This window comes from Pseudoalteromonas sp. MQS005, assembly GCF_001661605.1.
Lineage (GTDB): Bacteria > Pseudomonadota > Gammaproteobacteria > Enterobacterales > Alteromonadaceae > Pseudoalteromonas > Pseudoalteromonas tetraodonis.
In genome coordinates, this window is the sequence record NZ_LYRQ01000005.1 from 57,672 (window position 1) to 112,384 (window position 54,713).

A 54,713-nucleotide genomic window follows, 5' to 3' on the forward strand; every position below is an offset into this window, starting at 1 on the left:
GAAACAATGAGCAGTTGGCAGCAATTAGTTAATCTTATTACTCAATCGGCTAACAAATCCTTACAATTTAGTGTAAAAAGACAAGATAGTATAAAAACAATAACAGTTACTCCAAAGAGCCGGGTCGTCAGTAATGGCATAGAGCAAGGCTTTTTGGGTGTTGCTCCCGTTGTAGAGCAGTGGCCTGATGATTTTGTAGAGACTAGACATTATGGGCCACTAGATAGTATTGTGCTGGGCACAAAAGAAACATGGCGTTTAATTACGCTGAGTTTTGACATGATAGGTAACTTAATAACAGGCCAGGTGTCGGTTAAAAACCTAAGTGGACCCGTCGGCATAGCCGTAGGCGCCGGCACCAGTGTTAGTTATGGATTAGTCGCATTTTTAAGCTTTTTAGCTTTGATAAGCGTTAACTTGGGAGTATTTAATTTACTTCCTCTGCCAGTGCTTGATGGTGGGCACTTAATGTATTACATAATTGAACTTTTTCGTAAAAAGCCAGTCTCTGAAAAGACACAAGAGTTTGGTTTTAAAGTGGGGGCCTTGCTACTCATTTTTCTAACATGTTTCGCTTTGTTCAATGATGTATCGCGCTTGTAGTTATGTAAGCGTGGTAACGACAAATTAGAACACGATTGTAAAGCTCGTAAATATTTAATTTTCGATGCTAAGCGGTAATACAGTTGTAAAGGATAAAGATAATAAAATGGCTATAAAAAAACATTTGGTAGTTTCAAGTTTATTGGGTGCAAGCTTTGCAGCCCTAGGCCAAAACTCCTTTATTGTTGAAGATTTAAAAGTTGAGGGATTGCAACGTGTCGCACTTGGTGCTGCATTAACGCATATTCCTATTAACGTGGGCGACAATGTTGATGAATATACAATTTCAAAAACAATTAAGTCACTTTATCGCTCTGGTCACTTTGACAATATAAAAGCGTTACGTGATGGTAATAACGTTATTTTTAAAGTAACTGAACGTCCAACCATTAGCTTTATTGAATTTGAAGGCAATAAAGACATAAAAGATGAGCAGTTAAATCAGTCACTCGATCAACAAGATATTCGCCAAGGCGAGCCGCTTGATAAAACGGTAATCGATAATATCGAAAAAGGCCTGATTGAATTTTTTCACAGTATTGGTAAATACAATGCAAAAGTGGATATCAGTGTCACTAAATTACCACGTAATCGCGTTAAATTAAGACTTGAGTTTGACGAGGGCGATGCAGCCTCCATTCGTCAAATTAACTTAGTGGGTAATGAGCTTTTCTCAAACGAAGAGTTATTGCAACTAGTTGAGTCGCAGCAAGACTTACCATGGTGGCAGTTTATGGGTAGCGACCGCTATCAAAAACAAACCATTGAAGGCGATTTAGAAAAAATTCGCAGCTTTTATTTAGACCGTGGCTATTTACGCTTTAATATTGACTCAACTCAAGTATCAGTTAGCCCTGAACGTGAGTCTGTTTATGTAACGGCAAATATTACCGAAGGCGTTAAATACAAAGTGAAAGGCTTTGATTTCATCGGTGATTTACTCGGTCGTGAAGAATTAATAAAAAGTGTTATTCCACTGCGTACAGGCGAGCTTTATAACGGATCAGTGGTTACCTCATCAGAAGAATTTATTAAAAGCTACTTGGCGCGTTTTGGTTACGCCAATGCTGAAGTACGTACGATTCCAGAAATTGATGACGAGAACCAAGAAGTACAATTGACTCTGTCGGTTGACCCAGGCAAGCGTGTGTATGTTCGTCGAATTATTGTAGGTGGTAACCAAAACACGGCTGATGAAGTACTGCGCCGTGAAATGACACAGCTTGAAGGTGCATGGTTATCTAATCAAAACCTAGAGCGTTCTAAACTACAAATTCAACGTTTACCTTATATGGAAACCGTTGATTTTAATGTGGTGCCAGTTCCAGGTGTTGATGACCAAGTAGACGTTGACTTTACTGTTAAAGAGCAATCTGCGGGCAGCTTCAATGCCGGTCTTGCCTATGGCTCATACTTAGGTCTGCAGTTTAATATTGGTGTAACCGAGTCTAACTTTTTAGGCACAGGTAACCAAATTGGCTTTAATATTAATACTTCACGCGGTTCTGAGCGTGTCAGTGTATCGTATACCGACCCTTACTTTACGCCGGATGGCGTATCGCAGGGCAGCAGTATCTTTTACAGTAACTACGATGCCAGTCAGTTTAGCTTGATTGACTATAAGTCAAAAAGTTATGGGTTAGGGACAAACATTGGTTTCCCAATTGATGCCATTAACCGTATTAACTTTGGCGCACGTTGGATAGAAGAACAATTGTCTGATATTGCTGAATATGAGCAAACACGTGTACTACGTGAAACCTTCTTAGATCCAGAAAATCCAGATGCGGGCTTTGAATTTACAAAGTACGAGCTAAGTGTTGGTTGGTCACGTCTTACAGTTAACCGTGGTTTATTCCCAACGGCAGGTTCACGACAAACATTAAACTTAACAGCCACAACGCCAAACTCTGATTTACAGTACTTTAAATTAAATTATGACTCGCGTTTTTACTGGCCGATTTCTAACGATCATCGTTGGGTTTTCTCAACGCGTGCTGCATTAGGTTATGGTAATGGTTATGGCTCTACCAATGGCTATGATCAAACTTTACCGTTCCAAGAATACTTCCGTATCACTGAAATGGAATTACGTGGCTTTGATAGAAATACCATTTTACCGCGTGCTGTTTCGCGTATACCGCAATCAATACCAGGTACGCCATCAGGTGATGGCACAACCACAGGCAACATTGGTGGGGCGTCAGAGTTTGACGTGCTAATACCACAAGGTCGTATTGGTGGTAATGCTAAAGCAGTGGCAGGTATGGAGCTTATTGTACCTACTCCATTCTTAGATGAAGAAAATACTAGTTCAGTGCGAACGAGTTTCTTTGTTGACGCTGCCAACGTATGGGATACCGAATTCAGTGTTGATCGCTATCAAAACTTAGGGATTGATGAGCGTGCAAAATTAGATGACTACTCAGACCCAATGCGCTTTAGGGTTGCAACCGGTTTATCATTACAGTGGATCTCACCTATGGGTCCGATGCTGATCAGCTTTGCGTATCCGTTGCAAAAAGAAGAAGATGACGATACCAAGACCATCAGTTTTAATATTAGTAACACTTTCTAAAGGAGTTTATTGTGAAAAAATTATTCAAATCAACAGCAGTTGCCGTTTTAGCTACACTTATGATGGGTACATCAGTTAACGCTTTTGCTCATAAAGTGGGTATTGTAGATATGCAAGAAATCTACAAGCAGCTTCCACAAATGGCTAAAATTGAACAGTCTCTGCAAACTGAGTTTGCAGAGCGTCGTCAAGAGCTTGAAAAGTTACAAGGTGACATTCGCTTTGAAGCTGAAAAGTTTAAGCGTGAAAGCACTACAATGAGTCAAGACCAAAAAGACGCATTACGTGATAAAATTCAAGGTATGCAAAAAAATCTTGCTGAAAAAGGTCGTCCTCTAGAGCAAGAAATTAAATCACGCCAAAATCAAGAGTTGGCTAAAGTTCAGACTCTAATCATTGAAACAATCCAAGAGATTGCTAAAAAAGGCGACTTCGACGAAGTTAAAGTAAAAGACACAACAATTTACTTTAACCCTAAAGAAGTAACTGATCTTTCTGAAAAAGTTGTAGACGCTGTAAGTAAGAAATAATTAATCTATGCAAAATTATACGCTTTCGCAAATTGCGGAACTTCTAAGCGCCGAGCTACAAGGTGATGGCGCTTTAGAAATTAAAAAAATAGCAACACTTGCAAATGCCCAGACTGGGCATATTGCATTTTTAGCGAACAAGAAATATCGCTCTCAGCTTGAAACAACACAAGCCAGTGCTATGATACTGAGTCCTGAGGATGCGCCTTATTTTTCAGGCAACAAAATCATCGTCGCCAATCCGTATGTGAATTACGCCAAACTCGCTCAGTTAATGGATACCACGCCACGTAGTGCCATTAGTGGTATACACCCAAGTGCGGTTATACATGCCAGTGCGCAAGTCAGTAAAAGCGCAGCCATAGGCGCGAATGTTGTAATTGAAGCTGACGCTGTGATTGGCGATAACGTACAAATTGGTCCGAACAGTTTTATTGGTGAACGTGTTAAAATAGGCTCAGGCACCAAACTATGGTCAAGTGTGAGCGTTTATCATGATGTTGAGATTGGCGCAGACTGTTTATTTCAAGCGAATACTGTTATTGGCAGCGACGGTTTTGGTTATGCGAATGAACGTGGTCAGTGGCTTAAAATTCCACAACTAGGCTCAGTGATCATTGGCGATAAAGTCGAAATTGGTGCAAGCACCACCATAGATCGTGGTGCACTCGATGATACTATTATTCACAGTAACGTTATTATTGATAATCAGTGTCAAATAGCACACAACGTTGAAGTTCAGTCAGGCACTGCAATTGCCGGTTGTACTGTACTTGCAGGCAGTGTCAGCATAGGTAAAAATTGCCAGATTGGCGGCATGACCGCAATTAACGGTCACATGTCTGTATGTGATGGTGTTATAATTACTGGTATGAGTATGGTGACTAAATCAATCACCGAACCGGGTATTTACTCATCCGGTATGCCTCATACGACTAACAAAGAATGGCGAAAATCAATTGCTCATTTGCGTAACCTTTCAGACATGAAGTCACGTCTAAAAGCGCTTGAAGCATTGAATAAGTCATGAACGTTGAACACTAATAAGGATGCTATTTTGGCAAACGAATTAAATAGCCTTGATATTCAAGAAATTTTAAGTTTATTACCGCACCGTTACCCGATGCTACTGATTGATCGCGTTATAGATTTCACCCCTGGTGAATCGTTACATGCAATTAAAAACGTATCGATTAATGAACCCATTTTCACCGGCCATTTCCCAAACCAGCCGATTTTTCCTGGTGTGTTAATATTAGAGTCAATGGCACAAGCAACGGGTCTATTAGGGTTTAAAACGGTTGAAAATCGTAGTGAAAACGAACTTTACCTATTTGCAGCCGTAGACAATGCTCGTTTTAAGCAGCCGGTTGTGCCAGGTGATACCATGCATCTTCATGTTAAGTTTTTAAAAGAGCGTCGTAACATATGGAAATTTGCGGCTGAAGCTAAAGTTGACGGCAAAACAGTGTGTAGCGCCGAAATCATGTGTGCTAGAAGAGAGTTTTAATTGTGATCCATGCTACGGCAATAATCGAACCGGGTGCAAAACTTGGTAACAATGTGTCAGTTGGACCATACAGTTACATCGGTAATGATGTTGTTATTGGTGATGACTGTATTATTGAGTCTCACGTTGTTGTTAAAGGGCCTGCTACTATTGGCTCTGGTAACCATATTTTTCAGTTTGCTTCTGTGGGCGAAGCCTGCCAAGACAAAAAATATAACAACGAACCAACAAGCTTAATTATTGGCGACAATAATGTTATTCGTGAATGTGCGACTATTCATCGCGGTACAATCCAAGATGAAGGTGTTACCAAAATAGGTAGCAATAACTTATTTATGGCTTACACTCACGTTGCACACGATGCGGTGATTGGCGATAACGTTATTTTTGCAAATAATGCCAGTGTAGCGGGTCACGTTCATGTTGGTGATTGGGTTATTTTAGCGGGTAACTCAGGTGTGCATCAATTTTGTAAAATTGGTGCTCATGCATTTGTTGGTATGTATTCTGGTGTAAATAAAGACGTACCTCCTTTTGTTACCACCATTGGTATGCCAGCAGGTCCTGCTGCAATCAATACCGAAGGCATGAAACGCCGTGGTTTTGAAAGCGATGAGATAATGGCAGTACGCCGCGCATACAAGGCGTTTTATCGTAAGAGCCTAGGCGTTGATGAAGCGATAGAATCGCTTTCAGAAGACGCTGAAAAATACCCTGCTGTGCAGCTGATGATTGATTTTGTTAAAAGCTCAGAGCGCGGTATCGTGCGTTAATAAAGAGCATTTTAATTTATAAAAAAACCACCTTTGAGTAATCAAGGTGGTTTTTTATTAGCTGATATTTGATTAATAACTCAGCCATGAAGTGCATGTTGCTATGTTTATTAAATTCAGTCTCTACTCAGGCTTACCTTATTACACTCCCTACACATTTTCCTATAAAGTATTAATAATGAAACGGATAAAGTTAGTATTGCTTTCAATGCTATTGGTTATGTTAACTGCTTGTAGTACTGCGCCAAGGCAAATAATTAATCAACAAAGTGATATGTCAGAGCGAGGTAAAGCATCATTCTATGCAGACAAATATCATGGCAGAACCACGGCTAATGGCGAACGTTTTAGCCAACAGGCGGCAACGGCTGCGCACCTAAGACTCCCATTTGGTACAAAAGTGAAAGTTACCAATATTGCTAATAATAAGTCTGTAGTGGTCAGAATTAATGACAGGGGGCCTTATATTCGGGGGCGAATTATTGATTTATCTAAGGCGATGTTTAAAAAAATAGCCGACCCTAAAGTCGGCGTTATTGATGTAACGGTCACCGTTATTGATAAAAGTAATACTGCTAAGGACTAAAAGCGGGTCGTTAACGCCACATAGTCAGGGTGTTCATTGAGCAATTGTTGATGTGAACCTTGAGCGATGATTTGTCCACTGTCTAGCCAGATGACACTATCCATTTGCGATAACAACGCTGGATCATGAGTAATTGTTAATACACTAGCATGCTCTTTTAGCTGTAAAATACTGTTCATAACGGCTTGTTTAGAAATATTATCGAGCCCTTCAGTGGGTTCATCGAGCACTACAATGGCGGGTTGTTGCAGCAGCGCTTGTGCCAAGGCAATGCGTCTTGACTGGCCTTGAGAGACACTGCGTCCCCCTGTACCTAAACGAGTATTTAAGCCTTCTTTTAGCGCGCTAAACCAGTTACCCAGCTTGGCTTGTTTTAACGCCGCTGTCATTTGTTGCGGTGTTGCATCAGGTGCCGCATAGGCAAGATTATCGCTTAATGTACCATCAAAAATATGATGCTGTTGCGCTAAAATATTTAATGTTTTTGCACGGCTTTCATTATTTAAATTATGCAGGTTTATTGTTTCTTTTTCGCTTTGTAAGCTAATTGCACCTTGTTGCAGAGGCCATAAACCGCTGAGTAAATTCACTAAGGTTGTTTTACCACTGCCGCTTCTACCAACAATCGCCACTTTATGCTTTGCAGGTAGTTCAAAACTCACATTATTTAATGCCTGCTTTTGGCCATAATGGTAGCTAATTTTATCTAGCGAAAGTGTCCATTTTTTATTGTTTGAATCAATAACCTGTGAAGGTATCTCGTTTTTATTCAGTACTTTATCTTCAAGGGTAAATAGTCGCTCGGCTGCTTTTAATACATTAGGTAGTTCAATAAACGCGTTGGGTAGTAACAATACGCTTTCAAAACTGGCCAGTACAAACAAACTCAACATCGCCAATTCAACATTTACCATCTCGGCGCTAAACACCAGCGGCACAATAGTGACAATGCTGGCGAGCATAGCCAGTTGCACTATGAGTAAGCTCAAACCATCAGCATTGCCAAGAGCCTTATGACGAATAAATAATTGCTGGTTATACTGCTTACTTAACTGATCACACTTAGTGAGTTGTTGGTTTCGAGCTTGGTAAATATTTAGTTCTCTAAGACCCGTTAAGGTATCAGATAGCTCAGCTCTTAATTGGGCGCTGAGTAATGTTTCTTGGTGGCTGTTTTTATCTAATTGTCTGCTCAATATAGCGGGTATAACCACCCCAATAACAACGATACCCGTAAAGCAAATTAAGGCTACACTTGGGCTGTAAGCAGACATAAACAGCATAATAATAGGCACAGTGAGTAAGGCTACCAACATCGGCAGCAACACATTTAAATAAAATTTATCTAGTGCGTCTACATCATTTTGTAAGCGGTTAACTAAATCGGCACTGCGGCTCATAGCCAAATCAAGATTATTAAGTTTACTGAGTGTGGCGAACATATTTACTCGTATTTCACTTAACAATAAAAATGTGGCGTTGTGAGTAACTAAGCGTTCAGCGTAACGTGAAGCGGTGCGCACAATCGCCAAAAAACGAATGGTGCCAGCTGGGGTAAAGTAGTTCATATGGACGCCTGCAATTCCTGCGGCAGCCATAGAAGCTAAAAACCAGCCGGAAATAGCGAGTAAGCCTACATTAGCTAGCACCGTGAGTGACGCTAGAAACGTCCCTAGAAGCATCGCTTTATAATGAGGGCGGCACAATTTAAGTAAACGAATAAAGTTAGTCATTAGTCGCTCCATGTTGCGCTGTTTGCAGCAGCTTTGCAAATTCGCCAGCTTGCTGGCTGAGCGTTATAAAGTCGCCTTGCTGAGCGATGGCACCGTTTTCCATAACGATAAGTTGTTTGGCATTTCTTACTGTATTTAAGCGGTGCGCTATGATGATCACTAAGTGTTCTTTTGCATACTCAGCGATAGCGTTTTGAATGAGCTGTTCAGTTTGACTGTCTAAATGAGCGGTTGGCTCATCAAGCATTAAAATAGGGGCGTTTTTTAAAAATGCACGAGCTAAAGCAATACGCTGCTTTTGTCCTCCAGAGAGCCCTTCGCCTTGTTCACCTATTAATGTGTTAAACCCATCAGGTAAGTCGTTAATAAATTCCAGCGCACCAGCTTGCTGCGCCGCCTGCTCAAGTGCTGCATTTGAAACGCCTGGGTTACCTAGCTTTATATTAGCGCCAATGGTGTCGTAAAATAAGGTTGGCTTTTGTGGGATCCAGGCAATGTTTTGTTGTAATTGGCTTATATCGGCTGTCGTCAATGGTTGTTGGTCAATGGATATGTGTTGTATTACTTCTGGGTGAAAACCAAGCATGCAATCAAGTAGGGTGCTCTTACCTGAGCCGCTAGCTCCCACAATGGCTACTAGTCCTGTGCTTGGCAGGGTTAAATTAATATTATTAATTCCCTCATTGCTATTAGGGTAACTAAAATTGAGATCATGGACGCTGATAGTGCTGTTACCCTCCATGTTTATATGAGCTGTGTGGTTATTATTTTTTGATGGCAGTGGTGCATTTAAAATGATTAGCATATCTGCAGCAGCACTAATTCCTTGTAAGCGCGCATGATAATGGCTGCCTAATTGGCGAAGCGGTAAGTAAAATTCAGGCGCTAGCAGCAATACTACAAAGCCGGTTGCAAAATCGAGCGTGCCAAAAAATAATCTAAAACCAATAATAACCGCTACCAGTGCCACACTAATTGTGGCTAAAAACTCCAGTGCAAAAGAAGATAAAAAAGCAATTTTTAACACGCTTAGCGTTGCATGCCTAAAATCATCTGAAATTTGGGCTATTTGCTTTAGCTCTTTGCGCGTAGCATTAAACAATTTTAGTTGGGTAAGCCCTTGTATGCGGTCAAAAAAGTAGTTGCCTAATACCGCCAGTTGTTGCCAGCGCTTTTGGTTAAGCGCTTCTGCCTTATGACCAACTAGAATCATAAAAAACGGAATAAGTGGTGCGGTTAATAAAAATATCAGTCCCGCTTTATAATCGGTCGGAAATATAACCACTAATATTGCCAGAGGAATAAGCGCACTATAGGCAACCCCTGGTAAGTACTTTGCATAGTAGTCATGCAGAGCTTCTACACCATTGTGCAGCGTGTTGAGCGTAGCGCCTTGGCCGTGTTGCTCTATATAACTTGGCCCAAGTAGCGTGAGTTTATCGAGTAAAGTTTGGCGAATAGCCGATTTGATTTTAAGCGCTGCAAATGCGCTTAAGCGCTCACTTAACGCTAAAAAAATGGCACGCAGTAAAATAATACCCGCTAAAGGCCATAAAAAGTGGGTTACTTGGGCTAAATTACGCCCTTCAAACATCACATCATGAATGGTTTGTGCAAGTAAATAAGCGCCTGCAATCATTAAAATCGCATTAACTGTACCTAGGGCAATGCTTAGCTTTAACCACATTGCTGCCGGCTTACTTTGCTGCTTTAAAAAAGCGCGCAGAGACTGTTGCTGCGCGCGATTAGGTCGGGGGTTAGTCGTCATTATGAGTTGTATTATGCTCGTTTAATAAATCATGGGTGGCTTGTTCATCATCAGCAATGCTGTTTTTATTTTGATGAAACTCATACCACATTACATTTATTACGCCTAAGGTACAGGCAAGTAATACACCTAAAATCCACGCGAAATACCACATAATTTAGTCTCCTTAATAGCTGCCGTGAGGGTTGTTTTCAATTTCATCAACCGTCACTCTGCGCCACATTTTTACATAACACCACGTGGTGTAGGCTAAAATGAGTGGCACAAATATAACCACAGCAATAAACATAACATTGAGTGTTCTGTGGCTTGATACCGCATCCCAAATGGTTAAGCTAATATCAGGGTTGTTGCTTGAGGGCATGATAAATGGGAATAACGAAACGCCTGCGGTCATAATCACTCCAATTAACATCACACTGGTTGCCAGTAAGCCTAAAGCGGGTTTATTTACTTTAGAAAACAGCAGTGCACACAGTGCCATTGCAAATGCCAAAATAGGGAAGGTCATTGTCCATGGGCGTTCGCTGTAGTTATTAAGCCATGCGCCTTGGGCGGTTGTGACTACTTTTGCCAGTGGATCTGCATGGCCTTGAGTATCACCCATAGAAACAATTTGATAGCCCGTTAGGTTGGCAACCCACACACCAGCCGCCGCAAATAACACTATAAAGGCAAGTAATGAGTAGCGACCGTACTGTCCTGAGCGCTCAGCGACCTGATCTGCGGTGCGCAGTTGTAGCCACATTCCTGCGTGTGCAATTAACATGGTAATACTAACTAAGCCGGCAATAAGCGCAAACGGATTAAGTAAAGCAAAAAACGACCCTTGGTAACTGACTCTTAATAAATTATCGATATCAAACGGTACACCCAAAAACAAGTTACCAAACGCGACACCAAATACTAGCGCAGGTATGGCACTACCGGCAAACAAGCCCCAGTCCCAGTTATTACGCCAGCGTTTAGAGTCAACTTTAGAGCGATAATCAAAGCCAAGAGGCCTAAAAAATAATGCAAATAACACCAGCATCATGGCAAAGTAAAAACCAGAAAACGCTGCCGCATAAACCATAGGCCACGCTGCAAACAAGGCACCGCCTGCAGTAATAAACCATACTTGGTTACCATCCCAGTGGGCACCAATGGTATTAATAACGGTACGCCGTTCACTGTCTGTTTTGCCCACAAAGCGCAGTAACATAGCAACGCCCATGTCCATACCATCGGTAATGGCAAAACCAATTAACAGCACACCAATAATTAACCACCAGAGCATTTTTAATGTTTCATAATCAAAAATCATGATAGTTCTCCTTTAGCAGCCGTGCTGTGATCAGGTAATTCAAAATGGTACTTACCGGTATGCAAAGAGCTTGGGCCTTGCTTAATAAATTTAATCATTAACCATGCTTCAACAATCGCCAATCCAGTATAGAAAACAATAAAACCGGTCAAGCTAATTAAAATATCATTTACCGTCAGCGATGACGTTGCTAAAAAGGTCGGTAATACTTCAGAAATAGCCCATGGCTGGCGGCCATATTCAGCCACAATCCAACCAAATTCAATAGCAATCCAAGGCAGAGGAATGCTCAATACCGCCGCCCACAACAACCAACGTTTTTGTTCAATAATACGATGGGCGTTGTAATAAAAAGAGAGAATAAACACGCCAAGCATAATTACGCCACAGCCAACCATAATCCTAAATGACCAAAACATAGGGCCCACTTTAGGGAAGGAGTCTTTAACGGCTTGTTGTATTTGTGCCTCGCTGGCATCTACCACATTAGGAGTGTAACGTTTTAGTAATAAGCCATAGCCTAAATCATCTTTGACGCTATCAAACTTTTCGATATTTGCAGGGGTATCGTCACCTGCGCGAAGTTTTTCTAGGTATTCATAAGCAATCATGCCATTGCGAATACGCTTTTCGTGTTTTTTCTCAAGATCAGAAATACCAATCACTTGCTCATCAAGTGAGCGTGTTGCAATAATCCCTAATGCATAGGGAATTTTTACTGCAGCATGAGTGACTTGCTCTTCTGAGTCAGGGAAACCTATTGCAGTAAAGGCGGCAGGGGCTTCTTCGGTATGCCATTCAGCTTCTATGGTCGCGAGTTTTACTTTTTGTACTTCACCGACTTCGTAGCCAGATTCATCACCGAGTAAAATAACACATAAAATAGAGGCTAAACCAAAGCCTGATGCCACCGAAAACGAACGTTTAGCAAATGCCAAATCACGTCCTTTTAATATGTACCAGCTACTAATCCCAAGCACAAACATAGACGCAGCAACATAACCTGCAGACACAGTATGAATAAACTTAACTTGCGCTACCGGGTTAAATACCAGCTCTGCAAAACTGGTCATTTCCATGCGCATGGTTTGATAGTTAAACTCAGCCCCTACTGGATTTTGCATCCACGCATTAGCGACTAAAATCCACAGCGCAGACATATTTGTGCCCAGCGCCATTAAAAATGTGACCCCTAAATGCTGGCGTTTAGAGAGCCTATCCCAACCTAAAAAGAACATTCCCACAAAGGTTGATTCTAAAAAGAATGCCATTAAGCCTTCAATGGCCAGTGGCGCACCAAATACATCACCCACATAGTGCGAGTAATACGACCAGTTAGTACCAAACTCAAATTCCATGGTGAGGCCCGTCGCCACGCCAATAGCAAAGTTAATACCAAATAACTTGCCCCAAAACTTAGTCATATCACGATAAATTTCGCGACCGGTCATAACATAAACCGATTCCATGATAACTAAAATCCAGGTCATACCGATTGTTAACGGCACAAATAAAAAATGAAATAGAGCGGTGACAGCAAACTGTAATCGCGATAGATCCACAAAGGTTTCATCTATCATTTTTGGCTCCTTTGGTTGTGATGCAGTGACAGCACAAAGCAATTGTTAATGTTTTAATAAACTTTCAGTAATTTCTGAAAGTTTGCATCATTATTAGCGTTTGTACAATTTTTGTCAATATGTATATTAGAAAACTTTAATATACTATGACATTACATCAGTCTATAAAATACGCAGTCATCAATTAAGAGTAAGTTAGAAAAAAGTGGTGTGTTTTAAGCGTTTAACCTAGCCTTAAAACACGGTAAACTAATCGGTATGAACGCCGGGTTTACTTGTGAAAAAATAGCAAATGAAAAAAGATAAAAAACAACTACGAATTGGTATTGTGGCAGGTGAACTGTCGGGCGATATTTTAGGTGAAGGGCTCATAAAAGCGCTTAAAATACACTTTCCTGATGCCACTTTTGAAGGTATTGCAGGCCCTAAAATGCAAGCTCAAGGCTGCAAAACGCTGTTTGATATGGATGAGTTGTCGGTTATGGGCTTGGTTGAAGTCCTAGGCCGTTTACCGCGCTTGCTAAAAATCCGCAAACAGTTAGTACAGCACTTTATTGATAACCCTCCTGATGTTTTTATAGGCATTGATGCGCCCGATTTTAATTTACGTGTAGAAAAACCGTTAAAAGACGCAGGCATCAAAACCGTGCAATACGTAAGCCCTTCAGTGTGGGCGTGGCGTGAAAAACGGATTCACACTATAAGTGCAGCCACTAACTTAGTATTGGCTTTATTGCCTTTTGAAAAAGAATTTTACGACAAACACCAAGTACCGTGTACTTTTGTAGGTCATACATTAGCTGACGACATTGCACTTAAGCACGACGATAGCCAAGCCCGCAGCCAACTAGGCTTAAGTGCTGATGACAAGGTGTTAGCGTTATTGCCCGGGAGCCGGGGCTCAGAAGTGGGCTTGTTAAGTGAAACTTACATAAAAACAGCGGCGCAGTTACAAGCGCAGAACCCAGCATTAAAAGTCGTGGTGCCACTGGTGAACGCAAAGCGCAAAGCGCAGTTTATTGCTATTTTAAATGCCACAGCGCCCTCACTTAATGTTAACTTACTAGATGGCCAATCAAATTTAGCCATGCAAGCCGCCGATGCTATATTGCTTGCATCAGGTACAGCAACGCTTGAGGGCATGTTATATAAAAAGCCAATGGTGGTTGGTTATAAAATTAAACCCATGAGTTATTGGATTTTTAAAACCTTATTTACCTTTAATATTAAATATTTTTCGCTACCCAATTTATTGGCAGATGAAGAGTTAGTACCAGAGTTTTTACAAAGTGAGTGTAATGTGGCTAATTTAACCGCGGCGCTCACTCCTATGCTCAATAGCGATAATAAAGAATTAAAAGCACGCTTTTTAGCTATACATGAAAAAATTAGATTAGATGCAAGTAAACAAGCTGCAAATGCAGTGGCGGAGTTAATAGATGCAAATTGAACGACCCAATGTAACCTTAATAGCCGGTGTGGATGAAGTTGGTCGTGGACCGCTTGTGGGTGATGTGGTTACAGCCGCTGTTATTTTAAATCCCGCTAAACCGATTGCTGGCCTTGCCGACTCTAAAAAATTAACCGATAAAAAGCGCCAATTATTAGCCATCGAAATAAAAGAAAAGGCACTGTGTTACGCCATTGGCCGTTGTAGCCCTAGTGAAATAGATGAGTTAAATATATTACAGGCCACCATGCTTGCTATGAGCCGCGCGGTGGAAGCGCTTAGCACAGTGCCTGAATTTGTATTTGTAGATGGTAACCGTTTACCTAAATTAGCAATGCCCGCACAAGCGGTGGTAAAAGGCGATAGCCTAGTTGCTGAAATATCAGCCGCGTCTATTTTAGCAAAAGTTGCCCGGGATGATGAAATGATTGAACTTGATGCGCGCTACCCACAATATGGGTTTGCAGGGCATAAGGGGTATCCAACTAAGGCACATTTTGCAGCGCTTGAACAATACGGTGCGATAGATGAGCATCGCAAGAGCTTTAAACCTGTGCAGCGTGTGCTTGCGCTTTCGGGTAAGGAGTAATTATGGCGGCTCCTGAATTTGTTCATCTAAGAGTTCACTCAGACTTTTCAATGGTTGATGGTTTGGCAAAAACCAAACCAATCGTCGCTAAAGCACAAGAGCTTGAAATGCCAGCGTTGGCAATTACCGATCAAATGAACTTTTGTGGTCTGGTGCGTTTTTATGGCGCAGCGCATAATGCGGGTATTAAGCCGATTGTTGGTGCGGATTTTTGGGTACGTAGCCCAGAATTCCCCGACGAACCAAGCCGATTAACATTATTAGCCAAAGATAACATTGGCTATAAAAATATTACTTTATTGATCTCTAAAGCCTATCAACGTGGCCATGTTTTTCATCGCCCTGTCATTGACCGTGAGTGGTTAGTTGATTTAAAAGAGGGGCTTATCATACTCTCGGGCGCCAAAGATGGCGATTTAGGAAAAGCCTTAATAAAAGGTAACCCCGCTATTGTTGAGTCGGTGGTCAGTTTTTATAAACAGCATTTTAGCGATCATTATTATATAGAGCTTATTCGTACCAACCGTGCTCAAGAAGAAAATTATTTGCACATGGCGGTGGAGCTTGCAACAAATGAGCAATTGCCAGTAGTGGCCACCAATGAAGTGGTATTTTTAAAACCTGAAAACTTTGAAGCCCATGAAATTCGTGTGGCTATTTTTGATGGTTACACTCTAGATGATAAACGCCGACCAAAGCGCTTTTCACAAGAGCAATACCTAAAAACGCCAGAACAAATGGCAGAGCTATTTAGTGATATTCCAGAAGCGCTACAAAATACCGTAGAAATTGCAAAGCGCTGTAATGTAACCGTGCAATTAGGTGAGTATTTCCTACCAGATTATCCGACGGGCTCACTAAAAATTGATGAGTTTTTGGTTAAAGTGTCACAAGACGGCCTTGAAGAACGATTACAGTTTTTATTTCCTGACGAGCAAGAACGTCAAGAAAAACGTGGCGAATACGATGAACGTTTAAAAATAGAACTTGATGTAATTAACCAAATGGGATTCCCTGGTTACTTCTTGATCGTAATGGAGTTTATTCAGTGGAGTAAAGATAACAATATTCCAGTAGGCCCAGGGCGTGGTTCAGGTGCGGGTTCATTAGTGGCTTATGCCCTTAAAATTACCGACCTTGATCCGCTCGAATTTGACCTACTCTTTGAGCGATTCTTAAACCCTGAACGTGTTTCTATGCCCGACTTTGACGTCGACTTTTGCATGGATAGGCGTGATGAAGTAATTGATCATGTATCGGCCTTGTATGGCCGTGACGCGGTATCGCAAATTATTACCTTTGGTACTATGGCAGCAAAAGCGGTAATACGCGATGTAGGCCGGGTACTTGGTCATCCGTATGGGTTTGTCGATCGTATTTCTAAGCTTATTCCGGGCGACCCTGGGATGACACTGGCTAAAGCATTTGACGTAGAACCCCGTTTGCAAGAAGCCTACGACGGCGATGAAGAAGTTAAAGATTTAATCGACATGTGTCGTATTCTTGAGGGCTGTACACGTAATGCCGGTAAACACGCAGGGGGGGTTGTAATATCGCCGACCACCATTACCGATTTTGCGGCGCTCTATTGCGATGACGAAGGCAAGTTTCCAGTTACTCAGTTTGATAAAAACGATGTAGAAACCGCGGGTTTAGTTAAGTTCGACTTTTTAGGCTTACGTACGCTCACCATATTACAGTGGGCGCTGGATATGACCAATGAGCGCTTAAAGCGTGAAGGCAAACAGCCGGTCGATATCAACACCATTCCATTGGATGATAAAAAAAGTATTGAGCTACTACTGCGCGCTGAAACCACCGCGGTATTCCAGCTAGAATCACGCGGCATGAAAGACCTAGTTCGCCGATTAAAGCCCGATTGCTTTGAAGATATGATAGCCCTAGTGGCCTTATTCCGCCCAGGTCCACTGCAATCAGGCATGGTAGATAACTTCATCGACCGAAAGCTCGGCAGAGAAGAAATCTCATATCCCGATGCGCAATACCAACACGAAAGTTTAAAGCCGATTCTTGAGCCGACATACGGCATTATTTTGTATCAAGAACAAGTTATGCAAATAGCGCAGGTACTGGCCGGTTATACACTGGGCGGCGCCGACATGTTACGTCGTGCTATGGGTAAGAAAAAGCCTGAAGAAATGGCAAAACAGCGCTCAACCTTTGAAGAAGGCGCACGTAACAACGGTATTGACGGCGAACTGGCAATAAAAATATTTGACTTGGTTGAAAAGTTTGCGGGTTACGGTTTTAACAAATCTCACTCAGCAGCTTATGCATTAGTATCGTATCAAACGCTGTGGATGAAAACGCATTATCCGGCCGAGTTTATGGCGGCGGTAATGTCGGCTGATATGGATAACACCGACAAAATAGTAACGCTGGTGGATGAATGTGAAAACATGAAACTCACTTTGTTACCGCCCGATGTAAACGCCGGTGAATACAAGTTTACTGTTAACCTTCAAGGTGAGATTGTTTACGGCATAGGGGCAATTAAAGGTGTGGGTGAAGCGCCGGTTGATGCCATATTAGAGGCGCGAGCAAAAGGCGGCCCATTTAAAGACCTATTTGATTTTTGTGCGCGTGTTGATTTAAAACGCTTAAATAAACGCGTTACCGAGAAATTAATTTATGCAGGCGCATTAGACCAACTAGGGCCTGAAAAAACTCAACCTGGGCGAGCAACACTATTAGCCAGCTTAAAAGATGCGATGCGCGCAGCCGATCAGCACAACAAAGCTGAATTATTAGGGCAAAGTGATTTATTTGGTTTATTGGCTACAGAGCCTGATGAAGTAGAGCAAGCGTTTATAAAAGCGACACCGCTTACGGATAATCAGTGGCTTGATGGCGAAAAAGACACCCTAGGCCTTTATTTAACCGGACATCCTATAAACCAGTATCGACGAGAGCTTGGGCATTACACCAGTGGCCGACTCATCGACTTACAACCAACTAATCGTGATGTGCTCTCAACCGGAGCAGGTTTAGTGATTGCAGCGAGAACCTTAATTAATAAAAAAGGAAATCGTTGGGGGCTGATAACTTTAGATGACAAAAGCGCCCGAATTGATGTACGCTTGTTTCCAGAACAGTTTGAAATGTACCAAGATATGTTGCAAATCAACAATATTTTGGTGATATCCGGACAGGTCAGCTTTGATAACTTCTCTGGTGGTATTACAATGACCGCCAGAGAAATAAACACCATTGCTCAGGCGCGTGAAAAGCGTATAAAAGCGATTAAGATGACGCTGAATATGGTGCAGATCGAGGCTGGTTTCTTCGATAAATTACAAAAAGTACTCGAACCATACAAAATGGGAACGTGTCCGATCAAGGTATATTATCAACGCCCCGATGCGTTGGTGCAATTAACCCTAGGGATCGAATGGTGTGTTACGCCAAGTGACGACTTAATTCATAAGTTATCGCTGATGGCAGCGCAAAATGTAGAACTAGAATTTAACTAATTAGGTAGTTTAGAGCATGAGCCTCAATTATCTTGATTTTGAGCTTCCAATTGCAGAATTAGAAGCAAAAATTGAAGAATTACAAAATGTAAGCCGCGCTGGCGAATTAGACCTTGGATTAGAAGAGGAAGTCAGTAAACTTAAAGAAAAGAGCGCACAAATGAAGGAGAAAATTTTCTCTGAACTAGGCGCTTGGCAAGTATCACAGTTAGCACGTCATCCGTTGCGTCCTTATACTCGAGATTATATCGAGCGTATTTTTACGGAATTTGACGAATTTGCGGGTGATCGCACGTTTGCTAACGACCCTGCCATTTTAGGCGGCGTAGCCCGTTTAGATGGTGAGCCAGTAATGGTGATCGGTCAGCAAAAAGGCCGTGGTACTGCTGAAAAAATCAAACGTAATTTTGGCATGCCAAAACCTGAAGGTTACCGTAAAGCATTGCGCTTAATGGAAATGGCAGAGCGTTTTAAAATGCCAATCATGACCTTTATCGACACCCCAGGTGCATACCCTGGTGTTGGCGCTGAAGAGCGTGGTCAGTCTGAAGCAATTGCACGTAACCTAAAAGTAATGGCCGCACTTAAAGTACCAACAATTTGTACTGTTATTGGTGAAGGTGGTTCAGGTGGTGCATTAGCCATTGGTGTGGGCGACAGAGTAAACATGTTGCAATACAGCACTTACTCGGTTATTTCACCAGAGGGTTGTGCATCAATTTTATGGAAAAGTGCTGACAAAGCACCATTGGCTGCAGAGGCAATGGGTGTAACAGCAGAGCGTGTTAAAGAGCTAGATTTAATTAATAATTTAGTTGAAGAACCATTAGGCGGCGCGCACCGTAATTACGATGCGATGGCACGTAACTTAAAAGTACGCCTTAAGCGCGATTTAGCAGACTTACAAGCGTTATCGCTTGAAGAGATGCTTGATCAACGTTACAAGCGTTTAATGTCGTTTGGTTATTGTTAAAAATAGCTAAATGTAGCTAAATATAGAAAAAAGCCGCCTATGCGGCTTTTTTTGTTTTAAAATACCGTAACGTAGAGCCTTTATTGTTCGGGTTATTAGCAATTTACTCATTGGGTATATTAATGCACAAAACACCTATTTATCTGCAGGTAAAAAAAGCCCTTAATCACTACTTAGAAAATGGGCAATTCACATTTACAGTAGCCTTATCTGGTGGGGTAGATTCGGTCGTGCTATTGCATATTATGCATGGGTTAAAACAGCAGTACCCGCAATTAGATTTAAGTGCAATTTATGTCAATCATGGCTTAAGTGATAACGCCCATCACTGGCAGCAATTTTGCCAAGTACGCTGTGAGCAGCTTTCAATTGATTTTAAGGCGGCAAACGTCATTATTGAGCCGAAATCGCGCACCAGTATTGAGGCGCAGGCTCGCGAAGCGCGTTATCAAGCGCTTGATGAACACAGCCCAAGCGATAGTGTCATTTTGTTAGGCCAGCATTTAAACGACCAAGTAGAGACATTTTTACTTCGTTTAAAGCGCGGCTCAGGCTTAAAAGGGCTCGGCGCTATGCAGCAAACTCGCGTGCTTGAAAGTGGCCGTGAGTGCTATAGGCCATTACTTGGGGTAAAACGCAGCGACATAGAAGCGTTTGCTCAGCAATTTAATATTAGCCATATTACTGATGAGTCAAACTCCAATGAACGCTTTGATCGTAATTTTTTGCGTCAACAAATCGTGCCTAAGTTGGCTGAGCGTTTTACTGGGTTTGAGCAGTGTACAGCCCGTAGTATAGAATTATTACAACAGCAACAAGCACTGCTTGATGAATATACCCAGCAAGATCTCGCACAGTGTATTAACCAACATCAGGCGCTTAATATACAAAATATGGCTCATTACAGCGCTATTCGCATTGCGAATCTTCTGCGCGCATGGCTGGCTTTATTTACTCATACCATGCCTTCGCAAAAACAGTTAATGCAAATAATTAGTCAGGCTATTCATGCCAAAGCTGATGCGCAAATGGTTATTGAGCTAAGCGATGGACAAATACGCCGTCATCAAGGTTATCTGTATTTTGTGCAACCGACGCCTTTAGCCGTTAATATTGAACGCGTAACAAGTCGCGAACTAGTGCTGAATGACGGACAAATACTACAATGCCTGCAGGGAATGGGTATACGCGCCCCTAAACCTGATGAACAAGTCAGTGTTCGTTTTAACTGTAATAGTGCGCGTATTAAACCACTCAAAAAACCAGGCAGCAATACCCTTAAGCATTGGTTTAAAGATGCAAAAGTAGCGCCTTGGCTGCGTGCTCATATTCCATTAATTTTTTACAATGATGAGCTAGTTCAAGTGGTTGGCTATTTTATTAGTGATAATCACAAAGATGATACTGGTTTTATTTGGGAGTATAAATCATGAGTCAACAACCTCATGTTGGGCTGTCGCTTATAAATAAGGCACCTACTGGCATATTAATTACGCTATTGATTGCGGTTTTAGCGAATGTATTTTTAACCCTTAATATAATTACATTAGGCTACGCTGTGTTGGGCGGTATGGTATGTGCCGCCATTTTACTTGCCTATTGGTTAGGTAAAGGGGGCGTATTTTTCATTTTAGGGGTGAGTATGCCATTACTGTTAGTGCTTTTTACACCGCTTGCGACAATTGCCGCATTGCTTAATTTACTCAGTGGCTTCTTTTTTGGCTTTTGCGCCATGTTGCTCATTTATAAGCACGTGATATTAAAAAAGTAGCGTAAAAAAGCCCAGCGGGGGAGGCTAGGCTTTTTAAAAATAATGTTTTTATTACTTAATAGGCTTTTGCGCAGTTTCGCCCAGATGCTTTTGCTTTATATAAGCCTTTATCTGCGCGAGAAAATATCTCGTTCTGGCAATCGTCGCTATTAGTCAGCGTAAAACCAATACTGGCTGTGACGTTGTATTTAGACATAATTGGTGAGTTTCTGACTAAACGCATAATACGTTCAGCTACCACTTTATTGGTGGTAAAAGCCGGGTCTTCGATTAATATTGAAAACTCATCGCCACCAAAGCGAAATACCGAATCAGTCCCCCTAATACTACTAGATAAAACCGCAGCAAACTCGATTAAAACGTCATCGCCAATTTTATGACCATAGTTGTCATTTACTTGCTTAAAATTATCTAAATCAAGTAGCATTAAACTAAAAGAATGACCGTTACGTCGATGATTTTCAAGCTTTTGTAGCAACATGTCATTAAATTGACTACGGTTGTTTAATCCGGTTAATGAATCTTTTGTGGCTAACCTTAATACACGGTTATACATAAGCGCATTACGCAATGGATAAATTAGTACACTATGAAAGTGTTGTAGCTTTTTCTCAATAGCCGCACTAAGCGGATACTTTGTATAATAAGTTAATGTGCCTAAGTACTCATTTTCAACTTTTAAATCAAACGAGTACGCTGGATTTTCAACATCACTATTGGGTGTTTTTACATCAATACTTGTTGCTTTAAAATGCACACCAGAAAAATTAAGCAGTTGTTTTGCAAAATTTGCAAACGTTCCTAAAATATCTTCTAAAACTAAGCTCGTTTGCAGTTTAGCTGCTAGCTCATGCAGCGCTGTCGGTGTATTGCTATTATATTGCTCTGCTGAGAACGGCAAAAATTCGCCGCGACCAGAGATACGTTGTGTCAAAATATGAACGTTTTCCACTATTTCTTCCCCCTATAGTATTACTTTTTATAACTAAGCAGGTTATATGCCATATTTACATTCTGGCTGAAACTTATACGGTTGCTATAGTTAAGTTACATTCCATTAATTGCTTATAAGGATTGCATTGCAAAATATTAATGCTCAGGTTTTTGGACTTTTAGTTGCTGCGGTTCTATTTGTATGGCTATTTAAGCGAATAGGGCTTCCCCCTGTATTAGCTTATTTAGCGGTAGGTTTACTAGCTGGTGGCCATGGCGTTGGTTGGATGGCACAAAGCCATGAAATGGACTTTATTGCTGAGCTGGGTATTGTGTTTTTGTTATTTAGTTTAGGGCTGGAGTTTTCTGTATCGCGCTTAATGGCAATGCGAAATATCGTATTTGGCTTAGGCTCATTGCAAGTCATAGTCAGCAGTATCTTGCTTATTTTAATCCTTTATTTATTAAATTTTAGTTTATTAACTAGTTTTACCATCGGCATTATTATTATGCTCTCCTCTACGGCAGTGGTTGCTAAATTATTAAAAGAGAGTGGTGATTTAAATAAACGCCGAGGGCAATTGGCAATCGGTGTTTTACTATTTCAAGACATTGCGGTTGTGCCGCTACTCATTATTTTGCCTTTATTTGCCAGCAGTGATCCCAATAGTATTGGTTGGGCATTGCTGTTTGCGCTGACTAAAGGCGCGTTTGTGTGTGTATTGCTATGGGCTATTGGCAAGTGGGTTTTGCCCAAGGTGTTTAAAGAAGTGGCACTAGCACGAAGCGATGAGCTGTTTGTATTAACCACGTTATTGGTGTCCTTGTTTGCCGGGTTACTCACATACTCTTTTGGTTTATCGATGGCATTAGGGGCTTTTTTAGCAGGCATGATGCTAGGGGAGAGCCACTATCGTCATCAATTAGAGGCCGATATTCGCCCGTTTCGCGATATTCTCATGGGGTTATTTTTTGTAACCGTGGGGATGCAGTTAGACATTGGTTTTGTTGTTGATCATGCGGGTATTATTATTGTTGCCTTGATGGGCATCTTAATCTTAAAAATTGCCGTAGTGATGTTATCTTCTTTATTTATGGGAGAGCGAAAACAAGATGCGTTAGCGTGCGCTATAATGTTGTGGCAAATGGGTGAGTTTGGCTTTGTGTTAATTGCACTCGCTGCACAGCATAATTTGCTGAGCGTTGAGCAAGTATCATTTTTAATTGCCATGGGCGTAATTTCTATGGCGCTTACGCCCTATTTAATTGATAAAACCCCTTTTATTTTAAAACGACTAGGCATGTTAGAGCGCGCAAAGTTTGCCTTTGAAGACGAGCTTCAAAGTAGCACGCTTTATCATAACCATGTGGTGATATGCGGTTTTTCTCGAGTAGGACAAACTATTGCCCGCTTTTTATCCCCAGAGGCAATTGATTATGTGGCAATAGAGAGCGACCCCATTTTAGTACAAGAAGGAAAAGCGGCGGGCGAGCCTTTAATATTTGGTCATGTTGAGCAAAAAGATATTTTAAAGTGTGCGGGGGTAGAGCGAGCGCGACTAGTCATTATTACTTTTACCGAATTTCAACAAACTCAAATAGTCATTAATGCCATTAAACAGGTTGCACCTAAGGTTAAAATACTCATAAGAACCCGTGATGATAGTCAGTTAGAGCGCTTAAAAGCGCTAGGGGTTACTGAGGTTGTGCCTGAGGCGCTTGAAGCAAGCTTAATGTTGGTGTCGCATGTGTTGTCAATGTCTGGTGTGCCAATGAGCCGTATTATTCGCCGTGTTAGTAGTGAGCGACGAAACCGTTATAAATTATTGCACAGCTTTTTTGCCGGCGAAAATATTGACAGCGATACCAACTTGCCAGAGCGTTTAGAGTATTTACATGTAATAGCCTTACCAGATAAAGCATTTGCGGTTAATAAAGCAATTAGCGAACTCAATTTAGCAAAAAGAAAAGTGCTAATTAAGGCGCTTCGCCGCGAGGGCGAAGAAATAGACACACCACAAGAACACACAATATTGTATGCTAATGATATTCTAGTGCTGCAAGGTAAACCACGGCGTGTAGAACGTGTTGAGCATTATTTACTTGATGGTATAGAGTAGCCCATTAAGCAAAAAAACTTACTCTAGCTCTAAGAACTTTCTGATTTCAGGGAGTTGTTTCATACCATCGTCGTATCCGATTTGAATTAAATGCTGGGTGTAGCGTTTTTCAAATAACAAATAGCTGGTCAAACTCGACTGAGAGCGCTTTTTTACCCCGATCATACGTAATAAAACTTTTATCGCCCAAGGCATATCATCGTAATACTGCGCGGCAATGGCATTGAAGTTTTGCGATGGATTAATAATAAAGCTATCTATTTGTTTCAATTCTTGATGCTTATGCTTATTGGGCAGTAAACCGAGTGTGCGGTTTATTCTGTCCAAGCGCTCTAGATCAGATTGCATGGTGTCGGTAAATACACTGTCGAGTAAATGCCCTGCCACGGCCGAAAGCCCCGGGAAATGTGCAGAGTACCCTGGAGGGTGTGGCTCTTTGGGTTGATCAACCCCAATAATAAATATTTTATTTGCCCCTAAGTGAATAGAGGGGCTCAAAGGTGAAAGCTGATGTATTGAGCCATCGCCAAAGTAATGGTTATAAATATTCACACTTGGAAACACCATAGGAATGGCACTTGAGGCCATTAGGTGTTCAACATTGATACGAGTAGCGCGTCCTTCGCGCTTGGCTCGTTGCCAAGAATGCTGCGTATTTGACTGAAAAAAAGCAACAGAATCGCCAGTAGTATAACTGGATGCAGTGATAGACAGCGCCTCTAAATAGTCACGGTGTAAATTACGCTCAATACGATGTAAATCTAGTATATCGTTTAACAGTTTTCTAAGTGGTCGGTTATTTAACAAGCTTGCTGGTGGATGGTTTATATGCTCTGACTGGAAACTGGTTAAAATATTACGGGTAATATGACCAAACACACTTAAAAAGTCGCTTTTATATACCATCGAAGTTGAAAAGTTTTTCCAAACTGTTTCTAGTTTTCTTACCGCTAAATGCATACATGAGGCGTAACATGCTAAGGCCGCAGAATTAATTGCACCGGCAGAGGTGCCATTTATCACTCTAAAGGGGAGCGGGGCGGTTCTGGGCATACTTTGCGCTAACGCTTTCAAAACACCCACTTGATAAGCCGCTCGGGCACCACCACCTGTTAGTAATAAGGCAATTTTAGGTTTACTAGGATCGACTTGCTTAATTTTCATGTTAGGTATTTAAACTGTTCGCTGTCTTTACTTTATTTATTTACTGTAAGTCTTTAAGCTAGAAGAATCAAAGGATATGTTAGAGTCTATTTATCTTTCGAGGTTGAATTTTTAGCAGTGTGTTTGTTTTTTTAGGCAAGGCAGAGCCTATGTATTGTGGTTACTTCCCATAAATAGGCGATAACGTAGCTTAAAAACCAAACATCCTCTACCCAAGGGTCTGAACAAATTTTAATCCTGAAAGGTCAACAGACCCTACTTATTAATGAATATTAGTGTAAGTTAGGAATTAAATCTGTTTAGAGTACTCTAAACGGTATCGCATTTTTATATTTATGGAGTTCGTATGTCAGATAAACCATCAGAATCAGATGTTCAAAAACGTCCACCGAATAACAACCTTATCTTCGCAGGGGTTATTTTATTAATCATTATTATTGCCGCCGCGTTTGTATTATTAAAACCAAGCGAAGCCCCAGAAACAGTTATGCAGGTTGAAGAACCCATAAAAGAGCAACCCGTTATGGAGCTAAAACCTGAAAACGACCCAGTGGTCGGTGCGCCATCGGTTAAGCCAGAAAAACCTGAAGAGTTGGCAGTGCCAACACAGCGCCCAGACGTTGAGCCAGAGTCTGAGGTTGTGCCTTTACCAACATTAAATGACAGTGATCCTGTCGTGGTTGCAAAATTAGATGAATACTTAGGCGATGCGGCAATGAGCCTAGTGTTAAACGATGATGTTATTCGTCGTGGTGTGGTGTTTATCGATAACTTAGCAAAAGGTAAGGTAGCTAAGAAACATACCCCAGTTGTAAAGTTAGAAGAAGGTTTTAGCGTAAACGAAGGCGATATTTTAACCATTGATCCTAATAGCTATGAACGCTACACCCCATATGTAAAAGTACTAACAAGTATGAGTGCCGCACAAGCTGTTCGTTTATATGAAGAATATAAACCGCTAATCAACAGTGCATACACTGAAATTGGCTATGGCGATGATGAGTTTACACAAACACTTGAAGATGCCATTGACTTGCTACTTGATACTCCAGAGCCAAAAGGCAGCTTACCTTTATTGCGTGACTCGGTTACTTATCAGTATGCGTTTTCTGAGTGGGAGCAATTACCCGCTGCACAAAAACAACTTTTACGCATGGGCCCAGAGAACATGAAAAAGGTAAAAGCAGCGCTACGTAATATAAAAGCGCAGTTAGAGAGTAATTAATAACCGCTTTAATAACTAAATACCCTGCGATTGTATATGAAGTATGCAATCGCACTTTCTTTTTTGATTATCCCTTGAATAACAGAGTAAAAGTAGAGATAATCTCAATCGCGCCAACCAAGGCCCTCAATGGTAGTCTTATTGGTCCTCTCGCAACACTAGCAGGCGAACCTGGTCAGGCCCGGAAGGGAGCAGCCACAGTTTGTGACGTGTGTGCCGAGATGTGGCTGGTAAGACTGCCACCCAAATTCCTCATTTGGGTGTATTAAAATTCCATTTTTCAATATTTCTTATTTATATTATTCGTACACTAATTCTAGATCATACCCACTTAGCTAAATTTTTACCTTTATAGACAATAGCTAATGAGTGAGCAATAATTAAAACTCGTGATTATACTTTACGCCGCAGGTGTTAAATAAGCTATTAAGGGTCAATATGACGTCTCAGAGGAATAAGTGGGCGCTTGCTATATTATTAGGGCTTTTGGGGGGATGCGCTAACCTTTTACCTCTGTATTTTTTTGATAGCTCTGAATTTTTATTTGGTCAGACGTTTGTAATACTCAGTTTAGTGTTTGCTGGGCTTCGTTATTCCCTCCTTAGTTTAACTATTGTCACTGGTTTTTTATTTTATCGCTGGGGGCATAGCTGGACCAGTATTGTTTATGTGCTTGAGCTGTTTTGGCTTTATACCTTTTGCTTAAAGCGTTCTAAGCCAATACTTCCTTTAGCCGCAGTGTTTTGGTTTTTAGTCGGCTTACCACTGGTGTGGGCTTTGGGTCACTTTGTTATAGGCCTGCCTTGGCTCACGCTTGTTGTGGCTGCCTCAAAATACTTTATCAATGCCATGATAGCGTTAGCTTTGGTCGACTTAGTGAGTGTATTTGTCCCTCATGCAAGCCGGGCTTATCAAGGGCAGCCTCTGGCCCGTATATTAAGTTATGTTGTCAGTATAATTATTGTTTTGGTGGTTTTGATCACCAGTGTCTTTTTGGTTAATCAGCATTACTCGCGCTTAGAATACGAAGTAAATACGCAACTTAAAGAAAAATCACGCTCGATCAGTGCCCAGCTTAGTGACTATTTGTTGTTTCATAAAAATGCAATGGTAATAACCAGTGATGCAATGAGTGCAGGAGCACCAATACAGCAGCAGCTTGAGCGGCTAATGGCTTTATACCCTGGTTTTGCAACTAGTCTGTATGCGAACTCCGAAGGTTATGTTGAGAAAAGTATACCCAGTGAATTGCTCAGTGGTTTAAGTCAGAGTCAGCGTTATGTTAATGATCGTCCTTATTTCGCTCAGGCTCAGCAGTTCCCGTTAGGCTACAGCAGTGGCGTTTTTCAAGGCAGAGGATTAGGCGATCAACCTATTGTTGCGCTTTCGGCTCCCATTTATAAAAATGATGAGTTTTATGGTGTAGTTGAGGGGTCGCTCAAGCTAGATCAGTTAGAGCGGTTTATTCCCAATTTATTTGAGTATAAAGGGGATTTACTTGTTCTTGATGCCGATAAAAAAGTAGTATTTAGCTCGTTAAGTCAGTTTGCTGCGCTAACTGATTTTAAGCAGCAGGATCTTAGTATCCAACGTTTTAGTGGTAATCAGCTTTTTCGCTCAAACGATAACGAGATGTACCATACAAATCAGTATGTTGACGACACCACAGGGTGGCAGGTTATATCGCTCTATAATCGTAAATATTTAAGCTTGGTGGTAGTGGCTGCTTGGTTACCCACTATGTTGCTGGGGCTATTTTCCATTGCACTGGTGGTATTATTTATTTATAAATTCACCCATTTGCTGGTTAAACCCATCATAGAGTTAACTCATTTAATCAACAGCTTTAGTAAAACTGAAAAACACGTATTTAATACAGACTCTAGTTGGTACGAAATACTGCAATTACAGCAACAATTTGAAATGTTGGGCAATGCACTTCAGCATTCAATCAAAAGTTTGCAAGCCTCTAATGTAAAAAATGAAGACCTTAATAAACAACTTAGCCAATTTAATCAGCAACTCGCAGATAAAGTAGCAGAACAAACAACTGAGCTAACACAAGCGGTTAAACTCGCCAATGAAGCAAATATTGCTAAGTCACAATTTTTAGCAAACATGAGTCATGAACTTCGAACACCTATGAATGGCATATTAGGTATGGGAGAGGTTTTGCTTCGAGATCAGTCTTTAAGTAATGAACAAAAAGAGTTGTTGCTCACGCAGCAAAAAAGCGCAAAAAATTTGCTTGATATTCTTAACGATATTTTAGATTTTTCTAAAATTGAAGCAAATGCCATGGAGCTAAATAGTAGACCCACGCAGGTAGCTCCATTTATCGAAAATATACGCTCTTTATTTACGCCGATTGTTAGTACTAAAGAAGTAGAATTTAGCATAATTCAAACCACAAATTTACCACTGTACATTAGTGTTGATGAATTACGCTTAAATCAGGTGATTATTAATTTACTCTCTAATGCGTATAAATTTACAGAGCAAGGCTTTGTGCGATTATCGTTCGATTATAACGATAATAAACTTCAGGTTAGCGTTGAAGATAGCGGTATTGGTATTGCAAAGGCACAACAGTCATTATTATTTAGTGAGTTTACTCAAGCTGATGTGGGCGTTGCACGTAAGTATGGCGGAACAGGGCTGGGGCTGGCTATTTCTCAAAAGCTAATAAAAATGATGGACGGTGAAATTCATTTACACAGCGAAGAGGGTAAAGGTAGTACGTTCACCTTTAGTATTAGTGCGCCAGAATCAGCAGACGCTCCCTCAAAGTTACCTAAAAAAACAGCTTCGCAGCCAAATCTTTTGGATAAACGCATACTGTTGGTAGAAGATAATGCGATTAACCGACAGGTGATTGCAAAAATGCTTGAGCCTACTAAAGCGAGTTTAACAATGGCTGAAGATGGCTTAAAGGCGCTTGAAGTATTGAAGAGTCAGTCGTTTGATTTGATTTTAATGGATTGCCAAATGCCCAACATGGATGGCTATGAATGCACTCGCGCGATTAGAACCACTGAAATTAAAACCGGCTTACGAGTACCTATAGTGGCGATCACTGCAAATGCTTATGAGGAAGATAAGCAGCGCTGTTTAATTGTTGGTATGGATGACTTTATAGCCAAACCCATTAATAGCGATGATTTATATACAGTGATTGGTAATATACTCAGCTGAGCAGCAGCTGAAGAGCACAAAGCATAGTTCAGGGTTAGTATGCTAAGTGGCCGAGGCGTGCTCGGCGACTCATATTATACTTTTTTGGTCAGCCACATACCGCCAAGTACGGAAGCAAAAAATAACCAAAACTCTGTTTTAAGTGATACCAGTTGTACAAGCCCGGGGCCCGGGCACACGCCGCTTAAGCCCCAACCTAAACCAAATAAAATAGAGCCAGTAATTAACCGCGTATCGACCTTTTTTAAATCGCTAAGGCTTAGTTTGTCGTTAAACACCGGCGTGCCTTTTTTAGTGAGCCAAAACCATGCGCCCATCATAATGCTCATTGCAACAGCCATAACAATAATTAAGCTACCGTCCCATTGCTGATTAAAAGTGAGAAAGTTAAGCACTTTATCTGGGTTGGTCATGCCACTAATAATTAGTCCCAAACCAAATACGAACCCTAAAATAAGCGTAATAATTGCGTGCATGATTTACCCTACTAAATTAGCGGTGATAATGGCGATTGCCATAAATGTACAGGTTGATACCCATGAACGGGCCGAAAAACGAGACATACCACATACGCCGTGACCACTGGTGCAGCCATTCGCTAACGTGGTCCCCGCACCGACCAAAAGCCCTGCAATAATAATCATCCAAGGCGATAAGTTTAATTCGCCTACTAACAGCTCAGGGGCAAATAATTGTATAAATACACCTGCTAGTAATAACCCCATCACAAAACACAGTTTCCAACGAGAAGCTGCTGCCAGTGGATTAAAAATTGATTTTATAAGCCCTGAAATTCCCGCTACTTTACCAAATAAAACCAGTAATAACGCGCAGGCTAGACCAATTAAACCACCGCCAATAGCCCCAGATAGTGGTGTGAATTCGGTTGTCATCGTTTAAATCCTCCAAGCAAGGGATACACCCAATCCTGATTGTTCCATTGAAATTGATAGTTGTTGATTAGGCGCTAAATAGTTTGCACCTGTTACATTTTTAGAGGGTGAATAAAAAGCCATTGCGTTAAATTGCACCGCGTCACTAAGCGCATGACTAATGCCTGCTGTAAAATGCCATTCTTGCACACCGGGCGCTAAAATATTAAATAAAATGTCAGATGATGGAATGGGTTGCTCGGTATAAGAAGCACCAAACCTAATTTTTTGTTGCTCAGTGCGTTGCCATTGATAACCCAGTTTATAAATACTCATATCGTGCCAACCAAAGCCTGCTCCGGCTTCAGCCCTAGTGGCGCTGACATTAAATTAGTAATAGGGTTGGCGATACTTTTTACTTCACTGTAATTTATTTTTTGCCAATCAAACACCACTTGGTGCGATGGTAAAAACTGCCAAGCGGTACCTAGCTGAATAGAGCTTGGTAAATCAAACCCGCCTTGCTCTGCAAACAGGCCGCTGTAACGGTCAAATTCATCCATAGACACTGATGAACGGTAACTGGCGCCCCAGCTAAGTGACGAGTTAATAATGTGGCTGATCCCAAGTTGCATTCCAATGCCTGTGCTGGTATCAACGCCATTATTAGACAGCGCCTCTGGCTTTTGCGAAAAGGCGGCAAAATTTGCCAAACCTTGTGCTTCAAATTGTTGCACTACATAAATAGCAGAAACACCTAGGCGTATTTGCTCATTTAATTGATAGCTCATGGTTGGGCTGACAAATAACTGTTTTAATTCAACACCAGTGGTGCCGCCATAAAATGTGCCTTGAGGGGCAGAATCAGCCACATATTCTGTGTTCATTCCGCCGTTACCGTAAACTAATAGGCCAATATTAATGCGCTCATTTAGTTGATGGCCAATAGCAAATTCGGGAATTGCAAGTAAGCTGTTATCACTTTTTTTGGTGGTTGCGTCCAAATACAGTGCATTGGGAAAGTATTCATCGACCTTTGCAGCGGTGTAGTTACGCTCAGGAGCAAATAATTCTATGCCTACCGACATTTGCGTGCCGTTAGCTGAAAAAGTAGCCGGGTTATTTGCACCCGACATTAATTCTTCTGATAACGCTACACCAGCACCTGCCATGCCTTTGTGAGTCATACCGTAGCCATGAGTAAAATAGCCATTCGTTGCAAATACATTAAATGTGCTTAACGCAGAGGTGAAAACAAGGCCTGAGAGTAACTGTTTTTTCATTTAAATTGAGACTATGTAGAGAAAGTTGGCGAACAATAGCTAACTTTTTATATTCCAAAAAAGAACTTTAAAAGATTATATATACTAAAAAAGCATATTGTTTGTGGATGAGGAACAGGTAAATGAAAGGGCTTACAAAGGAGGGTTAAATACACTGGAGTAAAACAGCATTATTAAGCGCTATTTTACTCCAGCCAAGTAATTACATTGACTCTAACTTCATACCGCGTGTCTCTTTAATGTATTTAACTACAAAAAACACACTAATAAACGCCGAGAGGGTATAAAAGCCATAGGCGCCTGCTAAACCAATACTACCTAGCATGATAGGGAAGGTCATAGTAATAGCAAAGTTAGCTATCCACTGCGCACTAGCAGCAACTGCAAGCGCTGCACCGCGAATGCGGTTATTAAACATTTCACCAAGCAGTACCCACACAATTGGGCCCCAGCTTAAACCAAAAAATACCACAAACAGGTTAGCCATTATTAAAGCAAAGGTACCCATATTTTCGCTAAGTGCTAACTTGCCCGCTTCATCAAGGCCTGCACTGCCAAAGGTGTAGGTAAGTGCACTTAAACTAATAAACATACCTATACTACCTACCAGTAACAATGGCTTACGTCCCACTTTATCAACTAAAGCAATGGCAATAAAAGTAGACAAAATATTAGTGGTACCCGCAAGCACGTTTATAAACAGTGATTGTGATTCATCAAAACCAGCGGCTTGCCAAAGTTCTGAACCGTAATAAAATACCACGTTAATACCAACAAATTGTTGAAACACTGACAAGGCCACACCCACCCAAACAATAGGGTGTACCTTTTTACTGCCATCGATAAATAAATCGCGAATACTTGGTTTTTTATCGCTTTTCAGAGACTGCTTTACGTCATTGATTTGCGCATCAGCATCATCGTTTGAAATTTTATTAAATACAGTTTTAGCGTGTTTAAGCTTGCCTTGTGCGACTAAGTAACGCGGTGACTCAGGAATAAACAAGACCCCAATTAAAAATAAGCCTGCAGGAACCAGTTCAGCCCAAAACATCCAGCGCCATGCAGCTAAGTCTAACAGTAAAATACCCTCGGCACCGCCTGCGGCATTTGCAATTAGGTAGTTACTTAAAAAGGCAGCAAACAGACCCAGCACAATAGCAAGCTGCTGCAGTGTTGCTAAACGGCCGCGTAAGCTGGCAGGTGCTACTTCTGCAATATAAGCCGGCGCTAAAACAGATGCCGCACCGATACCTAATCCACCAAATAAGCGGTAAAAAATAAACTCAGCTGAGCTATCAGCAATACCAGAGCCAAATGCACTGATAGCAAATATAAGTGCAGTGACAATCATAATAGCGCGACGGCCAAATTTGTCAGCTAATGGGCCAGCAGCTAAAGCACCCAGCGCACAACCAAGTAAAACAGAGGCAACATTAAACCCTGTTGCTACACTGCTTGAGTTAAATGTATTACCTAATGCCGATACAGTGCCATTTATAACGCCTGAATCAAAACCAAATAAAAAGCCACCAATGGCGGCAACAGCCGATATAAAAATAACGTATAAAAGTGAGCACTTTGTCTGTGCGCTTTGCTCACCTTTAGTTGCATGCTGTGTTGTCATGTTGTTCAATCCTAATTTTTATTATGTGTAATGAAGTTAAAGTACCACTAATAATTTGCGGGCAACCTTAGCACAGAGTAATCACGCTAAAAAAGATATTTCAATAGTAATACGTATGCATAAATAAATTAATTGAGTTGCGCGAGGGTCTGTTTATCTTTTGAGATTGAAGTTTCAGCAGTGTGTTTGGTTTTTAAGCAAAATAGATCTTTTGCCATGTGAATGCCCGTAAATAGGTACTAACGCTTCGTTAATGTTAAACACGCACTGCTTGAAGGGTTCTGCTATCTACACAGGTGAAGATAAGGTGCAGGGTATAAAAAGGGTGCTCGGTTTTAACTTAGTTTATTAAGTAACAAACCTCGCTGAAATTAAAGCGCCCGAGATTGAATCAATTTAAATACTAAAAGGCTATTAATTCCTAATTGGGTTGCTAAAAGCGCTCAAATAATTATACTGTTTTTATATACAGTATTGGCGGTTTTTATGAGAAAAGAGTTACCAGCAAAATATTATTTGGCACATTTTAAAGAGCTAATAGGCTTTGTGAGCGATAAATGTATGCATTTACTTGAGCAAAAGCACATTACATTTATTAATAAAATAAACACCCTCGACGAGCAAAGCCAATGCATGCTAGCACGTATTTATTCTCGTAAGCCTTATTTAGTGCAAACTCAGTCATTAAATTATGAAGAGATTATTTCGCCTTATCAGTCACTTTTTAATTTAAAAACAGCCGGATTAGTATATGAACCCTCACAAGCAGACGCTAAGCAACTGCTTAGTCATCTAACAAAGCCGGCCTTAATTGAGTTGTTATCTCAACAAGAGCAGCCACCATTATTTAAAAAAAGTGCAGCTAAAAGTTGTTTAGTTGAAGTCGCTATTTCATTTTTTGAATCTGAGCCAGAGCGTCTTTCGCATTTGTATAATCAGTATGTGATCAATAATAGAGATGAGTGTTACCAGTATTTTGAGTTTTTGTATATTGGCAGGCTCAGTGCCGGTGATGTTAATCATCAAAATCGGTTTGTACTAAGAGATTTAGGGGTAACTCCTGTTAGGCAAGGACATCATGAAAGTTTGTCTCGCTTTGACTCAATTGAGGAAGCGCAATCTAACTATGTGTTAAACCGTTTTCGGTTAGCCGTTAAAAACGCGAAAGATGACAATGAAAATGAGACGTTAGCAAAACAGTTAATAAATGAATTAGCAGTAGGGGTTGTAGCTCGAGAGCTAAAGAATAAGTTATTGGTCATACTTTATAAGCAACTAAAAACAAGTAACCCTGTATTAGCGTTTGATGTACTTAATGCCTGCGAAGACGATGCGCACGCACTAGAAATTCAAATAAGAGAGCAATACCGTTTAGGTAATAAAGAATGGGTAAAGGCGCAACTTGAGAAAATTATAGAAAATCCGCTCACCGATGAGTTACTGTACTTTGCGGATGACTTTTTAATGCGCAAATTTAACAAGCAAACACGCTCACGGCTTAGTGAAATGTTAGCCAGTACACGCTGTATTATAGAAGTTGATGAACTTTACCGTGGCGATGTTGAGTTAGGTGTAAGTGATCACTACACTCGTCAAGGCAAGCAGGTTTTTTATACTGAGAATACCTTGTGGCAAAGCTTATTTGCGCTGGTTTTTTGGCAGGAACTTTTTATTGAAACCCCAACCCCCCCCTGCAACGAATTTGATATTTATCCGCAAGCCTTAAAAACAGATACATTTTATTTAAATCAATCCTCGCAATTAGAGGCGCGGCTGGCTGCGTGTAATAGTACCCAAAAATTGCTGCGTTTAGTGTGTAACCATGCAGCGAAGTATTATGAGCAACCAAATGGCTTATTTAGATGGCACAAAGATGTATTAAAGCCATTAGAGATGCTTATTTTAAACAGCCCGATAAATGCGCTATTAAGCCATTTAAAAAACATGGCAAAAAACTATCGACAATTAAAAGATGGTTACCCCGATTTAATGATTGTTGATAACAGCGCAGTTCATTTTGAAGAGGTAAAAGCGCCCGGAGACAAGCTTAAAAGAAACCAGCTAGTGAGCATCGATAATTTAAAAAACAGTGGTTTTAAAGTCAATATTGCAGCGGTGAAGTGGTATGTAGACCCTAACCGTGTTTATAGTGTAGTTGATATTGAAACTACAGGAGGCCTCAAAGGCGGTAACCGTATTACCGAAATTGGTATTGTTAAAATAAAGCAGGGCGAAATAGTTGATACATGGACCACATTGATAAACCCAGAGCGTCCCATCCCGCGTTTTATTACCTCGCTTACAGGCATTAACGATGCCATGGTAAGCAATGCGCCCATATTTAGCGAGATTGCAGCGCCGTTACTGAATCAATTATCAGGCAGTATTTTTGTGGCGCATAATGTTAATTTTGATTATGGATTTATTAAAAAAGAGCTTGAGAGGATAGGAATTAATTTTAAAATGCCGAAACTGTGTACAGTCGTTGAATCACGCAAAGCATTTAAGGGATTAAAGTCATACTCACTCGGTAATTTATCGGCACACTTTAATTTAGACTTAACCAATCATCACCGTGCATTAGACGATGCCAAAGCGGCCGCGCAGTTATTATTACTGGTTCAGCAAACGGACAGTCAGTGATAGATTTACGTCAGTTAAATGCATTGTGCGTAAAGTAAAGTACCTTATGTATAAATACAGGGTATTAAAAAATAGGTTTATCTATTTTTAATGGGCGATTAAAACTGCGCTTATAAAAATAATCGCTGTAAGCTTTGCAATCCCATGATAATATTAAATATATGTTAACAGGTTTTAGGGCAGATGCTTTAAAAGTGGTTATGTTTCTGAGCAAAAAAAATAATAAATTAAGGATAATAATGAATCATCAACGATTGAGTGCCACTTTGCTGGTATTGGTGGCTTTAATAACTGGCTGCAATTCGTCACCAGTCAGTCTTTACAGCGATAATACCATGAAGAAAAAAGAATATAATGGTGTTAAGGCATACAGAAAAGGGGAGTTTGAAGAGGCTTTTAACTATTTAGAAGAGCCCGCTGCATTGGGCTATAAAAGTGCACAATACACCCTAGCGTTTATGTTTTTAAAAGGGCAATATTTAGAGCAATCAACTAAGCTTGGTATGGGGTGGTTGAGTGTTGCTGCAGAAGCAGGCGTTGAAAATTGGTCACAACAATATGATACTTTTTATACTGCTGCGACAACACACGAGAAGCAAGAAATAGATGCAATTGTTGCCGTTTATATTGAGCAGTTTGGTGTTAAAGCTCAAAACATGACCTGCCGTAGGTCAACATCACCGAGACGAACATTCGGCGAAATTAAAATTGATTGTAATAAACACGATGGTATTGTCACCGTTCATGAAATACAAACAATAGAGTAAAGCTAGTTACTAACTAGCTTTTTCTCAAAGTCACTTTTTACGATATCGAGCGCTTTTAATACTTCTTCGGGCTCTACGTCGTGTTGCTCTAATATCATAATTAAATCAACAGCCAGTTTTACGTGTGTAGGGGCGTCTTCTAGCGGGTTACTCATTAATATCTTTCTTTTTAGCAATCTGATCAATCGCAAAATTAATAGCAAGTTCAACGCGTTGCTGCATATCTAAACGATCTGTTTGAGTTAAATAAAATGCCATATCTACATCGTATCGAATATAACGTGGGGGTAATTGATTGAGTACGGTACAGCAAAAGTCAGCCATTACATCGTCGTTGTAACGCTCATTAAGTTTACGTTTTTCTATTTCTTCTAAAACGAGCTTTTCGTAAAAGTTGTGTATGTCATCATCTAATCGCATATTCCTGTCACTCTTTTTTATTGTCTGTAATGAGTCTATACCAAGGACTGTTATAAATCGAGAGCCGCTTTAAATAGTTGCTTATGGACACTAACTAAATTGTTGATGTTACGTTGATAACCCCCACCTAAAGCGCACATAAGCGGGATGTTTCGCTGCTTACAAAAGTTAAGAACAGCAAAGTCGCGCGCGTATACGCCAGCCAAAGAAACATCAAATAAGCCAAGTTCGTCTTTGGTATAAATATCGGCGCCCGCATTATATAAAATAATATCGGGCTGGTGGAGGCGAACACATAACTCAAGAGCTTGCTCTAGTGTTGTTAAATACTCTGCATCTGTGGTGTTTGCAGGTAAGGCAAAGTCGTAGTTTGAGTGCTGTTTTTGCCGAGGAAAGTTTTGTTCACAGTGAATTGAGCAGCTAATTATGTGCTCATGGTGCTGGGTTATTTGTGCTGTGCCGTCACCTTGATGCACGTCACAATCAAATATTAATACGGTGTCGGCTTGCTCTGTTGCAATAAGGTGGGCTGCCGCAATGGCTAAATCATTAAAAATACAAAAGCCACTACCGTAATTGCTGTAAGCATGGTGGTAGCCGCCACTTAAATTAGCCGCTAAGCCGGTTTGCATTGCATTCTCAGCTGCTTGAATACTGGCACCAACAGAATAAAGGGTTCGCTCGACTAGTTCAGGTGAGTGCGGAAATCCCATTTTCTTCACCGCTTTGTCAGTCAACGACCCGTTTAAAAAGTCAGCAATATAATCTGAGCTATGGCATAAGCTTAACTGCGCTGTAGTTGCAGGCGAAGGCGATATAAATTGGGTGTAGCCTAAACGCTCTATTTCATGCTTAAGCTGCTGATACTTTTTTATTGGAAAGCGATGGCGCTCAGGTAACTCTAGCTGCGAGTACAGATGGTGGTAATAAAGCTGCATTAGCGTAAATGTTGTTTTTCTACTTGTTGAATTTTGTCTTCGGTGGCAGAAATTGCTTTTCTACAACGCCCGAGTCGCGCATGAGTAGTTAAAATTTCTTGATTAAGTTTTTGTGCTTGCGCAGGTGATGCTTTTTCCATTTGTAACTTACGCTCTTCAATCATCAGTACTAGGCGGCGTTCAAACTCATGGTTTTGTTTAAGCTCATCATATAACTCATGGGATGATTGCATGATTTTTTGCACTGCTTGTTTGTAAATAGGCTGTTTGGCACGAGGCTTATAATGACTTTTGTTTTCTTTCACCCAAATAGGGGTCGATTTAATTACATTAAAGACCGCTTGTACCTGACTAGCAATGCGCTCAAGTGCGTAAGTGTAGGCATGGCGGTGATCGCTCGGTGGTAGGCTGGCTATTTCATCTTCTATTTCTACTACGTAATCAACCAAGTTCATGCTTTTGGTGCTAAATACGGCTCTGTCAAATAAGCTTGGCTGTGCCTGCATATAACGGTTTTTAGCAAATAATTTTGCTTTATCAAATTGCTCAGCTTGTTGCTTAAGCGTAGCAACTTGTTGGCGTAGTTTGTCTAAAGCAGCAGATTGCATATTAAAAGTATGCCTCGTAAATTAGTTTTAACGCTAAAAGTATAACCATAGTATTAAATACTGGGCGAATAAATTTACTGCCAAAACGAATAGCTGAATGTGCGCCAAACCATGCACCAAGCATGATAAAGAAGCCCATTGTAATTCCCAGTAAAAAGTTAACATGGCCAAGTGCAACAAAGGTGATCAGAGAGATGAAGTTAGAAACAAAATTCATTGAACGCGCCAAACCACAATTGAGTAGCAAACTCATTTTATAAAGCATACCGTTTGAGGCAGTCCAAAAAGTTCCCGTTCCAGGCCCAGCTAAACCATCAAAAAAACCTAGGCTTAATCCTTGTAGCCACTGTTTTACTTTTATTGTGCGGGTTAATTTAGGCAGATCATCACTTTGTGTGGTACTTAAATTACCAAACAAGCTGTAGCAAGCCACTAAAATAATAATAATGGGTAAGAGCTTATTTAAAAACTCAATGCTTAAATGATCAACAATTAGTGTGCCTAACAAAGCACCTATGGCGGTAGCCATAATAGAAGCAAACCAAAATCGTGGGTTAAATAACTGTTTTTTATAATAGGTGATACTGGCCGTTAACGAGCCAAAACTGGCGGCCAATTTATTAGTGCCAAGCGTTAAATGAGGAGGCAATCCCGCCGTTAACAGTGCCGGTACAGTAAGTAATCCACCGCCGCCAGCAATAGCATCAATAAAGCCCGCTAAAAGTGCAACGCCACATAAAATAGCCCAAGTTGTTGGGTCGAGTGCAAGTTCAAACATCAGTAATCTATTTGTCTTTTAAAAGGTGGTAAGGTGTCAAGCATGGCTTTGCCATATCGTTTGGTGATTAAGCGTCTATCTAAAATAGTTATTGTGCCAATATCACTTTCTTTACGCAGCAGTCTACCACAGCTTTGTACCAATTTCTTTGCTGCGTCTGGCACGGTTATAGATAAAAATGGATTACCGCCTTTACTTTGCACAAACTCCGCTTGTGCTTCTTCGATAGGCGAGGTAGGCACCGCAAATGGAATTTTTGTAATAATTAGATTTTCTAAATATTTACCAGGTAAATCAAGCCCTTCAGAGAGGCTTTGGGTGCCAAATAAAATACTACCTTTGCCTTCATCAATATTTTTAGTATGTAATTTGAGTAAAGCTTCTCGTGACATTTCACCTTGTACTAATAAGTTAAATCCTTTTGTTCTAAGAAACTTACTTACATGGTCCATTTGCCAGTAAGAGGCAAACAACACTAAATTGGCTTTTTTAGTGTTTAGATACTCGGGTAATGTTTTCGCAATATGATCGCTAAATTCTTTATCTGTTGGCTCTATGCTCGATGCAGGAATTCGCAGAGTGGCCTGTTTTGGGTAGTCAAACGGAGAGGGGACTTTAATGAACTTTACCCCTTCTTCTTTAGCAAGACCGCTTTCATAGGCAAAGTGATCAAATGAACCTAGTGCGCTCAAGGTAGCTGAGCATAACACGGCTCCAGCACATTCGCTCCACAGCTTATCTTTTAAATAGTAACCGACCTCAATAGGGCAGTCGCTAAGCAGGTGATCATGATGGCTTTTATATTCAAGTCGTTTTATCCAACGCGCATGCGGTGTGCCTTCGCCTTTAGTGGCGTAACTAAACCATAATTTATTAAGTTGCTCTAATCGGTTTATGTATTGCCCGCTTTCAGCCAGAATAGGGTCGGCAACATAAGGTTTAATATCACCGTCGCTTACATCTTGGGTGAGGGTGTCGTGCATTTTATTTAAACACCGTAATGCATCAAGCGTGGCTTCGCTAATATCTTTTGCTTTTGCGTGTAACGATTTAGGAATTTCACCATGTTCAAAGCGATAGGTATCGTCTTTTGAATATTCAAAATCAGCGTTGTCGAGTATATCGCGCACCACTTTTAAATCTTTGTTTGCATCGTTAACGCTATCGCATAATTTAAAGTTTTGCCCAATACCTTTTTGCCCCACTAACACTTTGGCCATTTTGCCACTAAATTTAGTGAGTTTGTCGAGCCAATCTATCGTGCCTTTTATTGTAGCTGCAGCAGATGAAAAATCGCGGGTAATATGCGCAAGGTGATGCGCTTCATCGATTACATAAATGGTATTGTCGGGTTCGGGTAAAATTTTTCCGCCCCCTAAGTCTAAATCGGCTAACAGTAACGAATGGTTTATAACCAATACATCCATTTGCATTAACTGCTGGCGAGCCAGTTGAAAAGGACATGTTTGGTGTGCTTTCATCTGGCGTTGGCAGGCATGCTTATCACAAGCAATGAGCCCCCATACTCTATCAGGGATGGTATCGGCCCAGCTGTCTCTATCGCCTTGCCACTTTTTATTGATATAGGCATCGTAAAGTTGCTTTAAGCACTTAGTTTCCATATCACTTAATGGTGATGTAAGGGTAGGCATAAACTCCATTTGAGTTTGGCTATCACTATTTAGCGCATTATGAAGTTTGTGAGCGCAAATATAACGTTGGCGGCCTTTTACTAAATCAAATTTAAAATCGAGCCCTGAGTGCTTTTTAAAAAACGGCAGCTCTTTAGCGATTAATTGTTCTTGTAAAGCCACAGTAGCCGTAGAAATAACCAGTTTCTTTTTTTGTGCTAATGCCAGTGGTAGAGCGCCTAGACAGTAAGCTAATGACTTGCCGGTACCAGTACCTGCTTCAATAACACAAATACGTTGTTTTTTATGGTATTCACCGGCTAATGTTTTTGCTATTTCAGCAACTAGGTAGTTTTGACTACTACGAGGGCGGTAATCGGTTAGGTTATTTGCAACATGCTGGTGTACTTGTCTAATTGTTTTTTTAAGTGAGCTCGATAGCATGTGATGATTAACCTAAAATATGTATATAATTACAGTGTATATATTAAGTGGGATCGAACATTGACACAAGCAATCTATCAGGGCTTTATTTTATCAAGGCAACAATACACTGCTAAAAATGCACAAGGTATTACTTTGTGCTATTGGCTAAGCTCTGAGCAAGGCCCGATAAAAGTGACGATTGAAAATCAGCAAGCGTTGTTTTTCATCCCATTGGCTGAGCAAGATACTGCAAGTGCTCTACTGGCTCAGGCAAACATAAAAGCGCAGTTTAATAACGTTGAACTTTGTCACTTTAGTGGTAGTGAATGTGTAGCCTGTTACTTTAACGATATAAAAAGTGTATACACTGCACGAGCTCTTTTAGAGCAAGTAATGCCAATTTATGAAGCCGATGTGCGCCACAGTGACCGCTTTTTAATGGAGCGCTTTATTAAAGGGGGCGTATGGGTAACCGGTAATGCCAAAGCTCAAAACGGCTTTATTGAAATTAGTGAGGCAAAGCTAAAAGCAAATAACGAGTATACGCCAACGCTTAAGTCTGTTTCTTTGGATATAGAATGCAATGCCGATGGCGTGCTATTTAGTGTTGCACTGGTGGGAAATGGCCTAGATTGTGTATTAATGATAGGTGAGCCACAGCAGCAGAGCGACCCGACATTTGAAATAGATTGGTGCTATGACGAAATTAATCTGCTCACCAAACTGCAGCAGTACATCATAAATAACGACCCCGATGTTATTGTTGGTTGGAATGTTATTGATTTTGATTTTAGTTTATTGCAAGAGCGCGCTGAGGCGTTAGGAGTTACCCTGAGTATTGGCCGAGATAATCAACCTTTATATATTAATAAAGGCCATTACACTCGATTAACGCTTCCAGGGCGATGCGTAATAGATGGTATTGATACATTAAAGAATGCCACTTATCGATTTGATAGCTTTTCGTTAGCTAATGTTGCAGAGCGGGTGCTTAACGAGTCTAAATTAATAAAAGCTGATAACCGATTATCTGAAATTGTACGCCAATTTAATGAAGACAAGCTCGCTCTTGCTGCCTACAACCGCCAAGATTGTATTTTAGTTAATCAAATTTTCGAAAAACTAAAGCTGTTTGAATTTGCCATAGTCAGAACTCAAATCACTGGGCTCGAACTTGAGCGCATGGGTGGCTCAGTTGCTGCATTTACTAATTTATATTTACCGCTGTTACATCGCAGTGGTTATGTTGCTCCCAACTTAGGCGATCATGGGCTATCTTTTGAAAGCCCTGGTGGCTATGTGATGGAGTCGACCCCAGGGCTTTTTAAAAACGTTTTGGTACTTGATTTTAAAAGCTTATATCCGTCAATTATGCGTACGTTTTGTATTGACCCGTTAGGTTTAATCGCAGGGTTAAACGCACCAGAGCATGCTGTAGAGGGGTTTAATCAGGCGTTATTTTCAAGAACGCAGCACCACCTGCCAAAATTAATTGAGCACCTGACACAAACTCGCCAAGAAGCAAAAGACACTAATCAACCGATGCTCTCGCAAGCGATTAAAATTATTATGAATAGCTTATATGGCGTACTGGGCTCTAAAGGCTGTCGGTTTTACGACCCGCGTTTATCCAGTTCTATTACTTTACGTGGCCATGAAATAATGCAAACAACTCGTAAATGGATAGAAGCGCAAGGCTTTGAGGTGATATATGGTGATACCGACTCTACGTTTGTAAAACTTAGTGAAGATACCAGTCCTGAGCAATGCAACGAAATTGGTTGCCAACTTGTTCGACATATCAACGAAAAGTGGCAAGTAGAATTAAGGCAGCGTTATGACTTACAAAGCTATTTAGAAATTGAATTTGAGACCCATTACAGTCCGTTTTTTATGCCAACTATACGAGGTAAAAAAACGGGTTCTAAAAAACGTTATGTTGGTCAAGTAACCAAAAAAAATGAAAAAAAGTTGGTCTTTAAAGGTATGGAAACCGTTCGCAGTGATTGGACTGAGTTTGCACAAGAGTTTCAAACACAGTTATTCGAGACATTATTTACCGACAACTTCGAAATACAGCAACTGCACGATATTATAAATAGCTACACTCAAAAGCTTTATAATGGTGAGTTTGACCGTAAATTAGTATATAGAAAGCGTTTAGGGCAGCACCTTAACGATTATATTAAAAATATCCCACCTCACGTTCAAGCAGTTAAAAAACACAAAGCGAGCCATCCTGAGTTTGAAATAAAACGCGGACAAGTAATCGAATATGTTTACGCAATAACTGGCGCCGAACTTTATACCGGTAAAAACACCCTTAATTACCCCCTTTACATTCAAAGACAGCTTGAACCCGTAGCGCAAATGATATTAAGCGCTTTAAACACATCAACTGAATCTACCCAAGCTACATTATTTTAACTTAGCTATGAGAAAAACAGGTGTTTTATAGGTTGTTTTTCGATTTCAAGTTCCTATTTCGTATAAAATTTGTAAAATTTAAAGTTAACACTTGTGATTCCGATTACAAATTCATTTAAAATCGATACAAAATAAAAACCTCACAAAATAAATAATCTAATTTAAAATCAGTGTTTTAGGTTTTATTTTTTAAGCTGTTTCTAAATTAAAATCCAAAAAAAGCTTAAAAAACGAACTAAGCAAACGTAAAAATGATAACAAGAAGTCACTTAAAGTGCTTTTAAAGTTAATTTAATGTTGACCTCATTGTGAACAAAGTATTATCATCTGGAACATGATCACAATTTAATTAACAAAAGTGGTCAAAAATAAAAAAACAAATAGTATTCTAGGGAGAATCAAATGTTAAATAACAAAATCTCAAAAGCCGTTCGTTTAGCGATTGCTTTTGGTGCAGCTTCTACTGCTGCTTTCTCAGCAAGCTCAATTGCTGCAGAGGAAGGCGCAGACAAAGTTGAGCGTATTCAAGTTACAGGTTCGCGTATCAAGCAAGTAGACCTTGAAAACAGCTCTCCTGTAACGGTATTATCGGCTGTGGAAATTAGCTTGTCAGGTGAGCCAACTGTTGCAGATGTACTTAATAACCTAGCTGCAAACTCCTTTGGTTCATGGAAAGGTGTTTCAGGTTACGGTTCAGGTGCATCAGCAGAATCTAACATTAATTTACGTGGGCTTGGTTCTGACGCTACTCTTGTTCTTCTTGATGGTCGTCGTCTTCCAGGGTCAAGTTCATCTTCAGGTTCATCTGCGGATACTTCAATCATACCTATGGCGGTAGTTGAACGTGTTGAAATCTTACGTGATGGTGCATCTGCTGTTTATGGATCTTCTGCTGTTGCAGGTGTAATTAACATTATTACAAAAAAAGATTTCGAAGGTATAAATGCTAAATATGAATATGAATCACCAAGTGTTGAAGGTGGGACAAGCAAAACATTTTCTTTGACTTCAGGTTACTCTTCAGATAAAGGCAACATAATATTTACTTATGAGAACTCTAAGAGTGATGCTGTCTTCGACAGAGACGTATGGGCAACAAAATCTGATGATTATGTAGGTTTTAGTTCATATAGTCATGTGCCAAATTATAAAATTAATGGCGCTGGTAGCTTTCTTTCAAACTCTTCGCTTTGTGACTCAGCGCCCAATACAGTAAATGGTATAGATGCAGACGGCGTTGGTCGCTGTACATATAGTTATGGTGAAGTTACTAAGTTTTACCCTGATTCAGAGAACAATTCATTTTTAACAAAGTTCAATTATGAGTTGAGTGATAATTTAATATTCAATGCTCGCGCTATGGCGAGCTTTAATGAGACTGATGCACGTTTTGCAGGGACACCAGTTTCAACATCACCGATTTACATGGGCGCAGATAACCAATACAACCCTGAAGGGGAAGATATTCGACTTTATCTTCGTGCGGTTCCTTTAGGTGAGCGTGACACAAAGACCGAGGTTGTTACTACAGATATCGTATTGGGTCTTGAAGGTTTTGTAGATGTTGCTAACGGTCTTGATTGGGAAATTAATTACCAAAACAGTATCTCAAAAACAAACTCTTACGGTAGAAACCTAGTGAATGATGTTCTGTTCCAATCAGAGCTTGATACAGGTAATTACGACGTTTTAAATACCACAGGCATGAGCTTTGATGATTGGAATAGTCAAATGAATGACTTATACCAATATGCTGCTCATACTGGTAACTACGAAGGTCGTTACGAAAGCCAGCAAATCGATGGGTTAGTGTCAACGCTAATTTTTGAAGATGGTGATTTTTCGGTTGCTGGTGTTATAGGTGGTGAATTTGAGCAGATCGATTTTACTCAAATCAGTGACCCAGCGTCTGCTAACGGCTTTATCTCTGGCGGTTCTGGTGGTGATGACGTTTTTGCTGAACGTGACCGCACAGCAGCATATATGGAGATTCAAGCAGCTTTTCCAGCAAATGTAGATTTAACTGTTGCAACTCGCTACGAGAAGTATGAGCAATCAGGTCTAACTAACTTAGGTGAAAGAAGTACTACTTTCGATAAAGTTGTTCCTAAAGTTGGTCTTACCTGGCGTCCAACTGATTCACTATTATTACGTGGTTCTTGGGGTGAGTCTTTTAGAGCACCAAATATGGGCGAAATGTTTTCTTCTTATGCATTAAGCTTCCCAACAGTTCGTGATACAGCATATTGTGATGCAAATCCAGGTGTAGCTCTTGATGGATACTGTAGTGATGCAGGTGAGCAAGTTGCGACTTGGTTTGGTGGTAATGCTAATTTAACTGAAGAAACAGGCGACTCAACGACATTCGGTTTTGTATGGGATGTAATGGATGGTCTTGCAATTGAGTTAACTTATTATGATATCAACTATGAAAACAGAATTGATAGCGTAACTAATGCTGAGCTACTTCGTATTGAGCAAGAGGGTGGATTAGGTTCAACTCCTGATGCAATAGACCGCGGACCATCAGGTCAAATTGATTTCATGTATACTGGGTACATTAACAAAGCATCATTTGCTACTACTGGTTACGACTTTGCTACACGTTATACTTACGAAACTTCATTTGGTATTTTTGGAGCTAATCTAAATCTATCAAAGGTTAGTAAATTCGAAGAGAAAACTGATGCTGAAGCGGCTCCGTTTGATTATGCCGGTCTTCAAGATTACCCAGATTGGAAAGGTGATTTAGGAGTTAACTACTCTTATGAAGATTTCAGTGCTTCTTGGACTATGTTTTATGTTGGTAAGCAATCTTCTGGAAATGAAGAGTACGGCGTAGACTACTTAGCAGATGTACCTACTTATGTTAAACATAACTTACAGGTTTCATACACTGCTCCAACAAGTACTAAAATTTCTGTAGGTGTTAACAATGCTTTCGATAAGAAAGCTCCTACATACTACGATGGATTTAGAGATTATCGTGATTCAGCTTGGTCTTTATATGACCAAACGGGTCGCTCTATGTACCTTCGTTTAGAACAAACTTTCTAATATAGGTTTGTTTATAAGCTTGATGAATAAACCCCACTTTTAAGTGGGGTTTTTTTGATTGAGATATAGGCAATAATTACCTTTGTAATAGGGAATAGAGGGTATTATGAGAAGAATATTAAAGTTAATATTTCTAGTGCTTTTTAGCTCATATGTTCATACGGTGAATGCAGAAAGCGATTTTGTTGATGTAAAAGATTTTTTTAGAACGGCTAAATTTTCAGCGCTGCAGTTGTCACCAAATGGAAAATATATAGCATTACTTTCGCCAATTAATAACCGTAAAAACATAGTAATAATTGAGACAGATGGTCTTAAAAATGCAAAGCCAGTGACTAAATTTGATGATCAAGATATAGCTAGCTTTAGTTGGGCTAATGATAAAGAGATAGTCTTTACTTTAGACAGTGATGGCAATGAAGCTTTTAGCATTTATAAAATAAATGCTCATTCAAAACGTGCAAGAGTTGTTCAATTAGTCGGATCTCAGGTTGGCGCTTCGGGTATTCGTTCAGCGAGCATTGTTCATTTACTACCGAACGATCCCGAGCATATCATCGTTCAATATAATGGACGCAATATTAAAGCCCCAGATCTCTATAAACTGCCGCTTGATAGTAAGTGGGATAAAAGGCGTAAAAAAAATTATAAAATGCAAATTATTGCTAAAAACCCAGGGAGTTATCAAGGGTGGATGCTGGATAATGAAGGAGTAGTTCGTGCAGCTGTCTCAATTGAAGGCTTAAAAGGTCAATTGCATTATAAAAATAAAATTGAAGAAAAATTCAAAGTGTTGCAGGAGTTTAATGTAGATGACGCAAATATCTCTCCATTAGCTTTTGATTTTGATGATAAAACTATGTTTGTTGCATCTAATATTGATAGGGATACTGCTGCAATTTATCGCTTTGACCCAGAGTCAAATAAGTTAGGTGAATTAGTGTTTGCTCATCCTGATGTTGATGTTACTAATTTAATGTTATCTCGTAAAAAAGAGAAATTACTTGGTGTAGCTTATGTCGATGATTACGCAGAAACCGTATATTTTGATAAAGAAACAGCTGAAATGATGGCATCAATAGAAAAAAGCTTTGCTGGTAAACAAGTTAATATTATCAGTCAATCTGAAGATGAATCATTACGTATTGTCTTTGTTTCGAGCGATATAGATCCTGGTCAATACTACTTATTTGATCAAAAAAAGAATACGTTGAAGTCGTTAGTTGCAAGAATGGACTGGTTAGATAATGAATTATTGTCACCGATGAAACCAATCAAATTTACTAGTCGAGACGGTTTAAAATTAAGAGGTTATTTAACGACTCCTAAGAACTCAGTTGGTAAAAAGCTACCTTTAATTGTAAACCCACATGGCGGCCCTTATGGCATTAGAGATGTATGGGGGTTTAACCCAGAAGCGCAATTTTTTGCTAATAGAGGTTATGCGACAGTTCAGGTGAACTTTCGTGGTTCTGGCGGTTATGGAAAAGCGTTTCAACAAGCAGGTTATGGAGGTAAATGGGGAGCGGAAATGCAAAATGACATTACTGATACTGTAAATCACTTGGTAAAAAAGGGGATTGTTGATCCCGAAAAAATATGTATTTACGGTGCTAGTTATGGAGGCTATGCCACCGTTGCAGGGCTTGCATTTACTCCTGAACTTTATAAATGTGGTATTAATTATGTTGGGGTAACCGACGTTAGTTTGCTATTCGAGTCAATGCCAAAACACTGGGAGCCGCAAAAAGAACTGCTGAAAATTCAAATAGGCGATCCGGACGATGAAGCGTTAATGAAGCGTATGTCCCCCTTGCATCATGTAGAAAAAATTGTAGCTCCTTTGATGATTGCTCAAGGTGGTAAAGACCCTCGTGTAATTAAAAAGCATGCAACCTTACTAAAAGATGCATTAGAAAAACAGGGAATTAAGCTTTCTGATGATGAGTGGATTTTGAAAGAAAATGAAGGGCATGGGTTTCAAAAAGAGGAAAATAAATTTGAACTGTATACTAAAATGGAAAAATTTTTAGCTAAACACTTAGGGTAAATATCTTGATAGACGCATATCATACTAATTGATAAATCCCTCATATATCAATCTGAAAAATGAGAGTTACTACTTTGATAAATTACATACTTCTTTATGTAATAGTAACTCTCACTTTAACCACCATTATTCAAAAGTTTCTATTCAATATTTAATATAACTACCCATTTTATCTATTTTGATGCCCTCACTAGTGGCTCAATAGGCGATTTTTGTTGTTATAAAGATACTTACTTGAGCCTCTTTTTAATTACATAAGCATTTAGCGTACTTAAATATACCGAGTTTTCGTCGTTACCTAATAAAAAAATTATCACCATTTAACAATGTTCATTGAGTTTTGAAATTGAGGCTATCAAGTGTAGATATTATTTAAAGGAAAGCCGATATACAAACACGATATTCCTGAGTTCGAATTTTATACGGACTCTCAAAAAGAATGAACTCTATGATTCTCATAGATTATGATTAATTAAGATGAGTAAAAGAATAATTATTTGGCTCTATTATCGTTAAGTGTTGAATAATTTCTTTTGTGTGGGAAAACGTGGAAATTACTTATTATTCCCACGCTATTTTGGAAAGCATTTTAAATATTATTCACATTGAAGTTTTGCTTGTTCAGCACACCTAGCTTTTGCTTCTTCTTCAGAACTTCCACCCATACAAAAATCTAAGCGTATTACCTTTTCTTCGGCTTGGTTTGGCTGGCCTGAAACATTTTCCCAGCGCCACTTTTTTATGACCTTTTTAGCTGGTTTGAAAATAACTTTCTTAGGAATAGACGAAACTAATTCTATATCTTGTGAATTACCGTCTTCATCTACGGTCAGCTTAAAGACTCCACAACCAGCTATACCTTTCATAGCTAGATCCATAGGGTATCTAGGAGTGACTTGTTTAGTTCTAACCCATGTGGCAGCAGACTTTTCTGGATCTAGGTGAGTAAGCTTAACGTCAGCATAGTTATTAGCTTGAGCTACAGCAGAAAACTGCAACCCTAATATTGAACTTAATATTGCGATTCTCTTTTTCATTTTTTCCTTCCTTAGTATTTTTATTATCAATATGTAAGTACACATTAATGTAACAAAATCGCCTTCATAATCAAATAAATATAAATCTAGGCAACGAGGCCATAAGCAAGATTTTCGTCAATTAAGTATGCAAGCCTTACCTCTTTGTACTTATCTTTCTTGCTATCCATCATTCTCATCCAACCTAAGTAGTTTGGGAGATATTCTGTACCAACACCATTAAACCTTCGCATCCAGCCCCGTAAACGGCTCATATAGCCATTTACGTTCTGGATATGAAATTGACCACCGATCACTCGCTCACCTTTACTGACTATAGTGCGATAATGCTGGATATTTTCTTCCTTGGCGAAAGAACGATAGGCGTGTGCGCCATCGCTACAGAGAATACTGTCGTGATTTACTATTGGTCTCATTGCATTATGAATTTCATCGCTTGAATGTTCTTCAAGTACGAAGTCTGTTAAACCACCGCTTCTATCTACTACGATCAATACAGGGATTTTATCATCAACAGTACGTCTATCGCCCATGCCACCTCGTTTTCTAGGCTTACGATCATATATCGTCTGGTTGCCTTTAAAACTCTCCATGAAAAACATTTCATCAGCTTCGATGATTCCCGCTACTTCTGATGGTTTGCGCTGTGCTGGAGCTTTGAGGAATCTGTGTCGCCATCGAAACGCTGTAGTCTCTGCAACTTCTAAGAGTTCAGCAACTCGTCTAATTGGCAAGCCATCTAACATGTACTCTAGGTTCTTTGCCCAGAGTTCACGCTTTCTCAATCGAGCTAGAGGTGTTTTAGTTAAAGCATTAAAAGTTTTTCCACATGAAGAGTTTTTACATTTGAAGCGTTGTAAGCCAGCAGCCATGCCCCATTTTCCAATTTCCTCATTACCACAGTGAGGGCAAATAACATCATCGCCTTTACATTCATTGATCAGGTTATCAGTATCACCACGTTTGAGGTCTTCAACAACGTGATGGTGTAGCAATCGTTTTTGGTTATGTGTTAGCTTAGATAACGATTCAATTATTAGTGTGAATTGATTTTTCTTCAATGTCCCGACCTCTCTAGCTTTGGGACAATTAATTATAGTACAAATTCAGAGATCAACAACTAACGCAAATAGAGCCAATTATTTAGTCTCACTTTGTTGATTTAGAGTTTGATTTGTTGTAATTATGCAAACTGATTATTGGCTTGTTGTTTCTTTGGCAAGTTACTTATCAGGTATAAATATAATAATATATTAGGGAAATTGACATGATAAATAACAAAGTTTGAAAATCTGTTCGCTTAGCGATCGCCTTTGGCGCAGCTTCTACAGCTGCCTTTTCAGCTAGTTCATTTGCTGCAGAAGAAGAAAATGTAGAAAAAGTAGAGCGTATTGAAGTAACAGGTTCACGGATACTACGTGAAGGTGCAATTTCACCATGACCGGTTACTGTAATTACAGGTGAAGACTTGGTTAGCACTGGTGCGATGAATATCGGTGAAGTATTAAATAAACTGCCAGCCTTAGCTACTACTTATTCACTTGCAAACTCTGGTCGTTTTATCGGTACTGCTGGTATTAGCTTACTAGATTTACGCGGTATGGGCAGTGCTCGTACCCTAGTACTTGTTGATGGTAAGCGCCATGTTGCAAGTTCTCCAGGCACATCTTCGGTTGATACGAATACTATTCCAAGCTCTTGGATTGAAAAAGTAGAGATTATTACTGGTGGTGCATCGGCTGTTTATGGTGCCGATGCGGTAACAGGTGTTGTTAACTTTATACTAAAAAAAGACATCACTGGTTTTAATGTTTCTGCAACCAAAGGCTTTGCAGACAATAGCTCTTACCAAAATGAGAAATTTACTGTTTCTTATGGCCAAGACTTTGCAGAAGGCCGTGGTAATCCCGCTTTCTCTTTAGAGTACAACGCACAAGACTCATTAAATGCCCTTGATAACCCATGGACTGCAACATCCTACGCATCATTACCTTATGAAGTAGCAACAGGCCAAGCTCGCCCTGACGATCAACTCGATAGTGAAGATTACCCAGATAAAATCGTAATGCCAAATGCCGGTTACTACCTAATTTCCAATCAAGGTACTGTATGGAACCCGTTCACTGGTGGGATTATGAGCAAGTTCAATGGTGATAGTACCCTTGGTGATGTCTATAGTGGTCCGATTGCCGATTGCCGATTGCCGATTGCCGATGGCTCTTTTTGTGCGAGTCCGAGTTGTGATTACATTAATCTACGTCAATATTCAGAGATACAACCTAAATTTGATCGTATTAATTTTAATTTTAAAACAAATTATGATGTTACAGACGAGCTAAACGCATACTTTCAAGCTAAATACTCTAAAACAGAGGGCGAGAATGTAGGCAACCGTTCTTCCGTTTTTACTCTGGTGCAAACCTAATACAACGCGACAACGCATTTTTAACACCTGATGTTGCACAATTAATGGATGATAATGATTTGCCATTTATTGGTGTGAACAAAATGTTTAACGATATAGGTCGTCGTCTTGAAGAAAATACTCGTGAAACAACTCGGTTTGTAGCAGGTATTCAGGGTTATATCAGTGATGACTGGGCAATGGATATCTCTTTAGTGCATGGTAAGTCAGAAATTGAACGTATTAACGGTGCAAACGTTATTATGGATAATTATGCTAATGCGATTGACGCTGTGTTTGATGACAATAACAATATTGTATGTCGTGACGCAGCAGCTCGAGCTGATGGGTGTGTTGCTGCAAATATAATGGGTGACGGAGCAATTAGCCAAGAAGCTATTGACTATGTGACAACGACTTCAATTGGTACATCAGAAATCAAGCAAACTGTATTCAATGCAACATTTAGTAATTCGGCAATTTATGAACTACCAGCGGGTATGGTTGGTTTTGCTGGTGGTGTTGAGTACCGTGATGAGACAAGTGTGACGATTGAAGATGCCTTCGCTAAAACTGGGGCTACATTCTTTAATGCACTTGGTGAAACGGATGGTGGTTATGATGTAACAGAAGCTTTCTTCGAACTATCAGTGCCACTGATTGAAGATGTATTTCTAATAGATACATTAGTATTTGATACCGCGGTTCGTTACGCTGATTACTCTACTATTGGCGATGCAACAAGCTGGAAGTTAGGTCTTGATTGGACTATTACACCAGAGTTACGCGCTCGCTTTACCTTATCTGAAGCAATGCGTGCGCCTAATATCGACGAGTTATTTTCTGGTCAAAGTCAGTCTTTCGCAGGTGTTGACGATAGCTGTAAAGTTTCAGAGCTTGCACAATTAAGTGATGCAGGCCGAGCTATTCGCGAATCTAACTGTGCTGCTTTAGGTGTTCCAGCTGACTTTGATTCAAATTATGATAGTGCAACGCTAGAGACATTAGTTGGTGGTAACCCAGATCTACAGCCAGAAGAATCTAGATCTATTACAGCAGGTCTTGTGTACCAACCTGAGTGGTTAGAAGGGTTTAGTGTAACTGCCGATTACTGGGAAATTGATATTGATGACACAATCAGTGGCATTGGTTTCCAAACAATTATCGATCGTTGTGTAGATTCTCCAACCGGTATTGATAACCAGTTCTGTAAACTAATTACGCGTGACCCTAATACTAGTGAAATTACACTTCTAAAAGGTTTTGCGCTTAACATCGCACGTAGTCTTAACTCGGGTGTTGACTTTGAGTTTGGCTATGACTTCGACGCTTTAGGTGGTAGCTTCGGTACTAGCTTTATTGGTACTTATTTGATTGAAGCAAAAGACTTTCCATTCTCAGCTGAGCCAGAAAATTACACTGATTATGAAGGTGTTTTAGGTGATGAGACATGGCAGGGTAGTATCTCTGTTGATTATACATATGAAAACCTTGTTGTAGATTTCAGCACTCGCTTTATTAACGGTGTTGAGTTATACGATCATAAGTCTATCGAAACAAACCCGAATCCTTCAAATCAAATGCGTTACGGTTCATACTTTATAACTGATGCTTCAGTCGCTTATAAATTTGATAGCGGCGTAGGCTTTAAGTTAGGTGTTGATAACTTATTCAATCGTGGGTTACCGGGCTCAACAACTGGTACGGGCGCAGGTTCAGCGATTTATGACAATATCGGTCGTTTTGCCTACCTACAAGCTACTTACAAATTCTAAAGCTACTATTTATTAGTATAAAAATTTTATACTAATAAAGTTCCTTAGAATTGCTGGTAAGCTCAGTAAATAATTAAATACCCTTAATG

Annotated in this window: 41 protein-coding genes, 1 other RNA gene and 1 pseudogene (1 of these 43 only partly in view); 23 read left to right on the forward strand and 20 right to left on the reverse strand. The window is 40.2% G+C overall.

The window, feature by feature from the left end:
- From rseP to A9479_RS03655, 7 genes are all read left to right on the forward strand, one after another.
- Positions 1-603 carry the final stretch of a sigma E protease regulator RseP gene (gene rseP, locus A9479_RS03625; protein WP_064662717.1) on the forward strand. Its footprint begins 750 nt before the window's first position, so only the last 603 of its 1,353 coding nucleotides appear in the window; the start codon falls outside the window, past its left edge; it ends in the stop codon at positions 601-603.
- Positions 604-709: 106 nt separating this feature from the next.
- Positions 710-3,181 carry an outer membrane protein assembly factor BamA gene (gene bamA / locus A9479_RS03630; protein ID WP_064662733.1) on the forward strand — a complete coding sequence of 824 codons (2,472 nt, stop codon included), beginning with the start codon at positions 710-712 and terminating at the stop codon, positions 3,179-3,181.
- Between the two features lie 11 nt (positions 3,182-3,192).
- On the forward strand, positions 3,193-3,711 hold the full coding sequence (locus tag A9479_RS03635; RefSeq protein WP_008467513.1) for an OmpH family outer membrane protein: 519 nt from the start codon (positions 3,193-3,195) through the stop codon (positions 3,709-3,711).
- A 7-nt stretch (positions 3,712-3,718) separates the two neighbouring features.
- Complete coding sequence (gene lpxD, locus A9479_RS03640) at positions 3,719-4,741, forward strand: UDP-3-O-(3-hydroxymyristoyl)glucosamine N-acyltransferase (protein ID WP_064662718.1); 1,023 nt, start codon at positions 3,719-3,721, stop codon at positions 4,739-4,741.
- A 27-nt stretch (positions 4,742-4,768) separates the two neighbouring features.
- Complete coding sequence (gene fabZ, locus A9479_RS03645; RefSeq protein ID WP_008110974.1) at positions 4,769-5,221, forward strand: 3-hydroxyacyl-ACP dehydratase FabZ; 453 nt, start codon at positions 4,769-4,771, stop codon at positions 5,219-5,221.
- A gap of 2 nt (positions 5,222-5,223) precedes the next feature.
- The gene (lpxA, locus tag A9479_RS03650; RefSeq protein ID WP_013465422.1) at positions 5,224-5,994 is read left to right on the forward strand and encodes an acyl-ACP--UDP-N-acetylglucosamine O-acyltransferase; all 771 of its coding nucleotides are present in this window, start codon (positions 5,224-5,226) and stop codon (positions 5,992-5,994) included.
- 178 nt (positions 5,995-6,172) lie between these two features.
- Entirely contained in the window at positions 6,173-6,580 is a 408-nt protein-coding gene (locus A9479_RS03655; protein ID WP_013465421.1) for a septal ring lytic transglycosylase RlpA family protein, read from the forward strand.
- Here the strand turns inward: A9479_RS03655 and cydC are convergent.
- From cydC to A9479_RS03680, 5 genes are read right to left on the reverse strand one after another with little or no spacing between them, the layout of a single operon-like run.
- The gene (gene cydC / locus A9479_RS03660) at positions 6,577-8,313 is read right to left on the reverse strand and encodes a thiol reductant ABC exporter subunit CydC (RefSeq protein ID WP_064662719.1); all 1,737 of its coding nucleotides are present in this window, start codon (positions 8,311-8,313) and stop codon (positions 6,577-6,579) included. The genes A9479_RS03655 and cydC overlap by 4 nt on opposite strands.
- Positions 8,306-10,081, reverse strand: coding sequence for a thiol reductant ABC exporter subunit CydD (gene cydD, locus A9479_RS03665; RefSeq protein ID WP_064662720.1), 1,776 nt, complete (start codon positions 10,079-10,081; stop codon positions 8,306-8,308). Before cydD ends, cydC begins: the two co-directional genes overlap by 8 nt.
- The gene (gene cydX / locus A9479_RS03670; protein WP_013465418.1) at positions 10,071-10,235 is read right to left on the reverse strand and encodes a cytochrome bd-I oxidase subunit CydX; all 165 of its coding nucleotides are present in this window, start codon (positions 10,233-10,235) and stop codon (positions 10,071-10,073) included. The genes cydD and cydX overlap by 11 nt, the downstream gene beginning before the upstream one ends.
- Before the next feature lie 12 nt (positions 10,236-10,247).
- Positions 10,248-11,387, reverse strand: a complete 1,140-nt coding sequence (gene cydB, locus A9479_RS03675) for a cytochrome d ubiquinol oxidase subunit II (protein ID WP_064662721.1) — start codon at positions 11,385-11,387, stop codon at positions 10,248-10,250.
- Positions 11,384-12,967, reverse strand: a complete 1,584-nt coding sequence (locus tag A9479_RS03680; protein ID WP_016899289.1) for a cytochrome ubiquinol oxidase subunit I — start codon at positions 12,965-12,967, stop codon at positions 11,384-11,386. The genes cydB and A9479_RS03680 overlap by 4 nt, the downstream gene beginning before the upstream one ends.
- 292 nt (positions 12,968-13,259) lie before the next feature.
- Between A9479_RS03680 and lpxB the strand changes: the two genes are divergently transcribed.
- The 6 genes from lpxB to A9479_RS03710 all read left to right on the forward strand — a co-directional run bounded on the left by lpxB (position 13,260) and on the right by A9479_RS03710 (position 21,244).
- Positions 13,260-14,417 carry a lipid-A-disaccharide synthase gene (gene lpxB, locus A9479_RS03685; RefSeq protein WP_016899290.1) on the forward strand — a complete coding sequence of 386 codons (1,158 nt, stop codon included), beginning with the start codon at positions 13,260-13,262 and terminating at the stop codon, positions 14,415-14,417.
- Positions 14,407-15,006: a ribonuclease HII gene (gene rnhB / locus A9479_RS03690; protein WP_008110956.1), complete on the forward strand. Its 600-nt coding sequence runs from the start codon at positions 14,407-14,409 to the stop codon at positions 15,004-15,006. The genes lpxB and rnhB overlap by 11 nt, the downstream gene beginning before the upstream one ends.
- A 2-nt stretch (positions 15,007-15,008) precedes the next feature.
- The gene (dnaE, locus tag A9479_RS03695) at positions 15,009-18,500 is read left to right on the forward strand and encodes a DNA polymerase III subunit alpha (RefSeq protein WP_058155026.1); all 3,492 of its coding nucleotides are present in this window, start codon (positions 15,009-15,011) and stop codon (positions 18,498-18,500) included.
- A 16-nt stretch (positions 18,501-18,516) separates the two neighbouring features.
- A complete protein-coding gene (gene accA, locus A9479_RS03700; protein WP_008467493.1) occupies positions 18,517-19,473 on the forward strand; it encodes an acetyl-CoA carboxylase carboxyl transferase subunit alpha in 957 nt (318 codons plus the stop codon).
- Positions 19,474-19,595: 122 nt separating this feature from the next.
- A complete protein-coding gene (gene tilS, locus A9479_RS03705; protein ID WP_064662722.1) occupies positions 19,596-20,906 on the forward strand; it encodes a tRNA lysidine(34) synthetase TilS in 1,311 nt (436 codons plus the stop codon).
- The gene (locus tag A9479_RS03710; RefSeq protein WP_008467489.1) at positions 20,903-21,244 is read left to right on the forward strand and encodes a hypothetical protein; all 342 of its coding nucleotides are present in this window, start codon (positions 20,903-20,905) and stop codon (positions 21,242-21,244) included. The genes tilS and A9479_RS03710 overlap by 4 nt, the downstream gene beginning before the upstream one ends.
- Before the next feature lie 55 nt (positions 21,245-21,299).
- On the opposite strand, the gene A9479_RS03715 is transcribed toward A9479_RS03710, so the two are convergent.
- Positions 21,300-22,196: a GGDEF domain-containing protein gene (locus A9479_RS03715; RefSeq protein ID WP_008467488.1), complete on the reverse strand. Its 897-nt coding sequence runs from the start codon at positions 22,194-22,196 to the stop codon at positions 21,300-21,302.
- 127 nt (positions 22,197-22,323) lie between these two features.
- Between A9479_RS03715 and A9479_RS03720 the strand changes: the two genes are divergently transcribed.
- Positions 22,324-24,297 carry a monovalent cation:proton antiporter-2 (CPA2) family protein gene (locus A9479_RS03720; RefSeq protein WP_033103775.1) on the forward strand — a complete coding sequence of 658 codons (1,974 nt, stop codon included), beginning with the start codon at positions 22,324-22,326 and terminating at the stop codon, positions 24,295-24,297.
- Positions 24,298-24,315: 18 nt separating this feature from the next.
- Here A9479_RS03720 and A9479_RS03725 read toward each other — a convergent pair whose 3' ends face one another.
- Complete coding sequence (locus tag A9479_RS03725) at positions 24,316-25,461, reverse strand: patatin-like phospholipase family protein (RefSeq protein ID WP_016899295.1); 1,146 nt, start codon at positions 25,459-25,461, stop codon at positions 24,316-24,318.
- A gap of 346 nt (positions 25,462-25,807) precedes the next feature.
- On the opposite strand from A9479_RS03725, the gene A9479_RS03730 reads away from it, so the two are divergent.
- The 3 genes from A9479_RS03730 (at position 25,808) to A9479_RS03740 (ending at position 29,881) form a co-directional block, all read left to right on the forward strand.
- The gene (locus tag A9479_RS03730; protein WP_016899296.1) at positions 25,808-26,686 is read left to right on the forward strand and encodes a DUF3014 domain-containing protein; all 879 of its coding nucleotides are present in this window, start codon (positions 25,808-25,810) and stop codon (positions 26,684-26,686) included.
- 139 nt (positions 26,687-26,825) lie between these two features.
- Positions 26,826-26,922, forward strand: an RNA gene (ffs, locus tag A9479_RS03735) — signal recognition particle sRNA small type.
- 202 nt (positions 26,923-27,124) lie between these two features.
- On the forward strand, positions 27,125-29,881 hold the full coding sequence (locus A9479_RS03740; protein ID WP_064662723.1) for a hybrid sensor histidine kinase/response regulator: 2,757 nt from the start codon (positions 27,125-27,127) through the stop codon (positions 29,879-29,881).
- Between the two features lie 74 nt (positions 29,882-29,955).
- Here the strand turns inward: A9479_RS03740 and A9479_RS03745 are convergent, their stop codons facing one another.
- The 5 genes from A9479_RS03745 to A9479_RS03760 all read right to left on the reverse strand — a co-directional run bounded on the left by A9479_RS03745 (position 29,956) and on the right by A9479_RS03760 (position 33,663).
- The gene (locus A9479_RS03745) at positions 29,956-30,357 is read right to left on the reverse strand and encodes a DUF6691 family protein (RefSeq protein WP_064662724.1); all 402 of its coding nucleotides are present in this window, start codon (positions 30,355-30,357) and stop codon (positions 29,956-29,958) included.
- Between the two features lie 3 nt (positions 30,358-30,360).
- Positions 30,361-30,774 carry a YeeE/YedE family protein gene (locus A9479_RS03750; protein WP_036981994.1) on the reverse strand — a complete coding sequence of 138 codons (414 nt, stop codon included), beginning with the start codon at positions 30,772-30,774 and terminating at the stop codon, positions 30,361-30,363.
- Positions 30,775-30,777: 3 nt separating this feature from the next.
- The gene (locus tag A9479_RS20055) at positions 30,778-31,089 is read right to left on the reverse strand and encodes a hypothetical protein (RefSeq protein WP_231893542.1); all 312 of its coding nucleotides are present in this window, start codon (positions 31,087-31,089) and stop codon (positions 30,778-30,780) included.
- Positions 31,086-32,036: an OmpP1/FadL family transporter gene (locus A9479_RS03755; protein WP_231893543.1), complete on the reverse strand. Its 951-nt coding sequence runs from the start codon at positions 32,034-32,036 to the stop codon at positions 31,086-31,088. Before A9479_RS03755 ends, A9479_RS20055 begins: the two co-directional genes overlap by 4 nt.
- Positions 32,037-32,238: 202 nt before the next feature.
- On the reverse strand, positions 32,239-33,663 hold the full coding sequence (locus A9479_RS03760) for a sugar porter family MFS transporter (RefSeq protein WP_058155001.1): 1,425 nt from the start codon (positions 33,661-33,663) through the stop codon (positions 32,239-32,241).
- Between the two features lie 486 nt (positions 33,664-34,149).
- Between A9479_RS03760 and A9479_RS03765 the strand changes: the two genes are divergently transcribed.
- Together A9479_RS03765 and A9479_RS03770 are read left to right on the forward strand one after the other, a co-directional pair.
- The gene (locus A9479_RS03765; protein WP_064662725.1) at positions 34,150-36,306 is read left to right on the forward strand and encodes an exonuclease domain-containing protein; all 2,157 of its coding nucleotides are present in this window, start codon (positions 34,150-34,152) and stop codon (positions 36,304-36,306) included.
- A 239-nt stretch (positions 36,307-36,545) separates the two neighbouring features.
- A complete protein-coding gene (locus tag A9479_RS03770) occupies positions 36,546-37,073 on the forward strand; it encodes a sel1 repeat family protein (protein ID WP_064662726.1) in 528 nt (175 codons plus the stop codon).
- A 2-nt stretch (positions 37,074-37,075) separates the two neighbouring features.
- On the opposite strand, the gene A9479_RS19610 is transcribed toward A9479_RS03770, so the two are convergent.
- From A9479_RS19610 to dinG, 6 genes are read right to left on the reverse strand one after another with little or no spacing between them, the layout of a single operon-like run.
- On the reverse strand, positions 37,076-37,228 hold the full coding sequence (locus A9479_RS19610; RefSeq protein WP_081745130.1) for a YbaM family protein: 153 nt from the start codon (positions 37,226-37,228) through the stop codon (positions 37,076-37,078).
- Positions 37,221-37,493 (reverse strand): late competence development ComFB family protein, encoded by a 273-nt coding sequence (locus tag A9479_RS03775; protein ID WP_013465384.1) that lies wholly within the window; start codon positions 37,491-37,493, stop codon positions 37,221-37,223. The genes A9479_RS19610 and A9479_RS03775 overlap by 8 nt, the downstream gene beginning before the upstream one ends.
- A 50-nt stretch (positions 37,494-37,543) precedes the next feature.
- Entirely contained in the window at positions 37,544-38,431 is an 888-nt protein-coding gene (locus A9479_RS03780) for a histone deacetylase (RefSeq protein ID WP_064662727.1), read from the reverse strand.
- Positions 38,431-39,039, reverse strand: a complete 609-nt coding sequence (locus A9479_RS03785; protein WP_064662728.1) for a primosomal replication protein — start codon at positions 39,037-39,039, stop codon at positions 38,431-38,433. Before A9479_RS03785 ends, A9479_RS03780 begins: the two co-directional genes overlap by 1 nt.
- 1 nt (position 39,040) lies before the next feature.
- Positions 39,041-39,817: a TSUP family transporter gene (locus tag A9479_RS03790; protein ID WP_016898974.1), complete on the reverse strand. Its 777-nt coding sequence runs from the start codon at positions 39,815-39,817 to the stop codon at positions 39,041-39,043.
- A complete protein-coding gene (dinG, locus tag A9479_RS03795; RefSeq protein WP_008109386.1) occupies positions 39,817-41,892 on the reverse strand; it encodes an ATP-dependent DNA helicase DinG in 2,076 nt (691 codons plus the stop codon). The genes A9479_RS03790 and dinG overlap by 1 nt, the downstream gene beginning before the upstream one ends.
- A 60-nt stretch (positions 41,893-41,952) precedes the next feature.
- On the opposite strand from dinG, the gene A9479_RS03800 reads away from it, so the two are divergent.
- The 3 genes from A9479_RS03800 (at position 41,953) to A9479_RS03810 (ending at position 49,408) form a co-directional block, all read left to right on the forward strand.
- Positions 41,953-44,301 carry a DNA polymerase II gene (locus A9479_RS03800; RefSeq protein WP_064662734.1) on the forward strand — a complete coding sequence of 783 codons (2,349 nt, stop codon included), beginning with the start codon at positions 41,953-41,955 and terminating at the stop codon, positions 44,299-44,301.
- Between the two features lie 402 nt (positions 44,302-44,703).
- Positions 44,704-47,358 carry a TonB-dependent receptor gene (locus A9479_RS03805; protein ID WP_064662729.1) on the forward strand — a complete coding sequence of 885 codons (2,655 nt, stop codon included), beginning with the start codon at positions 44,704-44,706 and terminating at the stop codon, positions 47,356-47,358.
- Positions 47,359-47,464: 106 nt separating this feature from the next.
- The gene (locus A9479_RS03810) at positions 47,465-49,408 is read left to right on the forward strand and encodes a S9 family peptidase (RefSeq protein ID WP_064662730.1); all 1,944 of its coding nucleotides are present in this window, start codon (positions 47,465-47,467) and stop codon (positions 49,406-49,408) included.
- A gap of 596 nt (positions 49,409-50,004) precedes the next feature.
- Here the strand turns inward: A9479_RS03810 and A9479_RS03815 are convergent.
- On the reverse strand, positions 50,005-50,445 hold the full coding sequence (locus A9479_RS03815; protein ID WP_064662731.1) for an energy transducer TonB: 441 nt from the start codon (positions 50,443-50,445) through the stop codon (positions 50,005-50,007).
- A gap of 86 nt (positions 50,446-50,531) precedes the next feature.
- A complete protein-coding gene (locus A9479_RS03820) occupies positions 50,532-51,506 on the reverse strand; it encodes an IS1595-like element ISPesp2 family transposase (RefSeq protein WP_042153779.1) in 975 nt (324 codons plus the stop codon).
- Positions 51,507-51,751: 245 nt separating this feature from the next.
- Here A9479_RS03820 and A9479_RS03825 point away from each other — a divergent pair.
- Positions 51,752-54,624: pseudogene (locus tag A9479_RS03825) on the forward strand (TonB-dependent receptor).
- The last annotated feature ends 89 nt before the right edge of the window (positions 54,625-54,713 follow it).

What these genes read in the sequence shown, in the direction of transcription:
- bamA (WP_064662733.1), top strand. Translation starts at nt 710, where the DNA reads ATGGCTATAAAAAAACATTTGGTAGTTTCAAGTTTATTGGGTGCAAGC.
- lpxD (WP_064662718.1), top strand. Translation starts at nt 3,719, where the DNA reads ATGCAAAATTATACGCTTTCGCAAATTGCGGAACTTCTAAGCGCCGAG.
- A9479_RS03655 (WP_013465421.1), top strand. Translation starts at nt 6,173, where the DNA reads ATGAAACGGATAAAGTTAGTATTGCTTTCAATGCTATTGGTTATGTTA.
- cydC (WP_064662719.1), bottom strand. Translation starts at nt 8,313, where the DNA reads ATGACTAACTTTATTCGTTTACTTAAATTGTGCCGCCCTCATTATAAA.
- cydD (WP_064662720.1), bottom strand. Translation starts at nt 10,081, where the DNA reads ATGACGACTAACCCCCGACCTAATCGCGCGCAGCAACAGTCTCTGCGC.
- cydX (WP_013465418.1), bottom strand. Translation starts at nt 10,235, where the DNA reads ATGTGGTATTTCGCGTGGATTTTAGGTGTATTACTTGCCTGTACCTTA.
- cydB (WP_064662721.1), bottom strand. Translation starts at nt 11,387, where the DNA reads ATGATTTTTGATTATGAAACATTAAAAATGCTCTGGTGGTTAATTATT.
- A9479_RS03680 (WP_016899289.1), bottom strand. Translation starts at nt 12,967, where the DNA reads ATGATAGATGAAACCTTTGTGGATCTATCGCGATTACAGTTTGCTGTC.
- lpxB (WP_016899290.1), top strand. Translation starts at nt 13,260, where the DNA reads ATGAAAAAAGATAAAAAACAACTACGAATTGGTATTGTGGCAGGTGAA.
- rnhB (WP_008110956.1), top strand. Translation starts at nt 14,407, where the DNA reads ATGCAAATTGAACGACCCAATGTAACCTTAATAGCCGGTGTGGATGAA.
- dnaE (WP_058155026.1), top strand. Translation starts at nt 15,009, where the DNA reads ATGGCGGCTCCTGAATTTGTTCATCTAAGAGTTCACTCAGACTTTTCA.
- accA (WP_008467493.1), top strand. Translation starts at nt 18,517, where the DNA reads ATGAGCCTCAATTATCTTGATTTTGAGCTTCCAATTGCAGAATTAGAA.
- tilS (WP_064662722.1), top strand. Translation starts at nt 19,596, where the DNA reads ATGCACAAAACACCTATTTATCTGCAGGTAAAAAAAGCCCTTAATCAC.
- A9479_RS03710 (WP_008467489.1), top strand. Translation starts at nt 20,903, where the DNA reads ATGAGTCAACAACCTCATGTTGGGCTGTCGCTTATAAATAAGGCACCT.
- A9479_RS03725 (WP_016899295.1), bottom strand. Translation starts at nt 25,461, where the DNA reads ATGAAAATTAAGCAAGTCGATCCTAGTAAACCTAAAATTGCCTTATTA.
- A9479_RS03730 (WP_016899296.1), top strand. Translation starts at nt 25,808, where the DNA reads ATGTCAGATAAACCATCAGAATCAGATGTTCAAAAACGTCCACCGAAT.
- A9479_RS03740 (WP_064662723.1), top strand. Translation starts at nt 27,125, where the DNA reads ATGACGTCTCAGAGGAATAAGTGGGCGCTTGCTATATTATTAGGGCTT.
- A9479_RS03745 (WP_064662724.1), bottom strand. Translation starts at nt 30,357, where the DNA reads ATGCACGCAATTATTACGCTTATTTTAGGGTTCGTATTTGGTTTGGGA.
- A9479_RS03750 (WP_036981994.1), bottom strand. Translation starts at nt 30,774, where the DNA reads ATGACAACCGAATTCACACCACTATCTGGGGCTATTGGCGGTGGTTTA.
- A9479_RS20055 (WP_231893542.1), bottom strand. Translation starts at nt 31,089, where the DNA reads ATGAGTATTTATAAACTGGGTTATCAATGGCAACGCACTGAGCAACAA.
- A9479_RS03755 (WP_231893543.1), bottom strand. Translation starts at nt 32,036, where the DNA reads ATGAAAAAACAGTTACTCTCAGGCCTTGTTTTCACCTCTGCGTTAAGC.
- A9479_RS03760 (WP_058155001.1), bottom strand. Translation starts at nt 33,663, where the DNA reads ATGACAACACAGCATGCAACTAAAGGTGAGCAAAGCGCACAGACAAAG.
- A9479_RS03765 (WP_064662725.1), top strand. Translation starts at nt 34,150, where the DNA reads ATGAGAAAAGAGTTACCAGCAAAATATTATTTGGCACATTTTAAAGAG.
- A9479_RS03770 (WP_064662726.1), top strand. Translation starts at nt 36,546, where the DNA reads ATGAATCATCAACGATTGAGTGCCACTTTGCTGGTATTGGTGGCTTTA.
- A9479_RS19610 (WP_081745130.1), bottom strand. Translation starts at nt 37,228, where the DNA reads ATGAGTAACCCGCTAGAAGACGCCCCTACACACGTAAAACTGGCTGTT.
- A9479_RS03775 (WP_013465384.1), bottom strand. Translation starts at nt 37,493, where the DNA reads ATGCGATTAGATGATGACATACACAACTTTTACGAAAAGCTCGTTTTA.
- A9479_RS03780 (WP_064662727.1), bottom strand. Translation starts at nt 38,431, where the DNA reads ATGCAGCTTTATTACCACCATCTGTACTCGCAGCTAGAGTTACCTGAG.
- A9479_RS03785 (WP_064662728.1), bottom strand. Translation starts at nt 39,039, where the DNA reads ATGCAATCTGCTGCTTTAGACAAACTACGCCAACAAGTTGCTACGCTT.
- A9479_RS03790 (WP_016898974.1), bottom strand. Translation starts at nt 39,817, where the DNA reads ATGTTTGAACTTGCACTCGACCCAACAACTTGGGCTATTTTATGTGGC.
- dinG (WP_008109386.1), bottom strand. Translation starts at nt 41,892, where the DNA reads ATGCTATCGAGCTCACTTAAAAAAACAATTAGACAAGTACACCAGCAT.
- A9479_RS03805 (WP_064662729.1), top strand. Translation starts at nt 44,704, where the DNA reads ATGTTAAATAACAAAATCTCAAAAGCCGTTCGTTTAGCGATTGCTTTT.
- A9479_RS03810 (WP_064662730.1), top strand. Translation starts at nt 47,465, where the DNA reads ATGAGAAGAATATTAAAGTTAATATTTCTAGTGCTTTTTAGCTCATAT.
- A9479_RS03815 (WP_064662731.1), bottom strand. Translation starts at nt 50,445, where the DNA reads ATGAAAAAGAGAATCGCAATATTAAGTTCAATATTAGGGTTGCAGTTT.